Origin of the sequence: Nocardia sp. NPDC127526, from assembly GCF_042672265.1 — a bacterium.
Taxonomy (GTDB): domain Bacteria; phylum Actinomycetota; class Actinomycetes; order Mycobacteriales; family Mycobacteriaceae; genus Nocardia.
Genome location: NZ_JBHXVO010000001.1, coordinates 545,437 through 603,107 on the forward strand (window position 1 = coordinate 545,437; position 57,671 = coordinate 603,107).

49 protein-coding genes and 1 pseudogene (2 of these 50 only partly in view) are annotated in these 57,671 nt (G+C 68.3%); 37 read left to right on the forward strand and 13 right to left on the reverse strand.

The genetic code is table 11. From position 1 onward, the window contains the following. The 10 genes in view from rplC to rpsQ are tightly spaced (at most 33 nt apart) and all read left to right on the forward strand, a layout consistent with a single transcriptional unit that may run on beyond the window. Positions 1-325 carry the 3' portion of a 50S ribosomal protein L3 gene (gene rplC / locus ACFVIV_RS02395; RefSeq protein WP_067543715.1) on the forward strand. The gene continues 341 nt to the left of window position 1, outside the view, so 325 of the gene's 666 nt are visible here — the last part of the coding sequence; the start codon falls outside the window, past its left edge; its stop codon occupies positions 323-325. After that, positions 322-1,002 carry a 50S ribosomal protein L4 gene (gene rplD, locus ACFVIV_RS02400; protein ID WP_379192958.1) on the forward strand — a complete coding sequence of 227 codons (681 nt, stop codon included), beginning with the start codon at positions 322-324 and terminating at the stop codon, positions 1,000-1,002. Before rplC ends, rplD begins: the two co-directional genes overlap by 4 nt. Beyond that, positions 999-1,304 carry a 50S ribosomal protein L23 gene (gene rplW, locus ACFVIV_RS02405; RefSeq protein ID WP_379192959.1) on the forward strand — a complete coding sequence of 102 codons (306 nt, stop codon included), beginning with the start codon at positions 999-1,001 and terminating at the stop codon, positions 1,302-1,304. Before rplD ends, rplW begins: the two co-directional genes overlap by 4 nt. A 33-nt stretch (positions 1,305-1,337) precedes the next feature. Continuing rightward, positions 1,338-2,168, forward strand: coding sequence for a 50S ribosomal protein L2 (gene rplB / locus ACFVIV_RS02410; RefSeq protein WP_379192960.1), 831 nt, complete (start codon positions 1,338-1,340; stop codon positions 2,166-2,168). Between the two features lie 14 nt (positions 2,169-2,182). Further along, positions 2,183-2,464 carry a 30S ribosomal protein S19 gene (gene rpsS, locus ACFVIV_RS02415; RefSeq protein ID WP_019931198.1) on the forward strand — a complete coding sequence of 94 codons (282 nt, stop codon included), beginning with the start codon at positions 2,183-2,185 and terminating at the stop codon, positions 2,462-2,464. Continuing rightward, the gene (rplV, locus tag ACFVIV_RS02420) at positions 2,461-2,853 is read left to right on the forward strand and encodes a 50S ribosomal protein L22 (protein ID WP_379192961.1); all 393 of its coding nucleotides are present in this window, start codon (positions 2,461-2,463) and stop codon (positions 2,851-2,853) included. Before rpsS ends, rplV begins: the two co-directional genes overlap by 4 nt. Next, positions 2,854-3,660 carry a 30S ribosomal protein S3 gene (gene rpsC / locus ACFVIV_RS02425; protein WP_379192962.1) on the forward strand — a complete coding sequence of 269 codons (807 nt, stop codon included), beginning with the start codon at positions 2,854-2,856 and terminating at the stop codon, positions 3,658-3,660. 3 nt (positions 3,661-3,663) lie between these two features. Then, the gene (rplP, locus tag ACFVIV_RS02430) at positions 3,664-4,080 is read left to right on the forward strand and encodes a 50S ribosomal protein L16 (protein ID WP_067543726.1); all 417 of its coding nucleotides are present in this window, start codon (positions 3,664-3,666) and stop codon (positions 4,078-4,080) included. After that, positions 4,080-4,319, forward strand: a complete 240-nt coding sequence (gene rpmC, locus ACFVIV_RS02435) for a 50S ribosomal protein L29 (protein WP_379192963.1) — start codon at positions 4,080-4,082, stop codon at positions 4,317-4,319. The genes rplP and rpmC overlap by 1 nt, the downstream gene beginning before the upstream one ends. Next, entirely contained in the window at positions 4,316-4,612 is a 297-nt protein-coding gene (gene rpsQ, locus ACFVIV_RS02440; RefSeq protein WP_379192964.1) for a 30S ribosomal protein S17, read from the forward strand. Before rpmC ends, rpsQ begins: the two co-directional genes overlap by 4 nt. 158 nt (positions 4,613-4,770) lie before the next feature. On the opposite strand, the gene ACFVIV_RS02445 is transcribed toward rpsQ, so the two are convergent. Then, positions 4,771-5,196 carry a pyridoxamine 5'-phosphate oxidase family protein gene (locus ACFVIV_RS02445; protein WP_379192965.1) on the reverse strand — a complete coding sequence of 142 codons (426 nt, stop codon included), beginning with the start codon at positions 5,194-5,196 and terminating at the stop codon, positions 4,771-4,773. A 198-nt stretch (positions 5,197-5,394) separates the two neighbouring features. Between ACFVIV_RS02445 and ACFVIV_RS02450 the strand changes: the two genes are divergently transcribed. Next, positions 5,395-8,718, forward strand: a complete 3,324-nt coding sequence (locus ACFVIV_RS02450; RefSeq protein WP_379192966.1) for an FAD/NAD(P)-binding protein — start codon at positions 5,395-5,397, stop codon at positions 8,716-8,718. Positions 8,719-8,737: 19 nt separating this feature from the next. Here ACFVIV_RS02450 and ACFVIV_RS02455 read toward each other — a convergent pair whose 3' ends face one another. Next, positions 8,738-9,148, reverse strand: coding sequence for a DUF5997 family protein (locus ACFVIV_RS02455; RefSeq protein WP_379192967.1), 411 nt, complete (start codon positions 9,146-9,148; stop codon positions 8,738-8,740). Positions 9,149-9,209: 61 nt separating this feature from the next. Between ACFVIV_RS02455 and ACFVIV_RS02460 the strand changes: the two genes are divergently transcribed. The 5 genes from ACFVIV_RS02460 to ACFVIV_RS02480 all read left to right on the forward strand — a co-directional run bounded on the left by ACFVIV_RS02460 (position 9,210) and on the right by ACFVIV_RS02480 (position 14,766). Continuing rightward, positions 9,210-10,154: a LysR family transcriptional regulator gene (locus ACFVIV_RS02460; protein ID WP_379192968.1), complete on the forward strand. Its 945-nt coding sequence runs from the start codon at positions 9,210-9,212 to the stop codon at positions 10,152-10,154. 234 nt (positions 10,155-10,388) lie between these two features. Further along, entirely contained in the window at positions 10,389-10,913 is a 525-nt protein-coding gene (locus ACFVIV_RS02465; protein ID WP_379192969.1) for an EXLDI protein, read from the forward strand. A gap of 36 nt (positions 10,914-10,949) precedes the next feature. After that, positions 10,950-13,124: an MMPL family transporter gene (locus tag ACFVIV_RS02470; protein ID WP_379192970.1), complete on the forward strand. Its 2,175-nt coding sequence runs from the start codon at positions 10,950-10,952 to the stop codon at positions 13,122-13,124. Positions 13,125-13,257: 133 nt separating this feature from the next. Next, positions 13,258-14,250, forward strand: coding sequence for a sulfotransferase domain-containing protein (locus ACFVIV_RS02475; RefSeq protein ID WP_379192971.1), 993 nt, complete (start codon positions 13,258-13,260; stop codon positions 14,248-14,250). A 105-nt stretch (positions 14,251-14,355) separates the two neighbouring features. Continuing rightward, positions 14,356-14,766: a hypothetical protein gene (locus ACFVIV_RS02480; protein ID WP_379192972.1), complete on the forward strand. Its 411-nt coding sequence runs from the start codon at positions 14,356-14,358 to the stop codon at positions 14,764-14,766. Between the two features lie 124 nt (positions 14,767-14,890). On the opposite strand, the gene ACFVIV_RS02485 is transcribed toward ACFVIV_RS02480, so the two are convergent. From ACFVIV_RS02485 to ACFVIV_RS02495, 3 genes are all read right to left on the reverse strand, one after another. Next, positions 14,891-15,634, reverse strand: coding sequence for a type II CAAX prenyl endopeptidase Rce1 family protein (locus ACFVIV_RS02485; protein ID WP_379193112.1), 744 nt, complete (start codon positions 15,632-15,634; stop codon positions 14,891-14,893). Between the two features lie 128 nt (positions 15,635-15,762). Further along, positions 15,763-16,719 carry an RluA family pseudouridine synthase gene (locus ACFVIV_RS02490; RefSeq protein WP_379192973.1) on the reverse strand — a complete coding sequence of 319 codons (957 nt, stop codon included), beginning with the start codon at positions 16,717-16,719 and terminating at the stop codon, positions 15,763-15,765. A gap of 9 nt (positions 16,720-16,728) precedes the next feature. Then, positions 16,729-17,310 carry a CGNR zinc finger domain-containing protein gene (locus ACFVIV_RS02495; RefSeq protein WP_379192974.1) on the reverse strand — a complete coding sequence of 194 codons (582 nt, stop codon included), beginning with the start codon at positions 17,308-17,310 and terminating at the stop codon, positions 16,729-16,731. 85 nt (positions 17,311-17,395) lie between these two features. Between ACFVIV_RS02495 and ACFVIV_RS02500 the strand changes: the two genes are divergently transcribed. After that, positions 17,396-17,890: a carboxymuconolactone decarboxylase family protein gene (locus ACFVIV_RS02500; protein ID WP_379192975.1), complete on the forward strand. Its 495-nt coding sequence runs from the start codon at positions 17,396-17,398 to the stop codon at positions 17,888-17,890. Next, complete coding sequence (locus ACFVIV_RS02505) at positions 17,887-18,393, forward strand: HPP family protein (RefSeq protein ID WP_379192976.1); 507 nt, start codon at positions 17,887-17,889, stop codon at positions 18,391-18,393. Before ACFVIV_RS02500 ends, ACFVIV_RS02505 begins: the two co-directional genes overlap by 4 nt. Here ACFVIV_RS02505 and ACFVIV_RS02510 read toward each other — a convergent pair. Beyond that, complete coding sequence (locus ACFVIV_RS02510; protein WP_379192977.1) at positions 18,365-18,814, reverse strand: TIGR03667 family PPOX class F420-dependent oxidoreductase; 450 nt, start codon at positions 18,812-18,814, stop codon at positions 18,365-18,367. The genes ACFVIV_RS02505 and ACFVIV_RS02510 overlap by 29 nt on opposite strands. A 52-nt stretch (positions 18,815-18,866) precedes the next feature. Beyond that, positions 18,867-19,781 carry an alpha/beta fold hydrolase gene (locus ACFVIV_RS02515; RefSeq protein ID WP_379192978.1) on the reverse strand — a complete coding sequence of 305 codons (915 nt, stop codon included), beginning with the start codon at positions 19,779-19,781 and terminating at the stop codon, positions 18,867-18,869. Between the two features lie 169 nt (positions 19,782-19,950). On the opposite strand from ACFVIV_RS02515, the gene ACFVIV_RS02520 reads away from it, so the two are divergent. The 3 genes from ACFVIV_RS02520 to ACFVIV_RS02530 all read left to right on the forward strand — a co-directional run bounded on the left by ACFVIV_RS02520 (position 19,951) and on the right by ACFVIV_RS02530 (position 25,143). Next, entirely contained in the window at positions 19,951-21,909 is a 1,959-nt protein-coding gene (locus ACFVIV_RS02520) for an ABC transporter ATP-binding protein (RefSeq protein ID WP_379192979.1), read from the forward strand. Further along, entirely contained in the window at positions 21,906-23,642 is a 1,737-nt protein-coding gene (locus ACFVIV_RS02525; protein ID WP_379192980.1) for an ABC transporter ATP-binding protein, read from the forward strand. The genes ACFVIV_RS02520 and ACFVIV_RS02525 overlap by 4 nt, the downstream gene beginning before the upstream one ends. A gap of 217 nt (positions 23,643-23,859) precedes the next feature. Continuing rightward, positions 23,860-25,143, forward strand: coding sequence for a SidA/IucD/PvdA family monooxygenase (locus tag ACFVIV_RS02530; protein WP_379192981.1), 1,284 nt, complete (start codon positions 23,860-23,862; stop codon positions 25,141-25,143). A 160-nt stretch (positions 25,144-25,303) separates the two neighbouring features. On the opposite strand, the gene ACFVIV_RS02535 is transcribed toward ACFVIV_RS02530, so the two are convergent. Next, positions 25,304-25,960, reverse strand: a complete 657-nt coding sequence (locus tag ACFVIV_RS02535) for a GNAT family N-acetyltransferase (protein ID WP_379192982.1) — start codon at positions 25,958-25,960, stop codon at positions 25,304-25,306. 158 nt (positions 25,961-26,118) lie between these two features. On the opposite strand from ACFVIV_RS02535, the gene ACFVIV_RS02540 reads away from it, so the two are divergent. The 5 genes from ACFVIV_RS02540 to ACFVIV_RS02560 are packed head-to-tail and all read left to right on the forward strand — an operon-like array spanning position 26,119 to position 41,474. Beyond that, the gene (locus ACFVIV_RS02540) at positions 26,119-26,892 is read left to right on the forward strand and encodes a thioesterase II family protein (protein ID WP_379192983.1); all 774 of its coding nucleotides are present in this window, start codon (positions 26,119-26,121) and stop codon (positions 26,890-26,892) included. After that, positions 26,889-28,229 (forward strand): polyketide synthase, encoded by a 1,341-nt coding sequence (locus ACFVIV_RS02545; protein ID WP_379192984.1) that lies wholly within the window; start codon positions 26,889-26,891, stop codon positions 28,227-28,229. The genes ACFVIV_RS02540 and ACFVIV_RS02545 overlap by 4 nt, the downstream gene beginning before the upstream one ends. Continuing rightward, entirely contained in the window at positions 28,222-31,581 is a 3,360-nt protein-coding gene (locus ACFVIV_RS02550; protein WP_379192985.1) for an SDR family NAD(P)-dependent oxidoreductase, read from the forward strand. The genes ACFVIV_RS02545 and ACFVIV_RS02550 overlap by 8 nt, the downstream gene beginning before the upstream one ends. Positions 31,582-31,599: 18 nt before the next feature. Further along, on the forward strand, positions 31,600-36,702 hold the full coding sequence (locus ACFVIV_RS02555; RefSeq protein ID WP_379192986.1) for an amino acid adenylation domain-containing protein: 5,103 nt from the start codon (positions 31,600-31,602) through the stop codon (positions 36,700-36,702). Next, positions 36,699-41,474, forward strand: coding sequence for an amino acid adenylation domain-containing protein (locus tag ACFVIV_RS02560; RefSeq protein ID WP_379192987.1), 4,776 nt, complete (start codon positions 36,699-36,701; stop codon positions 41,472-41,474). Before ACFVIV_RS02555 ends, ACFVIV_RS02560 begins: the two co-directional genes overlap by 4 nt. A gap of 95 nt (positions 41,475-41,569) precedes the next feature. Here the strand turns inward: ACFVIV_RS02560 and ACFVIV_RS02565 are convergent, their stop codons facing one another. The 3 genes and pseudogenes from ACFVIV_RS02565 to ACFVIV_RS02575 all read right to left on the reverse strand — a co-directional run bounded on the left by ACFVIV_RS02565 (position 41,570) and on the right by ACFVIV_RS02575 (position 46,975). Then, positions 41,570-43,696, reverse strand: a complete 2,127-nt coding sequence (locus ACFVIV_RS02565) for a glycogen debranching N-terminal domain-containing protein (RefSeq protein ID WP_379192988.1) — start codon at positions 43,694-43,696, stop codon at positions 41,570-41,572. A 608-nt stretch (positions 43,697-44,304) separates the two neighbouring features. Next, positions 44,305-45,402: pseudogene (locus tag ACFVIV_RS02570) on the reverse strand (glycosyltransferase family 4 protein); the annotation flags it as partial. A 472-nt stretch (positions 45,403-45,874) separates the two neighbouring features. After that, positions 45,875-46,975: an AMP-binding protein gene (locus tag ACFVIV_RS02575; protein ID WP_379192989.1), complete on the reverse strand. Its 1,101-nt coding sequence runs from the start codon at positions 46,973-46,975 to the stop codon at positions 45,875-45,877. Between the two features lie 194 nt (positions 46,976-47,169). Between ACFVIV_RS02575 and ACFVIV_RS02580 the strand changes: the two genes are divergently transcribed. From ACFVIV_RS02580 to ACFVIV_RS02590, 3 genes are read left to right on the forward strand one after another with little or no spacing between them, the layout of a single operon-like run. After that, positions 47,170-48,150 (forward strand): ABC transporter substrate-binding protein, encoded by a 981-nt coding sequence (locus ACFVIV_RS02580; protein WP_379192990.1) that lies wholly within the window; start codon positions 47,170-47,172, stop codon positions 48,148-48,150. Between the two features lie 31 nt (positions 48,151-48,181). Further along, positions 48,182-49,543: a SagB family peptide dehydrogenase gene (locus ACFVIV_RS02585; protein ID WP_379192991.1), complete on the forward strand. Its 1,362-nt coding sequence runs from the start codon at positions 48,182-48,184 to the stop codon at positions 49,541-49,543. A gap of 53 nt (positions 49,544-49,596) precedes the next feature. Beyond that, a complete protein-coding gene (locus ACFVIV_RS02590) occupies positions 49,597-49,953 on the forward strand; it encodes an MmcQ/YjbR family DNA-binding protein (protein ID WP_379192992.1) in 357 nt (118 codons plus the stop codon). A 30-nt stretch (positions 49,954-49,983) separates the two neighbouring features. Here ACFVIV_RS02590 and ACFVIV_RS02595 read toward each other — a convergent pair whose 3' ends face one another. Both ACFVIV_RS02595 and ACFVIV_RS02600 read right to left on the reverse strand, forming a co-directional pair. Further along, on the reverse strand, positions 49,984-52,038 hold the full coding sequence (locus tag ACFVIV_RS02595) for a M13 family metallopeptidase (protein ID WP_379192993.1): 2,055 nt from the start codon (positions 52,036-52,038) through the stop codon (positions 49,984-49,986). A gap of 72 nt (positions 52,039-52,110) precedes the next feature. Then, positions 52,111-54,165 carry a M13 family metallopeptidase gene (locus tag ACFVIV_RS02600; protein ID WP_379192994.1) on the reverse strand — a complete coding sequence of 685 codons (2,055 nt, stop codon included), beginning with the start codon at positions 54,163-54,165 and terminating at the stop codon, positions 52,111-52,113. Between the two features lie 355 nt (positions 54,166-54,520). Here ACFVIV_RS02600 and rplN point away from each other — a divergent pair, with 355 nt between their 5' ends. The 8 genes from rplN to rpsE form a co-directional block, all read left to right on the forward strand. Continuing rightward, positions 54,521-54,889 carry a 50S ribosomal protein L14 gene (gene rplN, locus ACFVIV_RS02605; RefSeq protein ID WP_067543786.1) on the forward strand — a complete coding sequence of 123 codons (369 nt, stop codon included), beginning with the start codon at positions 54,521-54,523 and terminating at the stop codon, positions 54,887-54,889. Between the two features lie 2 nt (positions 54,890-54,891). Continuing rightward, complete coding sequence (rplX, locus tag ACFVIV_RS02610) at positions 54,892-55,206, forward strand: 50S ribosomal protein L24 (RefSeq protein WP_040855258.1); 315 nt, start codon at positions 54,892-54,894, stop codon at positions 55,204-55,206. Position 55,207: 1 nt separating this feature from the next. Then, positions 55,208-55,774 (forward strand): 50S ribosomal protein L5, encoded by a 567-nt coding sequence (gene rplE / locus ACFVIV_RS02615; RefSeq protein WP_354986625.1) that lies wholly within the window; start codon positions 55,208-55,210, stop codon positions 55,772-55,774. Positions 55,775-55,778: 4 nt separating this feature from the next. After that, positions 55,779-55,964 (forward strand): type Z 30S ribosomal protein S14, encoded by a 186-nt coding sequence (locus ACFVIV_RS02620; RefSeq protein ID WP_029923637.1) that lies wholly within the window; start codon positions 55,779-55,781, stop codon positions 55,962-55,964. A 175-nt stretch (positions 55,965-56,139) separates the two neighbouring features. Beyond that, complete coding sequence (rpsH, locus tag ACFVIV_RS02625; RefSeq protein WP_379192995.1) at positions 56,140-56,538, forward strand: 30S ribosomal protein S8; 399 nt, start codon at positions 56,140-56,142, stop codon at positions 56,536-56,538. Between the two features lie 14 nt (positions 56,539-56,552). Further along, a complete protein-coding gene (gene rplF, locus ACFVIV_RS02630) occupies positions 56,553-57,092 on the forward strand; it encodes a 50S ribosomal protein L6 (protein ID WP_379192996.1) in 540 nt (179 codons plus the stop codon). Positions 57,093-57,095: 3 nt separating this feature from the next. Next, positions 57,096-57,503 (forward strand): 50S ribosomal protein L18, encoded by a 408-nt coding sequence (rplR, locus tag ACFVIV_RS02635; protein ID WP_379192997.1) that lies wholly within the window; start codon positions 57,096-57,098, stop codon positions 57,501-57,503. 31 nt (positions 57,504-57,534) lie between these two features. Then, positions 57,535-57,671, forward strand: partial view of a 30S ribosomal protein S5 gene (gene rpsE / locus ACFVIV_RS02640; protein ID WP_379192998.1) — the 5' portion only. Its footprint extends 499 nt past the window's final position; the window shows 137 of its 636 coding nt (coding positions 1-137); the start codon lies at positions 57,535-57,537; its stop codon lies off the right edge, out of view.

Sequence of the window (57,671 nt, forward strand, 5' to 3'; positions counted from 1 at the left end):
CGTCGACGTCACCGGCACCTCCAAGGGCAAGGGCTTCGCGGGCACCATGAAGCGCCACGGCTTCCGTGGCCAGGGCGCCTCGCACGGTGCGCAGGCCGTGCACCGTCGTCCGGGTTCCATCGGCGGTTGCTCCACCCCGGGTCGCGTGTTCAAGGGCATGCGCATGTCGGGCCGTATGGGCAACGACCGCGTCACCACGCAGAACCTCTCGGTCCACAAGGTGGACGCCGAGAACGGCCTGCTGCTGATCAAGGGCGCGATCCCGGGTCGCACCGGCGGCATCGTGATCGTCAAGAGTGCAGTGAAGGGTGGTGCCCGGGCGTGAGCGCTGTGAGCACTGAGAAGAAGACCAACCTGACGCTTCCGGTGAAGGCTGCCGGCGGCAAGACCGAAGGCACCGTCGAGCTCCCCGCGGAGATCTTCGACGTGACCGCCAACATCGCGCTGATGCACCAGGTCGTCGTGGCCCAGCAGGCCGCGGCTCGCCAGGGCACGCACGCCACCAAGACCCGGGGCATGGTCTCCGGCGGTGGCAAGAAGCCGTACCGGCAGAAGGGCACCGGCCGCGCCCGCCAGGGTTCGACCCGTGCGCCGCAGTTCGCCGGCGGTGGCACCGTGCACGGCCCGCAGCCGCGCGACTACACCCAGCGCCTGCCCAAGAAGATGAAGGTCGCCGCGCTGCGTGGCGCCCTGTCGGACCGGGCCCGCAACGAGCGCATCCACGTCATCACGGAGCTGGTGTCGGGTCAGACCCCGTCCACCAAGACCGCCAAGTCCTTCCTCGCCGAGCTGTCGGAGCGGAAGAACATCCTGGTCGTGGTCGGCCGTGAAGATGTGACCGCGTGGAAGAGCGTGGCGAACCTGCAGGGCGTGCACCCGATCGCCCCGGACCAGCTGAACACCTACGACGTCCTGAAGTCGGACGAGGTCGTGTTCTCGGTCGAGGCGCTCAACGCCTTCGTGCACGGCCCCGCCGAAGCTGCACAGGAGGAGAGCAAGTGACCACCATCGCCGACCCCCGCGACATCCTGCTCGCGCCGGTGATCTCCGAGAAGTCCTACGGACTGATCGAAGAAGGCACCTACACCTTCATCGTGCACCCGGACTCGAACAAGACGCAGATCAAGATCGCCGTCGAGAAGGTTTTCGGCGTCAAGGTGACCAGCGTCAATACCGCCAACCGTCAGGGCAAGCGCAAGCGGACCCGCTTCGGTTACGGCCAGCGCAAGAGCACCAAGCGCGCGCTCGTGACCATCTCGGCCGACAGCAAGCCCATCGAGATCTTCGGAGGCCCGGTCGCGTAAGCGGCGGGGACTTCAGAAAGTAGAGAAGAACTCATGGCAATCCGTAAGTACAAGCCGACGACCCCGGGTCGCCGCGGTGCTTCGGTCTCGGACTTCGCCGAGATCACCCGCTCGACCCCCGAGAAGTCGCTGCTGCGTCCGCTCACCAAGACCGGTGGCCGTAACGCTCAGGGCCGCATCACCACTCGTCACAAGGGTGGCGGCCACAAGCGCGCCTACCGTCTGATCGACTTCCGTCGACTGGACAAGGACGGCATCCCGGCCAAGGTCGCGCACATCGAGTACGACCCCAACCGGACCGCGAACATCGCCCTGCTGCACTACGCGGACGGCGAGAAGCGCTACATCATCGCGCCCAAGGGCATCGCCCAGGGCACGAAGATCGAGTCCGGCCCGGCCGCCGACATCAAGCCCGGCAACAACCTGCCGCTGCGCTCGATCCCGACCGGTACCACCATTCACGCGGTGGAGCTGCGTCCGGGTGGCGGCGCCAAGATGGCCCGTGCCGCCGGCATGAGCATCCAGCTGCTGGGTAAGGAAGGCGCCTACGCCGTCCTGCGTATGCCCTCCGGCGAGATCCGTCGCGTCGATGTGCGCTGCCGCGCCACCATCGGCGAGGTCGGCAATGCCGAGCAGTCGAACATCAACTGGGGCAAGGCCGGCCGTATGCGCTGGAAGGGCGTCCGCCCGACCGTGCGTGGTGTGGTCATGAACCCGGTCGACCACCCGCATGGTGGTGGTGAGGGCAAGACCTCCGGTGGTCGCCACCCGGTCTCGCCGTGGGGCCAGCCTGAGGGCCGTACCCGCAAGCCCAACCGTCCGAGCGACAAGCTCATCGTCCGCCGCCGCGGCAAGAAGCGTTAAGGAGGAGGTTAGACATGCCACGTAGCCTGAAGAAGGGCCCGTTCGTCGACGAACACCTCCTCAAGAAGGTGGACGTTCAGAACGAGAAGGGCACGAAGCAGGTCATCAAGACCTGGTCGCGTCGTTCCACCATCATCCCGGACTTCATCGGCCACACGTTCTCGGTCCACGACGGCCGCAAGCACGTGCCGGTGTTCGTCTCCGAGAACATGGTTGGACACAAGCTGGGTGAGTTCGCTCCCACCCGCACGTTCAAGAGCCACGTCAAGGAAGATCGGAAGAGCAAGCGGCGATGACTGACATTCAGAATCCGACCGCGCGCGCGACCGCCAAGCACGTTCGCGTGACGCCGATGAAGGCTCGCCGCGTTGTGGACATGGTTCGCGGCAAGCGGGTCGAGGACGCGCTGAACATCCTGCGGTTCGCCCCGCAGGCCGCCAGCGAGCCGGTGGCCAAGGTCGTCGCTTCGGCCGCGGCCAACGCCGAGAACAACCTGGGCCTGAACCCGGCCACGCTGGTCATCTCGACCGCGTTCGTCGACGAGGGCGCGACCATGAAGCGTTTCCAGCCGCGTGCCCAGGGCCGCGCGTTCCGGATCCGCAAGCGCACCAGCCACATCACCATCGAGGTCGAGAGCGTGCCCACTGCCGGTGCCACTCGTAACCGGAAGGGAGGGGCAAAGTAAATGGGACAGAAGATCAACCCCCATGGCTTCCGCCTCGGCATCACCACCGACTGGAAGTCGCGTTGGTACGCGGACAAGCAGTACGCGGACTACGTGAAGGAAGACGTCGCCATCCGCAAGCTCCTCGCCAATGGCATGGAGCGGGCCGGCATCTCGAAGGTCGAGATCGAGCGCACCCGTGACCGCGTGCGTGTGGACATCCACACCGCGCGTCCGGGCATCGTGATCGGCCGTCGCGGCGCCGAGGCCGACCGCATTCGCGCCGAGCTGGAGAAGCTCACCAAGAAGCAGGTTCAGCTGAACATCCTCGAGGTCAAGAACCCCGAGTCGGATGCGCAGCTGGTTGCCCAGGGTGTGGCCGAGCAGCTGTCGAACCGTGTGGCGTTCCGTCGCGCGATGCGCAAGGCCATTCAGTCGGCCATGCGTTCGCCGAACGTCAAGGGCATCCGTGTGCAGTGCTCCGGCCGTCTCGGCGGCGCGGAAATGTCGCGCTCGGAGTTCTACCGCGAGGGTCGCGTGCCGCTGCACACGCTGCGCGCCGACATCGACTACGGCCTGTACGAGGCGAAGACCACCTTCGGTCGCATCGGCGTGAAGGTCTGGATCTACAAGGGCGACATCGTCGGCGGCAAGCGTGAGGTCACCGCCTCCGCGGCTCCGTCCGGTGATCGTGATCGCCGTGAGCGTCGTGAGCGCCCGAGCCGTCCGCGTCGCAGCGGCGCCCAGGGCACCACGGCGACCAGCACTGAGGCCGGCCGCGCCGCCACCGCTGTGGCGGAGGCTCCGGCAGAGAATCAGGAGGGCTGACCAATGCTGATGCCCCGCAAGGTCAAGCACCGCAAGCAGCATCACCCGGGTCGCTCCGGCATGGCCAAGGGCGGCACCGCGGTTGCGTTCGGCGAGTACGGCATCCAGGCGCTGGAGCCGGCCTACGTGACCAACCGTCAGATCGAGTCGGCGCGTATCGCGATGACCCGCCACATCAAGCGTGGCGGCAAGGTCTGGATCAACATCTACCCGGACCGCCCGCTCACCAAGAAGCCGGCCGAAACCCGCATGGGTTCCGGTAAGGGTTCGCCCGAGTGGTGGGTCGCGAACGTGAAGCCCGGCCGGGTCATGTTCGAGCTTTCCTACCCGAACGAGGAGACCGCTCGTGAGGCCCTGCGCCGCGCGATGCACAAGCTCCCGATGAAGTGCCGGATCGTGACGCGAGAGGAGCAGTTCTGATGGCTACCGGAACTCCGGCTGCAGAGCTGCGCGAGCTTTCTGAGGAAGAGCTCGTCGCCAAGCTGCGCGAATCCAAGGAAGAGCTGTTCAACCTGCGCTTCCAGATGGCGACCGGTCAGTTGCAGAACAACCGTCGCCTGCGTGTGGTCCGCCACGAGATCGCGCGCATCTACACGGTCATGCGGGAGCGCGAGCTCGGCCTGGCCACCGGTCCTGAAGGCAAGGGAGACGCCGCATGAGCGACGTAAAGGGCCCGGCCAAGACGCCGGCCAAGCAGGAGGAGCGTGGCTCGCGCAAGGTGCGCATCGGCTACGTCGTCTCCGACAAGATGAACAAGACCATCGTGGTCGAGCTGGAAGATCGCGTGAAGCACCGTCTTTACGGCAAGATCATCCGCACCACCTCGAAGGTCAAGGCCCACGACGAGAACGAGATCGCCAATGTCGGCGACCGCGTGCAGCTGATGGAGACCCGTCCGCTGTCCGCCACCAAGCGGTGGCGTCTGGTCGAGGTCCTGGAGCGGGCCAAGTAAGCCCCTCCACGACTCTCCAGTCGTAAACGCAAGGCCCGCTTCCCATTCAGGAAGCGGGCCTTGTTGTGTTGTGGGGGTGGGTGGGCAAGCCCCTTCGGGAAGTGGCCCTGTCGCTTATAGGAATGGGCCACTCCCAGTTCGGGACGCGGCAGCGCGGTTCAGCCGATGCTGCCGAGGTCGGCGGAGAGCCAGTGTTCGGGCCGCATGTAGACGGCGGCCATCTCGCCGTAGGACTCGGCCTCTTTCATGTAGAGCTCCACCGCGGCGGGAGGCAGGTAGCGGGCGGCCATGGCCCGGTGCATCTCGTCGGTCGCTTCGGTGATGCGGGTGACGGGGCCTTCCGCGGTCACGTAGCGGACGGTGGGCTCGAGGACCTGGGCCATCATGCTGAAGCGGCCGGCTGCCTTCAGGCAGCGCATCTTCTTCGATTCCGGGCCGGTGACGATCCAGAGCTCGCCGCCGGGGGTGTAGTCGTACCAGATGGGGACGTTCAGTGGTGCGCGGTCCGGGCCGTCGTCGACGGCCAGGGCGCCGATGAGGGGCCGGGCGAGGAATTCCTGTCGTTCCTGCAACGTCAGTGCCATGGCCCCACGGTACCGGCGGATGCCGACACGACTTCGTGTTCGCATGTTTGCGTTCGGTGTTTCGCGAGGTGGCGGGAAATACGTACCGGACGTTCTTGTACCTGTATCGAGGCGGCTGTTAGCCTCGGCGACGTGCTCGCAACCGGGGCACGGTGTCCTCTTGGAGGACACTGAGATTCGAGCGCGATCGGTGAGAGAATGCTCGACAATGTTTTGCGGGTTGCCATAGTCGGAATTGGACCTCGCGGTCTGAATGTATTCGAACGTATTTGCGCCAACGCTCGGCAACTCGGTATTTCCGGGGGTGTGGAGCTGCTGCTCGCCGACTCCAAAAGTGTTGGGGCCGGATCGGTCTGGCGCGCGGACCAGTCGCCGAAACTGCTGATGAACACGGTGGCGGAGCAGATAACGATCTTCACCGATGACACGGTGCGGATGGCCGGGCCGGTGGAACGCGGGCCGAGTCTGTACGAATGGTCGAATTCCCTTGCGACGATGGGCAATTTCGCACGATTGCCCGAGTATTCCTATCGTGAAGCGCTGCGGATCACGCCGCAGAGTTATCCGCCGCGCTACTTCTACGGCCATTACCTGCGGTGGGCATTCGAGCGGACCAGGAATCGGTACGCCGACCGGGTCCGGGTGCGCGAAGTCGTGGCTACCGCGGTGGACCTGCGGGACGGTCCGGGCAGACTACAGGAACTGACGCTGAGCACCGGGGAGCGGGTGCGGGGTCTGCACGCGGTCGTGCTCACACAGGGGCATCTGGGGGAGTTGCCCGCGCCGGAGCCCGGGTCATTGGCGCATGCGGCGCGCACCCTCGGGCTGGGCTACACACCGCCCGCCAATGCCGCCGATATCGATGTCGACCTGATCCCCGAGCGCGAGCCGGTCCTGATCCGGGGCCTCGGCCTGACCTTCTTCGACTATCTGGTCCTGCTGACGGCCGGGCGGGGCGGGCGCTTCAAGGAAGCCGACACCGGGCTGGAGTACGTCGCCTCCGGCCGCGAACCGTACATCATCGCGGGCTGCCGCCGCGGGGTGCCGCATCACGCGCGGGGCGAGAATCAGAAGGGCGTGGCCGGCCGCCATGTTCCGACCCTGCTCGACGCCGAGCGCATCGACCGATTGCGCAGTCGCGCACGAAGTTCCGGTGATGTCTCCTTCCGGAGGGATGTCTGGCCGCTGATCGCACGGGAAGTCGAGTCGGTGTATTACACCGCGCTGCTGGACGACCGGCTCGGCCCGCGGCGCCGGGAATCCTTCCGCGCGCGCTACCTGGCCGCCCCCGCCGGCCGCGAGGCCGCGGAACTGCTCGATCGCTTCCACATCCCGCTCGCCCAGCGCTGGAACTGGGCCGCGCTGGCCGATCCCACCGGGGGCCGCCGCTTCGCCGGTCCCGCCGCCTTCCACGACTGGCTGCTCGCCTATCTCGACGCCGATGTCCGGCAGGCCGAACTGGGAAATGTCCGCGGTCCGCTGAAGGCGGCCCTGGATGTGTTGCGCGACTTGCGCAACGAGGTGCGCCTGGTGGTCGACCACGGCGGAATCGCCGGCTCGTCCTACCGCGATGATCTGGACCGCTGGTACACCCCGATGAACGCCTTTCTCTCCATCGGCCCGCCCGCGCACCGCATCGCCGAGCTGGCCGCCCTGGTCCGCGCCGGGATCGTGCGCGTGACGGGTCCGGGTATGCGGGTCCGCGCCGACGCCGGATCGGGCTGCTTCCTGGCCGACTCGCCGCGGGTCGACGGCTCACAGGTGTGCGGCGGGCACCTCATCGACGCCTGGCTGCCCGTCCCGGATCTGCGCCGCACCGCCGATCCGCTGCTGCGGCGGCTGCTCGCCCGCGATGAGGTGCGCGGCTACGCCATCGGCTCGCCGGATGGCAGCAGTTACCGCACCGGCGGCCTCGCCGTCGCTCCCGGCTCGCATCGCCTGCTGGATGCCCGCGATCGAATCCACCCGCGCCGCTTCGCATTCGGCGTGCCGACCGAGGCCGTGCGCTGGGTGACCGCAGCCGGTCCGCGCCCCGGCGTCAACTCGGTCACCCTGGCGGACGGCGACCGTATCGCCCGCGAGATCCTCACCGACCACCGCAACGAGACGAATTCTCAGGAAAGGCGCAACGCCATGACAATCGACCGCGGCCTGCTGTCCCCGGTGGGCGTGGGCACACCGGCGGAAGCCCTGCTGGGCGACGATGCCTGGATCGAGGCCATGCTGGCGGTGGAGATCGCCCTGACCCGTGCCGAATCCCGCCTCGGCATGGTGCCCGGCGAGGTGGCCGAGCATATGGCGATGGCGGTGCGCACGCACACCTTCGACGCCCGTGAGATCGCCGAGGCGTCGCGGGGCGCGGCCAATCCGGTGGTCGCCTTCGTGGAGCGGTTGCACGCCGCCGTCGCCGAGATCGACCCGGCCAGTGCGAATTACGTGCACTACGGATCGACCAGCCAGGACATCCTCGACACCGCGACCATGGTGATCGCCGCCCGGGTGCTCGCGGTCATCATCGCCGATCTCGACACCATCCTCGGGTCGCTGGCGGCGCTGGCCCGCCGTCACCGCACCACACCCATCGCGGGACGAACCCTCGCCATGCACGCGGTCCCCACGACTTTCGGTGCGAAGGTGGCCATCTGGATGCAGGGCCTGCTGGACGCGCGCGATCGACTTGCCCGGGTCGCGGCCGGACTGCCGGTCCAGCTCGGCGGGGCGGCGGGAACGCTGGCCTCCTATATCGAATGCGCGCGCTGCGCCGATTCCGATCTCGCCGGGGCCACCTCGGCCGAGATCACCGAACGCCTGACCCGGGAGTTCGCCGCCGAGTTGTCGCTCACCGTCAGCGCCACGCCCTGGCACACCGTCCGCACTCCCATCGCAGATCTGGCCGCCGCGCTGGCTCTCACCTCCGGGGCGCTCGGCAAGCTCGCGGTCGATGTGATCACGCAGTCCCGCAATGAAACAGCGGAGCTGCTCGAACCCGCCGCCGCGGGCCGCGGCGAATCCTCCGCCATGCCGCAGAAACGAAATCCGGTCCTCAGCACCATGATTCGGACGGCCGCCCTCCAGGTGCCGGCTCTCACGGCGACTCTCTACGGTGCGCTGCTGGCCGAGGACGAACGACCCGCGGGCGCATGGCACGCGGAATGGCGGCCGCTGCGCGATTGCCTGCTGCTGGTGGGCGGCGCCGCCCATACCGCCGTCGAACTCGCAGCCGGACTCACCGCCGACGCCGACCGCATGACCGCCAATCTGACCCTCACCGACGGCCAGATCGTCTCCGAACGGCTCGCGATTCGCCTGGCGCCCCTGCTCGGGAAGCCGGTGGCCAAGAAGACCCTGCAATCGGCGTCCTATGAATCCCAGTCGACCGCCCGGCCGCTCGCTGACATTCTCGCCGAATCCCCCGATATCGCCGTGCACCTCACCAAACCCGAACTGGCGGACCTGCTTCGCCCGGCGAACTATCTGGGCGCGGCCCCCGATCTGGTGGACCGGGTGCTGGAGCGGCTCTGATCAGGAGTTCTCGCGGGGATCAGTAGTTCTTGCGGGGCCGGTTGGTGGCGGCGCGGCGCTCGGCTTCCTTGGTCTTGACGCGCTCGGCTTCCTTGCGCACCTCCACGAGGTTCTCGCGCTCCTTGACCAGCCACTCCGGCGGATCGGCCAGGTAGGCGTCGATCTGCTCGGTGGTGAGGGCGTCGGGAATGCCGTTGCGGGACAGGGCGGAATTGGTGACGCCCAGCTTGTGGGCGGTGACGTCGCGGGGGAAGGGGCCGGTGCGGCGCAGGTCCTGCAACCACTGCGGGGGATTGGTGCGGAGCTCTTCCAGTTGCGCGCGGGTCACCGGTGAGCTGCGGAAGTCCTCCGGGGTTGCCGGGAGGTAGATGCCTAGCTTGGCGGCCGCGGTCAGCGGCTTCATGGTCTGGGAGTTCTTGTCCGGGCTCACCGGGTAAGGGTATCGGGCGTGGTGGGAGGCGCCGCGCAGGCGGTGCAATAACCTGGGTGGAATGAGCCGGTTGGAGTCGATCGAGGTTACCCGTCTGCGCTGGTTCGTGGCGGTTGCGGAGGAATTGCACTTCGCGCGGGCCGCGCGCGGGCTGGGGATTTCGCGGCAACGGCTGAGCCGGACGGTGATCGAGCTCGAGGAAGAGCTCGGCGCCAAGCTGTTCGTGCCGGGGGCCGGCCCGACCCAGCTCACCGCGGAGGGTCAGCAGGTCCTGGACGAGGCGCGGGCGATGATTGCCGATGCCCCGGTCGCGGCTCCGGTCGAGGAGGAGGGGCAGCAGCGGCTGCGGGTCGGCTTCGTCCCCGGCGTGACCGTCACCAAATGGGAGCGGATCTGGGGCGACCGATTCCCGGACATCCCTTTGGAATTGATCCCGGTGCCGATGAAGGAGCAGGAGCCGGCGCTGCGGGAGGGCCGCGTCGACATGTGCTTCGTGCGGCTGCCCATCGACCGCGAGGGCATGAGCGCCATCCCGCTGTATCGGGAGACGCCGGTGGTCGTGGTGCCGAAGGATCATCCGATCTCGCTGTTCGACCAGGTGAGCACGGCCGATCTCGCCGATGAGCGGATGCAGGACGCCGCCGATCTGGACGAGGCCGCCATGACCATGGAGCTGGTGGCCGCGGTCAGCGGTGCGGCGGTGGTGCCGCACTCCATTGCGCGGCTGCATCATCGCAAGGATCTGGTCTACCGGACCATGACCGATGTGCCGGAGACGGAGATCGCGCTGGCCTGGCCGGCCGCGCACACCACGGACCTGGTCGAGGAGTTCGTGGGCGTGGTGCGCGGCCGCTCCGAACGCAGCACGCGCACGCCGGTGACGCGGGCCGCGGACAAGTCCGAGCGCCCCAAGCAGCAGGCGCGCAAACAGCAGCCCGCCAAGAAGCCTGCCGGCGCGAAGAAGCAGCCGGCTCGCAAGCAGCCGGGCAAGCGCCGGGGACGCTGAGAGGGCGTCGAAGCGGCGCTGACCTCCCGATATCCGATTCAGGGAAAGTTCGGGGTCTACTCGGGGTTGCGCTATACGTATACGTCTACTTATAGTGTTGAGCATGGGCGGCGCTAGGCGGCCGCCCGAGCCCTGAAAATCGCAGAAACATTGCGGCACAGAGGAATTGAGCCCATGCCGCCGTGCAGTACACCCATGCCCATATGCGCATTCACTGATTGATCGGAGCACCTCATGGCCCTCGAAATGCACAAGTCGGCCGACGACGACCCGCAGGACGCCGCACCGGACATCCAGCCCGCCGGCGACCTGCACGAGATCGAACTGCGCGTCGGCCCGGGCGGCCGCCGCAGCCAGCGCTTCACCGGCCGCCTGCTGGCGGAGGCGCAGCAGATCACCAAGGGCGGAACCGAGATCGTCCAGGTCTTCCTCAGCCGCAAGGGCAAGTACGTGGTGCACCGCCAGTACATCGACTGGAACGACTTCACCCAGCACGCCAAGAAGACCTACCAGGAGAAGAAGGACGACCTCCTCGCCGCGCGCAGCGGCTCCGGCCGGTCCGAGCTCGCCATGTTCGGCGACTGGATCAAGGACATGAAGAACTGGCGCCGGTTCGTCGGCCTCGAGGACGGCTACGGCGACTTCACCCTCGAGGTCGTCGACACCCTGCCCGAGGTGCGCGGCCTGGTCCCCGCCAAGGCGTACCGGATCGTGGCGGACGTGGTGCAGAACCCGTCCGCGCAAGACCTCGACATCTGATTCACGCGGCCGAAACCCTGAAAGGACTTCCCCCGCATGTTCTCCGGACTGGGGCGCTTCGTCGTCAAACACCCGTGGCTGGTGATCGGCGCCTGGCTGATCGCCATTGTCGCGGTGGTGGCCACCGCGCCGAAACTCACCGCCACCACCGAACAATCCGACTTCCTGCCCTCGCATTACGAGTCCATCCAGGCAATGAAGTTGCAGGAGCAGGCGTTTCCCAATAGCGCCCCGCCGGCCGCGCTCATCGTTTTCGCCCGCGAGGACGGGCAGCCGCTGACCGAGCAGGACTCGGCCACGGTGGCGAGCGTCGCGGGCAAGCTCGGCGAGCTGAATGTCCCGGACGTCACCGGGATTCAGGTGACGCCCCCGTCGGAGAACCATGCCGTGCAGATCATCGCGGTGGGCATGACCAAGGTGACCGCACCCGATGACACCCGTCAGCAGGATGCCGTCAAGGATCTCCGCGAGGACTTGAAGACCCAGGTGGCGGGCACCGACCTGAAGGCCGGTATCACCGGTCAGGCGGCGCAGACCCTGGACCAGGTGGAATCGAGTGAGAAGGCGCTGGCCATCGTCGGCATCGCCACCATTCTGCTCATCCTGATCCTACTGCTGATCATCTTCCGTAGCCCGGTGATCGCGCTGCTGCCCATCTTCGTCATCTTCGCCATCTCGCCCCTGACCAATGGCCTGATCGGCTGGGCCGCAGAGGCTTTCGATCTGAAGATCGACAGTTCCATCCAGGCGCTGCTGCTGGTCGTCATGTTCGGCGTCGGCACCGACTACATCCTGTTCCTGATGTTCCGCTACCGGGAGCGGCTGCGTGCCGGCGACGATCCCAAGACGGCCATGGTCGGCGCGGTCACCCGGGTCGGCGAGGCCATCACCTCCGCGGCCGCCGCGGTGATCATCGCCTTCGGCGCGCTGGTGCTGTCCACCCTGGGCATGTTCCGGGCCATGGGCCCCGCGCTGGCCATTGCGGTGGCGGCCTGCCTGCTGGCCGGTCTCACCCTGGTCCCGGCGATCGTCTCGCTCATGGGCACCAAGGTGTTCTGGCCCTCCAAAGCCTGGCAGCACGAGCCGAAGGGCGCGCGGTTCGCGGCCATCGGCCGGGGCATGGGCAAACGGCCGGGCGTGTTCGCGGTGGCCTCCGGTGGTGTGCTGGTGGCGCTGGGCGTGTTCGCCTTCGGCTTCCACCCGACCTTCGACATGACCTCGGGCGCGACGTCGGACACCACCGAGTCCGCGGTTTACAGCAAGGAACTGCTCGAGGGTCTGCCCGCAGGGACCACACAGCCGTCGCAGGTCTACCTGCACTCGGAAACCGGTCAGCCGCTGCAGGAATCGGCGCTGACGGACTACGGTGTGGCGCTGGCCGGGGTCCAGGGCGTGGGCCAGGTCTCGCAGCCGCTGCTGTCGGAGGACAAGCTGACGGCCGAATACCAGGTGACGCTGAGCAATGCGCCGGAATCGGATGCGGCGCTCGATACCGTCCGCGGTCCGCTGCGCGATGCCGCGCACGGTTCGGTCCCGGCCGGCACCACCGCGGAGGTCGGCGGCATGACCTCGGTGTTCGTCGACTTCCAGCACGCCATGAACCGGGACTACAAGGTGGTCTTCCCGGTGGCCGCGGTGCTGATCATGCTGGTGCTCGCCCTGCTGCTGCGCAGTTTCGTGGCCCCGTGGTACCTGATCGCCTCGGTGTTCCTCGGCTTCGCGGCGACGCTCGGCGCGGCGGTGCTGGTCTTCCAGAACATGCAGGGTGAGTCCGGCCTGATCTTCAACCTGCCGATCATCATGTACCTGTTCGTGGTCGCGCTCGGCACCGACTACAACATCCTCATGGTGGCCCGGCTGCGGGAAGAGGCCAAGGAAGGCAACGATCCGCACACCTCGGCCGCGCTGGCCGTGCGGCACACCGGTCCGACCATTGCCGCGGCGGGCCTGATCCTGGCGGGCACCTTCGCCTCGATGATGTTGTCCGGCAACAGCATGATGTCGCAGATGGGCTTCGCCATCTCGGTCGGCATCGCCATCGCGGCCTTCGTCATGGCGCTGTTCTTCACCCCGGCGGTGACGGCGCTGATCGGCAAGAAGGCCTGGTGGCCCGGGCACGGCGGCGACGCCGACGCGCAGCATCAGGAATGGAACGACCACTCGTGGACGCAGTCCCACTACGACGTGGAGCGTGATCCCGCGCGCTGGTAGACCATTCACCGGCTGCCCCGAAAACAACGGGCCCGCTTTCCGTTTCGGAAAGCGGGCCCGGTCGCGTTTTATGATGTACGGTACTTCGATCAATCCAGGGGCAGGGGATTGTATTGAAAGGCAGGGGAATCGAATGGTCCAGCAAACCGAGGGTTCCTGTATCGGCGACGACCGGTACACCCAAGGCGTCCACCTTTTCGAGCAATGGCAATCACAGCGCTATCACGGCGAAGGATATCTGCGACATCCCGTGCGCAGTCTCGGCCTGGGCTGGCGATACCTGACACTGGACCACTATTTCGGCGCGGTCCCGCCGATCCGGCTCTGGCTGCGGTCCCGTTCCGGCGGGCAGCGCACGCTGCCGGACTTCACCTGCGTCGGCGCGCTGAAGAGCGGAACCACGGATCTGGCCGCGTATCTCATGCGGCACCCGAGCATTCTGGCGCCGCTGACCAAGGAGATCGGGCACGGTTTTCCGGCGCTCTGGGGGCCGTATTTCCCGACCGAGCGGGAGAGGGCGAAGGTCGCGGCGCGGACCGGGCACGCTCTGGTGGGTCATTTCGATCCACTGCTGCACGATATTCCGCTCATCGACAATTTCCATTCGGTAAGGCCGGAAGCGAAAGTCGTTCTCATGCTGCGCGATCCGGTGGAGCGCGCGTATTCGCACTACAAATGGGACCTTTTCCTCAGTGGCCGAAACGGTTTGCGCACCCTGCCCTACGGCCGGACCTTCGCCGAGTACGTGACGCTGGCCCTCGGGTCCTTTCCGGCCCCGTCGCCGCCGACCACGCTGCCGTCCATGCCGATGCTGGGGACCGGCGTCTATGTGCCGTCGGTGCGCCGCTGGCTGGACACCTATGGCCGTGATCGGGTGTTCATCGTGACGGCGGAGGAGTTCTTCGCCGATATCCCCAAGACGGTCTGCCGCATTCACGAGTTCCTCGGTCTGCCGCAGGTCGTGCCGCAGATCCGTACCGTGCTCAATCGCAATCCGCTCGACTTCCCGCCGCTGGATGCCGAGACCGCGGCGCGACTGCGCGAGTTCTATCGGCCGTGGAACGAGCGGCTGTTCGACCTGCTCGAGCGCGATCTGGGCTGGAACGACCCGCCGGAGCAGATCTGACAGAAACATGTTTCAGTTTTTTCGCGAAACCCCCGCGCGGCGAACCCGCCGCTGGATACAGTTCGCCGACCGCACGTGATGCGGCCTGTACCAAGGAGTTTCGACATGACCATGTCCGTGAACAAGCGCATCGCCAAACGGGTCGGCCTCACCGCCACCGCCGTGGCCGCGATGGCCTGTTCGGCGGCGCTCACCGCGCCCTACGCCTCGGCGGTGCCCACCGGTCTGGAGGTGAATGCCCGCAATATCTACGCGGCCTGCACCTACGAGATCACCGCCACCTTCGACCACTGGTTCGAGGCCTGGTTCTACGACAACGGCTTGGTCATCTCCGGCAGCCCGATCAAGCCGACCAATGGCAAGGCCACCATTCAGTGGACGCCCAAGAAGGCGGGCACCCACACCCTTGCGGTATTGCAGGGCTCTGCCTGGGAATTGAAGGTGAACGTTCTGCAGCCCACGCTCACCGGCAGCGCCACCTGCGGCGCGGGGCCGCTGGGCTTCCTCGGCTCGTGAGCGACTGAAATCGGGCTCGTGAGCGAGCGCTAGAGACCCGGTTCGGCGGGACCTGTCCCAGCCGAACCGATCCGGGCCGGCTGACCACCCATCCTCTGTTCCCAGGTCAGCCGGCCCACCCCACTCAATTCATGGTGACGTGCCAGACCAGCGCGGCGGCCAATGCGCCCGCGCCATTGACCGCCCAGTGCAGGGCGATGGGCGCGAGGAGACTGCCGCTGCGGCGGCGCAGCCAGGTGAACACGGCGCCCGCCGCCGCGGTCGCCACCACCGCGAGCGCGATGCCGATGACCTGCCCGGCGAGGCCGCCGCCCAGGAATCCGGTCAATCCCTTGTTGCCGCTGGTGAGACCCAGCGACGAGGCGATGTGCCAGAGGCCGAAAAGCATTGATCCGGCCGCGAATACGCCGCGCGCCCCGACTACCCGATCGAGCGTCCCGTGCAGCACGCCCCGGAAGGCGAGCTCCTCGGGAATGGCGGTCTGCAGCGGGATGACGATCATGGACGCGATGAGCGCACCGGAGATGGTGGCATAGCGATCGGCCAGGAAGAACGGGCGCGTGATCGGCAGCGCCGCGCCGATGGCCACCGCGGCCAGCACCACGCCGACCGCCGCGAGCGCCCACAGCGATCCGCGCCGCCAATGCCGCGGGGACAGTCCGAGTTCCGCCCAGCCGAGCCCGCGCCGGCGCACCATGGCGACCAGCACCAGGGCCGCGATGGGCACCGTGACGATATTGGCCCACGCGGTGGTGAAGTGGGCGATGAGATTCGTGCACGTCAAGACGATGACGACAACGGCGACATCGATATACGCGTGTACGCGGTGCCGAGTGGGCGCGTATTCTGCCGGAAGAGCGGATTCCATCGGGACCACCGGGGCTTTGTCGACCAGGACTGCCGGGGCATCGCCGAGCGCTACGACCGCGCCGTTATCGTTTCGAGACATCGCGGCCAGTGTACGTTCACTTCCTGAGAACGATCTGCGGTTGCGAGCTAATCGATCGCAAACCGAGCGGCCGGTCCCGCGGCCCAGCCCTCCGGATCATCCCAAGCCTGCAGGCTGCGGGTGGTTTCGAAGCGGCGTGGCTCACGTGAGATCGGATCCGTGAATTCCAACGCCGAGGCCAGCAATTGCAGCGGGCGGGTGAAGTCGTCGACCGGTTTGTCGGTGAGCTCCGGATAGAAGTCGTCGCCGAGGATCGGAATGCCGAGGCTGTTCATGTGCAACCGCAGCTGATGGGTGCGGCCGGTCTTGGGCCGCAGCCGGTACCGTCCCAGTCCGTCGCGATGTTCCAGCAGGTCGATGCGGGTCTCGGCATTGGGTTCGCCGGGCGTCTCGTAAGCGCGCAACACCTGCCGTTCCTTGATGATCCGGCTGATCACCGTGCGCGGCAGTTCCAGCGCGGGATCGAAGCGCGCGATCGCCTCGTACTCCTTGTGCACCACCCGCTTGTGGAACATGGTCTGATACGCCCCGCGCCGGGCCGGGTTGACGACGAACAGCACGAGCCCGGCGGTGACCCGGTCCAGCCGGTGCGCGGGAATCAGATCCGGGAGCTCGAGCTCGCAGCGCAGGCGCACCAGCGCGGTCTGCAGGATGTGCTGCCCGCGCGGGATGGTCGACAGGAAGTGCGGTTTGTCGATGACGAGAATGTCGTCATCGCGGTGCACGATGCCGATCTCGAACGGCACCTCGGTTTCCTCGGGCAGATCGCGGTGGAACCACACCGCCCCGCCCGGCACATAGGCGGCATCCGGCGCGATGGGCCCGTCCAGGTCGACGATCCCGCCTTCGCGCAGCAGTTCGTCGATGCGCGCCGGATCCACCCGCGGCAGCCGCTCGACCAGGTGATCGCGAATGGTCTCCCACGCGCCGTTCTCGGGTAGCCGCAAGCGCGCCGGGTCCAACCCGTGCCGCTTGGCCAGCGGCGGCTGCTGCCTGCGTCTCACGGGACGACCCTACTCGGCGCGATGCTGGTGGTAGTGCCGGGCGGCGCGGGCCCGATTGCCGCAGGCCACCGAGCACCACTCCTGGCGGGGATGACCCTTGAGGAAATACAGCACGCACCGGGGAGCCGGGCACACCCGGACCTGGGGGAGCGTCGGACCGGTGCAGAACTCGATGGCGGCATCGGCCAGCACGGCCTTGACCGTGTGCAGCTCGTCCGTGGTCAGCAGGCGGGTGCGCAGGCTCGGTCCGGCGGCGTCCCAGTGCAATTCGCGCACCAGGGGCGCGGCGGCGGCATTGAGGGCCGCGAGGGCCTCCGGGAACGGGGGCAGCGCGCTCGCGTCGGCCCCGCTGGGCGGTTCCGGTGCAACGGCTTTCGCGAAGAGCGCGCGCACATGCTGGCGCAGCTCGACCAGGGCGGCCCGGTCCTGCTCGGTGGGGACGAAGGTCGCCGGATCCAGGAATTCGCCGAGCTCGGGGGCATTGGCGGTCAGCCAGTCGCGCACCGAGTCGGTGGTGGCGAAGGCGTCGGTGAGTCCGCCGCTGGTGGCGCGGATAGTGTTGGCCAGGCGGAGGGCGGTCGGGTCGGCCATGCCCTCACTATAACGGGTATTGCGGCGGGATTCCGTGATGTTCTAACGTGATTGAGCCTGATGTTCCGTTAGAAAGTTGAGAGACATGATCACTCCGGTCGACAACGCTCCGCTGCTGGACGAGGTGCGCAAGCGTTTGGGGCGCGTGCCGAACATGCCCAAGGTGATGGCGAACGCGCCCGCGGTGCTGGAGGGCTATCTCGCGCTGTCGGGCGCGCTGAAGCAGGGCACGCTGCCCGGCCCGACCTCCGAGCGCATCGCCCTCGCCGTCGGCGCCGCCAATGACTGCGGGTATTGCGTCCAGGCGCACACCTATCTCGGCAAGCGGGTGGCCGGGCTCGATGACGCCGAGGTGGAGGCGGCGAAGCGCGGCACTTCCGCGGATCCGAAACAGGCGGCCGCGGTCGCCTTCGCCCGGGAGCTGACCGAGAGTCGCGGCAAGGCGGACCCGGCCGCGGCGTTGGCCGCCGGCTGGACCGAGGAGCAGATTCTGGAGATCATCGCGCTGGTCGCGCTGCAGACCTTGACGAACTACGTCAACAAGGTCGCCGAGACCGAAAACGATTGGCCCGCCGCGTGATAACGGCCGCGCCGGACCGCCGCGCCGCGGTCCGGCGCAGCCTCGAACCGGCGGTCACCGCCGTCGTGCTGCTCGCGCCGCTGGCGCTCGCACAGGGCATTGCCGACGGTCTGTTCTTCGCGCCGCCCTTGGCCGCCTCGGCCGCGGTGCTCGCCGCGACGCCGGGCCTGCCCGCCGCCAAACCGGCGACAGTGATTGCGGGGCATGCAGTTTCGGTGACCGCCGGGCTGGCAGCCGCGCTGCTCGCGGGGCCCGGGGTGCTCGCGGCGCTGCTCGGAGTGGGTGTGGCCATCGCGGCCATGGCGGGCCTGGGCCGCATGCACGCCCCGGCGGTGGCCTCGGCGGGTCTGGTCGGCGCGGCCGGCTCTGCGGTGGGCGCGGCCGCGCTGCTCGCGGGCGCGATCGCACTGGTCGTACTCGATCTCGCCCGCAAGGGAATTCGTTCCCGCATCACCGCACGCGGGGGAGCGGAGATCAGAAGCCGCGCAGGCGATCGGGTGTGATGCGGACGGGGACCGAGTAGGTGGCGTAGAACTTCTCCGGCGTCATGTTCAGCGACGCCAGGCCGGGCGTGTACTTCTCTGTGTAGGCGGCGATTTCGGCGTCGGTCGGCGGCTGGTCGTCGATGCGGGCGGTGCCGGTGAGAATGACGACGTCATTGCCGCCCGCGGTATTGAGGTTCAGTGCGACGCGCGGATTGCGGGCGATATTCCGGAGTTTGGCCTGATTCGGAATGCTGAAGAGCAGGAATTCACCATCCTCCCAGAGGAACCAGACCGGATTCGGCTGCGGTGTCCCATTGGCGCCGGTGGTGGTGAGCCAGATGATGCCGTCGGTCCGCAGGCGATCGGCGGCCTTGGCTCCGAGTTCGGTGGCGGGGTCGACTACGGGCGCATCGGAAGGGCGAGCGTCGGTGGATGTCATGCATCCGGTCAACGCTCGCCCGAGGTGAGGGATTCCATATACAGGTTGTGGACTACTGCTTTACTTCCTTGTCCAGGAAGGCCGGCACCATATCGCCGAGCAGGTCCGGACGGTGCATGACCGAGACGTGCGAGGCGCCGGGGATGATGGCCAGCTGCGAGTTCGGCAGCCCGGCGGGAGTGTCACCCATGATGCCGCCGCCCAGCAGGCGGAAGATCGCCACCGCGTGCTCGGGGGTCACGATGTCGGAGTCGCCGATGATGTTCAGCACCGGGGACTTCATGGCGCGCACCGACTCCTCGGGGAAGGTCGGGACATTGGCGTCCATATCCTTGATCTTGGCGACGAGCGTCGGGAAGTCCTGCGGCCGAGGCGCATTGGCGAGGTAGTCGGTGTGGAACGGGCTGCCGTGCAGCATTTCCGGCTGCAAGCTCTGGATGCCTTCCAGGGTGCCCGGGTGCAGGCCGGCGGCGGACAGGCCGACCGACAGCAGCACCAGCTTGTTCACCAGATTCGGGTAGCGCACGCCCAGGTCCAGGGCGACGCCCGCGCCCATGCTGTAGCCGAAGATGTCGGCCTTCTCGACGCCGATCTTCCGCAGCAGCGCGGCGGTGTCGTCGGCCATGGTGTTGGTGCGCAGCGGGTGGTCGATATCGGCGGTGTGGCCGTGCGCCTGCTGTTCGACGGCGATGACCTGACGGGTCTGCGACAGGGTGGGGATGAGCTCGCCGAAATCGGTCTGGATACCGGAGAGCGCGCCGTGCAGCAGCACCACCGGCGGCTTGCCGTTCCGCTCGCCGTGCACCTCGTAATACATGTCCAGGCCGTTGACGTCGGCGCGCTGACCGGTTTGGACAGCGGTCACGGCCGGCTGGGTGGTCTCGCTGGATTCGGTGCCGCAGGCGGTGAGCAGTGCGGTGGCGGAGATGGTGAGAGCGGCGACTGCGGCCACGGACTTCTTGATCATGATGGGGCTCGTTTCGGCTGATGAATTGCGGTGCGAGGCCGCGGTCCTCGCTGGTTCACCGGTTCAGACGAGCCGTGATCGCGGAATTCATCGGTGCCTGGAATCCCACAATCAAGCAAGTTAGCCTAACCTATCTTCTGATCGATTCCCGTATCGAGAGGCAGAAGAGATGACGGTGGAGGTCGCGCCGCCCACGGCGGCGCAGCCCGAGGTGGGGGACACCGCACCAGCGGACGCCGAGTCCGGCAGGGCGGCGGCGAAGGAACGCAAACAGCGGGAGGCGCGGGCGCGCAAGGAGATCCTGGCCCCGGTGGCCGGGACGCTGTCGCTGGCGAGCCTGATCGTGGCCGTGGCCTCGGTCTGCGCGGTGGTGCCGTTCCTGCTGATCGTCTCGGCCTGCCGGGAACTGCTGAACGCCCAGGTCGACACCGATCGCGTGTGGCGGCTGCTGCTCATCGCGGTGCTCGTGCTGGTCGCGCGGGCCCTGCTGCAAGCGGTCGCGCTGACCTGGTCGCATGCCGTGGACGGCGGCTATCAGCTGACTCTGCGGCGGCTGCTGGCCGACAAGCTGACCCGGGTTCCGCTCGGCTGGTTCGGCGAGCGCACCTCCTCCGAGGTCAAGAAGTACCTCCAGGACGATGTGGACGCGCTGCACTATCTGGTGGCGCACGCGCGCCTGGACTTCGTCGGCTCGGTGACGGTGCCGCTGGTGACGCTGATCTATCTGGCGACCGTGGACTGGCGGCTCACCCTCGTGCTGCTGGTGCCGCTGCTCGTGTACGCGCTGTGCATGAAGAAGATGCTCGACGAGCCGGGGCGGGAACGGATCGTGGCCTACAATGCGGCCGAGCTGCGCACCCGGGAGGCGACCGTCGAATTCGTCGAGGGCATCCAGGTGGTGCGCGCCTTCGGCCGGGCAGGCAAGGCGCACAGCGTGTTCCAGGACGCGGTCGAGCATCAGACCGAGAGCGTGCGCCGGTTGAAGATGCCGGTCATGACCGTGCAGTCGATCTCCGAGACGGTGGTCGCGCCGGTCTTCGTCATGCTGCTGGTGGTCGTGGCCGGGCTGGCCGGGGTGGGGGCGGACTGGCTCGAGCCGCTCGATGTGCTGCCGTTCCTGCTGGTCGGCCTGGGTCTGGGCAGCTCGCTGCTGGGGCTGGGCTACGGCGCGCAGGCGCTGCGCACCGCCGGTGATGCCGCGCTGCGGCTGCACGAGCTGATGCAGACGCCGGAATTGGAAGCCCCTTCGTCATCCCGGCATGTATTCGGCCGGGATCCAGTAGATTCCGGCCAACAGCATGCCGGAATGACGGAGGGTCAGAATGTCCCGGCGGGACAGGTGCGCTTCGAGGACGTGAGCTTCGGCTACCGCGCGGATCATCAGGTGCTGCGCGGCGTCGAGCTGGAGCTGGCGCCCGGCACCATTACCGCCCTGGTCGGCCCGAGCGGTTCGGGCAAGTCCACGCTCGCCAAGCTGCTGCCCCGCTTCTACGATGTCGACTCCGGCCGGATCACCATCGGCGGCCGCGACGTGCGCGACTTCGCGACCGAGGAGCTGTATCGCACAGTCGGATTCGTCTTCCAGGACGTGCGGCTGATTCGCGGCACCATTCGCGACAATCTGCGGCTGGCCAGTGGCGAGGCCGACGACGCCGCCTTGGAGCGGGCCGCCCGCGCCGCCCGCATTCACGAGCGCATCCTGGCGCTGCCGCGCGGCTACGACTCCGAGATCGGCGTCGACGCCACATTGTCCGGCGGTGAGGCGCAGCGGCTTTCGATCGCCCGCGCCCTGCTCGCCGACACCCCGGTGCTGGTGCTCGACGAGGCCACCGCCTTCGCGGATCCGGAATCCGAGGCGGCGGTGCAGGACGCGCTCGCGGTGCTGGTCGCGGGCCGCACCGTGCTGGTGATCGCGCACCGGCTGCACACCATCACCGGTGTGGACCGAATCCTGGTGCTGGAGAACGGAACCCTGGTCGAACAGGGCGATCACGCGAGCCTGTGCACGGCGGGCGGCGTCTATCAGCGACTCTGGGAGATCAACGAGGCGGCGCTCGAGGTCGTCGCGGCGCTCGACGGCGAAGAATTCGGCGCCGCAGGCGACAAGGCCGGGGAGGGAACCCGATGATCCGCAAGGTGCTCGCACTGGTGCCGGGCGAATACGCCCGTCTCACACCGCGATTGTTCATCGCCATCATCGCGCAGACGCTGTGCCAGGCCGCGGCCTACGTGCTGCTCGTGCCGGTGCTCGAGGCGCTCTTCGACGACGATCTCGGCCGGGCCCGGGGCTGGACGCTGTGGCTGGCGCTCGCCGTCGCCGGCGTGGTGGTGCTCAGCTACGTGCAGTCGGTGCTCGGCCTGCGCGTGGGCGTCGGCATGCAGCACGGTTTGCAGACCCGGCTCGGCGATCACCTGAACGCCTTGCCGCTGGGCTGGTTCGACACCCGCAACGCGGGCGAGCTCTCGCGCATCGTGGTCGAGAACGTGCGCGAGGTCCAGGGCCTGATCGCGTATCTGATCGCGAAAATACTGACCGGCGTGCTGGTTCCGCTCGGCGTGGCCGTGGGCATGCTGCTGGTGGACTGGCGCATCTCGCTCGCCATGCTGGTGGCCGCGCCGCTGCTGTTCGCGGTGAACCTGTGGGCCAACCGCTCCTACACCGCCTCCGACGAGCGCCTGCACGAGGCCGCCTCCGAGGCCAATGCCCGCGTGCTGGAATTCGCTCAGGCGCAACCGGTGCTGCGTTCCTTCGGCGCGGTCGGCAAGGGCAACAAGGCCCTCGACGCGGCCCTCGCCCGGCAGCGCAAGGCCGCCTCCGGAATGCTGTTCGCCAGCGTCCCCGGCCTGATCGTGTTCTCCCTGGTCGTGCAGGCCGTCTTCCTGGTCCTGGTCTACCTGGTGGTCGGCCGCGTCACCGGCGGCGGCATCTCCGCCGCCGCGGCCATCGCCCTGATCGCGGTGAGCGCCCGCTTCATCGAACCGTTGAACCAGGCCGCACAGCTGGGCACCGCCCTGCGCTCGGCCGCCGCCGCAGCCGACCGCGTCACCGCATTGCTCGCCGAACCCACACTGCCGCAATCGAATACCACGGTCACCCCCGGAGCTCCCGAAATCGTCTTCGATCAGGTGAGTTTCGGCTACCGCGAAGGCGACCAGGTCCTCTCCGACGTCACCTTCACCGTCCCCGCGGGCACCACCACCGCCATCGTCGGCCCCAGCGGCGCCGGCAAATCCACGGTCCTGCGCCTGGCCGCCCGCTTCCACGACACCGATTCCGGCCGCGTCACCGTCTCCGGCCACGACGTCCGCGACCAGCCCACCGAAACCCTGCTGGGCCGGCTCGCCCTGGTCTTCCAGAACGTCTACCTGTTCAATCGCTCCGTCCTGGAGAACATTCGAGCCGGCCGACCGGATGCGACCGACGAGGAGGTGCGCCGAGCGGCGGCGGTGGCTCGCGTGGACGAGATCGCCGATCGCCTCCCCGACGGCTGGGACACCACGGTCGGCGAGGGCGGCACCGCCCTGTCCGGCGGTGAACGCCAACGAGTCTCGATCGCCCGCGCCCTCCTCAAGGACGCCCCCGTAGTCCTCCTGGACGAGGCCACCAGCGCCCTCGACCCCCAGAACGAGGTGGTCGTGGTCCGCGGCATCCACGAACTCACCCGCGACAAGACCGTCATCGTGGTAGCGCATCGCCTGGCCACCATCGCCCACGCCGACCAGATCCTCTTCATGGAGTCGGGCCGCATCGTCGAACGCGGCACCCATTCAGAGCTTCTCGCCCGCAACGGCCGCTACGCCGACTTCTGGAACGAACGCACCCGCGCCTCCGGCTGGCGCCTCGAGGCCGCCCCCGCCTGATCTGCGGGCGCTCCCCCGTGATGTCGGAGGCGTGGGGCTTCGCCCCTCCCTCTCCTTCTATTCGGCCCCCGGGCTCGTCAGAGCCCCGGGGCCGAAATCACTCCCATCTCGGGGAGCAGGGGCTGGCGCTACGCAAGCATCGCGATGCAATATAAGGTAAGCCTATGCAAACATCGGGGGTGGGTGTTTGCGTGTCCGAGATGAGGCAGGAGAACCGGTGGAGACACTTCTCGTGGTCGGCGCGGGGCCGAAAGCCCTGGCGGTCGCGGCCAAATCGCATGTGCTGCGCAAGCTCGGCCTGCCCGCGCCCCGGGTGATCGTGGTCGAAGCGCATGCGGTGGGCGGTAACTGGCTGCCCAGCGGCGGGTGGACCGACGGGCAGCATCGGCTCGGGACCAGCCCGGAGAAGGATGTCGGGTTTCCGTATCACTCGACGTGGGCGCGGGGGCACAATCGCGAGATCGACGAGGCCATGCGGGCGTTCAGCTGGTCGGCGTTCCTGGTGGCGCACGGCACCTATGCGGAGTGGATCGATCGGGGGCGGCCGAGTCCGCAGCATCATGTGTGGGCGAAGTACCTGCAGTGGGTGGGGCGCTCGATCGATCTCGAACTCGTGCTGGGCAGCGTGAAAGGCATTTCCGCCGCGGCCGACGGCTGGCTGGTGCAGGTGGCCGACGCCGATGGCGGGTTGAGCGAAATCGATTGCGACGCCGTCATGATCACCGGTCCGGGGCGCAGCGATCGTGCGCTCACCGCGCATCCCAAGGTGCTGAGCATCTCCGAGTTCTGGGATCTGGCGGGGCGGCGGGCGCTGCCGCCGTCCTCGCGGGCCGCGGTGGTCGGCGGCGGTGAGACCGCCGGTTCGGCGCTGGACGAGCTGATCCGGCACGAAATGCTCACCATCTCGGTGATCTCCCCGAAGGCCACGCTGTACACGCGCGGCGAAAGCTATTTCGAGAACTCGCTTTACAGCGATCCCACCAAGTGGAGCGCCCTCGGCATGGAGGAGCGTCGCGATGTCATCCGCCGCACCGACCGCGGGGTGTTCTCGGTGCGCGTGCAGGAGAGCCTGCTGGGCGACAACCGGGTACACCACCTGCAGGGCCGGGTGGTGAACATCGCCGATCGGGACGACCGGGTCGCGCTCACGCTGCGCAATGACATGCGCGCGGATCAGGTGCACTCCTTCGATCTGGTGGTCGACGCCACCGGCGGGCAGCCGCTGTGGTTCCTGGATCTGTTCGACTCGGGCGCAACCGATCTGCTGGAACTGGCCGTCGGCGGACCGCTGACCCAGGATCGCATCGAGAACGCCATCGGCTACGACCTGGCGCTGTCCGGCCTGAACGCCAAGCTCTACCTGCCGAATATGGCAGCCCTGGCGCAGGGTCCGGGCTTCCCGAATCTCAGCTGCCTGGGCGAGCTTTCGGATCGGGTGCTGCGCTCGGACCTGGCCCAGCGGGGAAGGGTTGCGCGCGAACGGGTTTCCTCGGCGCGCTGACGATCACCCCCGTCATCCTGGCGGAGCGCATTCGTCATCCCGGCGTGCTCTTGGCCGGGATCCACCGCTGCTGAGGGTGGATTCCGGCCAAACCCACGCCGGAATGACGGGGCGGGGCTAATGACAATGACGGGGCGGGGCTAATGACGGGGCCGGGTTGCTACCGCAGCACCGGCAGGTCGGCGGGATCGCGGGTCAGCGTGTAGAGCGAGATCCGCCGGTCCGGGCGAATGTCGAAGTCGCCCAGGTGCTGCCAGCCGTTCTTCTCGAGGGCCTTGCGCATCGGGGTGTTGCGGTAGTCGGGCTCGCACATGACGCGGCGGCATTCGGGCTCGGTCTCGAAGATGCGCTCCACCAGCTGCCGCATCCACGCCGACATCACGCCGCGGCCCAGCAGTCTGGTGTCGGCGGTGGCGATGTGGAAGCCCATATCGCGCGGATCGGCCCGGTACAGCTTCGCGATCTCGTCCTTGGCCGGGCGGTACAACTCCACATAGGCGACATCCCGGCGGCCCGTCTCCGGGTCGCCGAGCGCGGTGAAGTCGTAGCCGAGCAGGCAAGGGCGGGAGAAGGTTCCGGCCAGCTGTGCCGAGCAGTCGGCGTGGCGGCGCTCGACGGTCCAGTCCTGCTCCCAGGTCTCGAGCAGGTGCGGCCGGCGCATCCATTCGGTGATCGTCCGGGGATCCTCGGAATCGACGTCCACCAGGCGTAACGAGAACGGCTCGGGGAAAACGGGAACCACCGGTGCGGGCGCTGCGCGGACCTCGTCGGGGACGTCTGTCAGTTCACGCGCGAGGACGTAGGGCGTCCTGTTCATCGATGGAGACTCCGTTCGGGTCGTTAGCTTGATCACCCAGGTTTGTAAGGCTAGCCTATACTAAATCGGTGGTGCTACGGTTGCCCCAAACATCCGAGGGGGGACCACGGTGAAACCGATGCCGCGCACTGTAGGCGGTGTGTAGGAGAGATCAGGAAATGGCAAGGGAACTCGGTTGGATCAGGCAGTTTCAGGCCCCGCGTTCCGAAAACCGCCCACCGCTGCTGATTTTCCCGCACGCGGGCGCCGGCGCCTCCGCCTACCGGGTTTTCGCCAAGACCCTCGGTGAACATTTCGACGCCGTGGTGTTCCAATACCCGGGCCGCCAGGATCGCGCACGCGAGGCCGCCGCGGAAACGCTGCCGGAGATCGCCGCGGGCGCTTTCGCCGCATTCCTGGAATCGCCGCACCACACCGGCGCTCCCATCACGATTTTCGGGCACAGCATGGGCGCGGTCATCGCCTTCGAATTCGCCCGGCTGGCCGAGGCCGCCGGCGTGCCGGTCCGGCTGCTGGCCGCCTCCGCGGCCGCCGCGCCCGCCCTCATCGCCGATCTGCCGCCCCATCCGCAGGAGGACGAGGCGCTGCTCGATCACATGGGCGCCCTCAATGGCACCGGCGCGGACGTGCTGGCCAGCCGCGATGTGCTGCGCATGGCGCTGCCGGTCCTGAAGGCCGACTACCGCGCCTTCGACGCCTACGCCTGCGCCGCCGATATCGCCGTGGCCGCGCCGATTCTGGTACTCGGCGGCCAGGACGACGAATTCGTCGCGCCGCGCGCGCTGTACGCGTGGGAAGCGCACACCCGCGCCGGCATTCAGGTGACGCTGTTCGACGGCGGGCATTTCTACCTCAATGAGCACGTGGCCGGAATTGCCGAACTCCTGGTTTCCGCCGTGCCCGATGCACGAGAAGCGAGCACCTTCGCATGACAGCGTTTTCCGCCGATGATCCGATCGTGATCGTCGGAATGGGTGTGGAAGCACCCGGCGGTATCGAAACCCTGCCCGAATTCTGGGCGGCGCTGGCCGAATCCCGGGAATTGATCGGACCTTTCCCGCGCGACCGGGAATGGCCGCTCGCGGAAATGTTCGCACTGGATCGCCGGGAAGGCTGGAGCCCGGTGCGCGATGCCGGTGGATTCCTGGCCGGCGCAACCGAATTCGACCCCTTGTTCTTCGGCATCACCCCGCGCGAGGCGGTTGCCATGGACCCGCAGCAGCGGGTCGCATTGCGGGTGGCGTGGCGGGCGCTCGAACACGCCGGTATCAATCCCGGTGCGGTGGACGGTGATTCGGCCGGCTGCTGGATGGGTGCGTCCATCATGGAGTACGGCCCGGCGGTCGCCGCGGTCAACGAGTACAGCGGCTATCGGGCCACCGGTTCGGCGCTGGGCGCGGTGGCCGGGCGCATTTCGCATGTGCTCGGCCTGATCGGACCGTCCATCAGCGTGGATACCGCCTGTGCCTCCTCGCTGACCGCGGTGCATCAGGCCGCGGCCGCCCTGCGCGCGGGGGAGTGCGAGTGGGCGCTCGCGGGGGGCGTGTGCGTCATGGGTTCCCCGGGCGCGTTCTACGAGTTCTCCAAGAACAATGCCCTGGCCACGGATGGCCGCTGCCGGCCCTATGCCGCCGACGCCACCGGCACCCTGTGGGGTGAGGGCTCGGGCGTGGTTGTGCTGGAACGCGAATCGCGGGCGCGGGAGCTCGGGCATCGCGTGTACGGGCGGCTGCTCGGTTCGCGGGTCAATCACAATGGCAAGGGCGCGCCGATCGCCGTGCCCAGCGCCGCGGCGCAGGAGCGATTGATCCGCGACACCCTCGCGGCGGCGGGCCTCGCGCCGGAGCGGGTGGGACTCATCGAAGGACACGGCACCGGAACGCCGGTCGGCGATCCGCTCGAACTGACGGCCCTGGCGCGGACCTACGGCGCGGTCCCGGCCGGCGACGGTGCCGACAAGCCTGTCACCGGTCCGCGGCTGGGCTCGGTGAAATCGAACACCGGTCATGCGCAGGCGGCCTCGGGCATGCTCGGGCTGATCAAGGTCCTGCTGTGCGGGCTGCACGGCAGTATCGCGCCCAGCCTGCACACCGACCGGCCGACCCGTGACATCGATTGGGACGCCACAACTTTGCGGCTGGCCACGAAGCTGGAGCCGTGGGAGGCCGTGGACGGGCTGCGCTGTGCCGCGGTCTCCTCCTTCGGTGTCGCGGGCACCAATGCGCACGTCATTGTCGGCCTGCCGGTAGCGGAGGAAAGCGATGTGTAGTCACCGCCTGCCCGATGGCAGCATTCCGGTCCTGTTGTCCTCCGATACCGCCGCCGGCCTGCGCGCCGAGGCCGTCGCGATCCTGACATATCTGGAGAAGCACCCGGCGGTGCCGCCGGATCGGGTGTCGGACATGCTGTTCCGAACCCGGACCGCACGACGTTATCGCGCGCTGGCCATGGTCGCCGAGCGTGCGGAGCTGCTGGACGCGCTACGCGCCATCGCTTCCGAGCAGCCGCATCCGGCCATGGTCGTCGGTGACGGTCCCGCCACCGCGCGCCGCATCGGCTTCGTGTTCCCCGGGCAGGGCAGTCAGCGCCCCGGGATGGGCAAGCTCTACTACGAGCTTTCTCCGGCCTACCGCGCGCGGGTCGACGAATGCTCGGCCATCCACATCGACCGATTCGGTCACGATCAGCCGCTGCACTATCTGCTCGGTAACCAGGGCCGGTACCAGGACACGGTATGGGAAGTGCAGCCCGCCTTGATGTTCCACATGTCCGGCCTGGCCGCCATGTGGCAGGCCGCCGGCGTGCGGCCCGCCGCGACGATCGGTCACAGCCAAGGCGAACTCGCCGCCGGCGCGACCTCACAGGTGATGTCCCTGCGCGATGCCGTGCTGGTGGTGACCATCCGTGCCCGCCTGGTCGAGCAGCTCGCCCCGCGCGGCTACTCCATGGCGGTGGTTGCCATGGACCGCGAGGAGTGCGAGGCCCTGCTGGCCCGGCACTCCGGCTGGGCCGAATTGTCGGTCGTGAACTCGCCGCACATCATGGCCATCTCCGGTGACCGGCAGACGATCGCCGATATGGTGGCCGCCGCCACCGCGCAGGGCCAGTTCGCCCGCGAGATCGGCGTGGCCTATCCGGCGCACACCTCGATCGTCGCGGAGGTACGCAAGGACGCCCAGGACTTCCTGCGCGACGAGATGAGCAGCCCCACCTTCTACAGCACCGACATTCCCTGCTACGGAGCCACTCTCGGCGCGCCGATCACACCGGACATGGTCCAGGAGGAGTACTGGTACTGGAATCTGCGCAATCGGGTGCGCTTCGACCGCGCCGTGGTGGCCGCCGCCACCGATGGGGTGGACACCCTCATCGAGGTCGTCGAGCATCCGGTTCTGCAACTGGCGTTGCAGGAGAACCTGACGCTGGTGCCGCGCGATCCGGCGCGGGGCGCACGCGACTTCCGAGTCCTCGGCACCGCTGTGCGCACCGCCGACAGCCTGCGGGAGTTCACCCGCAACCTGGCCGCCGTCGCGGTGAGTGACCTCGGCTACGACTGGAGCGCCCTGCGCACCGGCACGAGCGTCTCCCTCCCGCTGCGCGACTTCCCGCACACCGTGATGAACCCCAGAAAGCTCTGGGCCGCAGCCGGATACGACGAGGACAAGATCCGCCCCGCCGCCCCGCCGGTCCCCACCCCGCAGCGCCTGGTGGAGACCTGGCTGCAATGGGACCGCCGCTCCCTCACGGCCCTGCGCACACTCGCCATCATCGACCCCACCGGTCGCTGCTCCGATCTGGCCGCCGCACTCGTCAAGGCGGCCGATCGCTACGGCGCGACCGCCACGATCCTCGACGCCCAGCCTGGTCTCGGCGCTCAGCCTGGTCTCGGCGCTCAGCCTGGTCTCGGCGCTCAGCCTGGTCCCGGCGCTCAGCCTGGTCTCGGCGCTCAGCCCGGTCCCGATGCTCAGCCTGGTCTCGGCGCCCAGTCCGGTCCCGACACCCAACCCCGTCATCCCGGCATGCTTTTGGCCGGGATCTCCGACAGCGCGGCGGATTCCGGCCAAAACCGCGCCGGAATGACGAATGGGCATGGTGCGCTCGCGGCTGACGGGCAGGCCGCCTTCGATACGGCGGTGATTCTGCTCCCGGCGCTGCCGCAGGTGGACGGCGCGGGCGCGGTGCCGGATCTCACCGAGTTCTTCGCCGAGCGTGCGTGGCTGCCCGCCGTGTCGGGGCTGCGGCCCGGTGGCGAGGCATGGCTGGTGACCGTGGGCGGGGAGTCGGTGCTGGAATCCGATCCGCTGCCGCAGCTGTTCCACGCAGCGGTGAGCTCCGGGTTCCGTGCTGTGGCGGGAGAATATCCCGGCCTGCAATTCCGGCACCTGGATCTGGCCGCCGATGCCGGGGCCGAACAGGCAAGCCGGATTGTGGGCGCGCTGCATACGGCGGGGGAGCCGCAGCTGGCGTTGCGCGGCGGCAAGGTGTTCGTGAAGCGCCTGGTCGCCGACGAGTCGGAGCCCGGCGCCCGGGCGAATCTCGAGCACGTGGTGATCGTCGGTGGGACCGGTCGGCTCGGCTTGATCTTCTGCGAGCATTTCGCGCGGCTGGGTGCGGGACGGATCACGTTGCTGAGCCGGTCCGGCGAATCCGGTGCTCCAGCCGGGGAACTGGCGCGCCTGCGGGCCATCGGCGAGACCGAGATCGAGGCGATCGCCTGCGATGTGGCCGATGCCGGCGCGGTGACGCGCCTCGCGGCCGGAATGCCGGATCGTCCGGCGAGCCTGCTCATCCACGCGGCGGTCAACTACGTGGACGCCACGATCGCCGATATCACCGCCGAGATGGTGGCCACGGCCGCCGCATCGAAAGTGGCCGGCCTGGAGACCGTGCTGGCGGCGCTGCCGCGCACGGCCGACAGCCGCATCGTATTGTGCTCGTCGATGGCCGCGACCATCGGCGGCAAGGGACAGATCCTCTACGCGGTCACCAACCGCATGCTGGACATCCTCTCGCGGCGCCTGCGGGCGCGGGGCATCGACAGCACATCGCTGCAATGGGCGCTGTGGAGTGTGGCGGGCCCGCTGGACCATGCGGGATTCGCCCGTGTCGCCGGTGCCGGCGTCTACCCGATGAATCCGGCCGATGCGATCTCCTGCGGATTCACCGGTCAGCCGACCGATGCCATGGTCATCTCCGCCGACTGGCCGTTCCTCCGCGAGATCATGGCCGCGTACGGTCAGGCCGCACTGCTGGCCGAGGTGCCGGAGCGGCCGGACCCGATCAGCATCGCCGCGCCGGTGGAAACCCCCGCTGTGGCAGTCGATTCCGTTGTTGAACCGGCGCCGATACCGGCAAGCGTGTCCGTCGTGACCGCACCCGCCGATGATCGCCCGCTGGCCGATCAGGTGCTGGCCGAACTCCAGCGAGTCATGGGCATCGGCGCTGGCGAGGCCATCGACCGGTCCGTACCGCTGGTGGCGCTGGGCCTGGATTCGCTGCAGGCCTTGGACTTCCGCAAGCGGGTGCGGTCCGCGCTGGACCGGGATCTGCCGGTCGCCGCGATTCTGGGCGGTGCGTCCCTCGATGACGTCGTGCTGCTCATGGCTGAGAACACCAACTAGGCAAAGGGGCCAGATTCCATGTCAGACACCGATGCCGCCGTGCTGAACAACGCATCCGCGCTCGATCGCCGCCGCGAACTGCTGCGCCGCCGCCTGGCGGAGAGCGGGCTGGCCAAGGAGGCCGCCGCCGCGCCCGTGCGCCGCACCGCCGCGGGCGAGCGCCGCCCGCTGTCGGCGGGACAGCGCCGCATGTGGTTCCTGCAGACCCGCGACCCGCAGGACACGACGCTGAATATCTGTGTCGCCTACCGGCTCACGGGCGCACTGGACGAGCAGCGGCTGCGCGGCGCGGTCGGCGCGGTGTTCGCGCGCCACGACATTCTGCGCACCACCTACGGGGTGGACGAGCAGGGTGAGCCCTTCCAGGTGTTCGCCGAGGACATCACCGTGCCCTGGCAGTCGCACGATCTGACCGAGCTGCCCGAGCAGAGCCGCGGCGTCCGGGTGGAGGTGCTGGCGCGCCGGGAATTCGGGCGGGCCTTCGACCTGGCCGCCGACCTGCCGCTGCGAATCACTCTGGTGCGCACCGGTGCCGAGGAGTTCGTGCTGCTGCTGGCCGCGCACCACATCTGCTGGGACGACGACGCCTGGGGTGTGTTCTTCGCCGATCTGAACGCCGCCTACAACGGCAATGGCGAAATCCCCGCCGCGCCCGCGCAATTCGCGGACCTGGAGGTCCTCGACGCCGCCGCCGACGACCCGGCCGATATCGAATTCTGGCGCACCGCGCTGCGCCCGCTGCCCGAACCGCTGGAGCTGCCGGGTGCGGCCGCCGCCGTCCCGTCCAAGTCCGCGGCCCGCCGCACCCTGACCCTGCCGCAGGATCTGCTGAACCGGGTGGACGCCTTCGCCCGCGAGCATGCCGCGACCCCGTTCATGGTGCTGCTGGCCGGCTATGCCGCTCTGGTCGAGCGCTACACCGCCGCAGCCGATTTCCTCATCTCCATCCCGGTCACCAACCGCCGCTCGGCCGCCGCCGAACAGCTCATCGGCTACTTCGGCAACACCCTGCTGCTGCGCAACACCCTGCGCGCCGGTGAAACCTTCAGCGGCCTGGTCGAATCCACCAAGCAGACCTGCCTGAACGCCTTCGCGCACCAGGCCGTCGGCATCGATCGCGTGGTGCGCGAGGTGAATCCGGAGCGCGTCGCCGGCCGCGATGGCATGGATCAGCTGGTGCGCCTGGGCTTCAGCGTGCGTAAGAGCGCCGACGGGTTCGCGCTACGCGATGTCAGCTCCGTCCAGCTCGACGAGCTGGGCGCGCCGACCGCGCAGGTGCCGCTGGCCCTGGCCGTGGTCACCGAGAGCGCGCACGGCGCGGTGCTCGAGGCCGAATATCAGGTCGACGTGCTCAGCGAGGCGCTGGTGCAGGGCATGCTCGAGCACTACGCGCAGCTGCTCGACAGCGCGCTCACCATGCCGGACAAGCGCATCGGCGATCTCGACATGCTGGGCGCGCAGGATCGCGCCGCCATTCTCGAACTGTCGCGCGGCGCGGATGTGCCCGCCGACCCGACCACCATGGTCGCGCTGTTCGAGGCGAGCGCGGCGGCCGCGCCCGAGGTGGTCGCCCTGGTCTCCGATACCGCCCGCCTGACCTACGGCGAACTGAACCAGCGCGCGAACCGCCTGGCGCACTGGCTGATTCGTGAAGGGATCGGCGCGGAGGACATTGTCGGCCTGCGCATGAGCAATTCCGTCGAGTTCGTCGTCGCGGTGTTCGGCGTGCTCAAGGCCGGTGCGGCCTATCTGCCCATCGACCCGGCCTACCCGGACGACCGCATCGACTACCTGGTCGCGGACGCCCGCCCCGCGCTGGTCATGGGCCGCGTGGAGCTGGATGCCGCCGAATCCGCCGCCGCCGAACTGCCGCAGGCGAATCCGGCCGATGCCGACCGTGTGCGCCCGCTGCGCCCGGAGAACCTGGCCTATGTCATTTACACCTCCGGCTCCACCGGCAAGCCCAAGGGCGTCCCGGTCGCGCACGCCGCCATTGCCGATCATGTCGTGAGTTTCACCGCCGAATGGGGCATGACCGCCGAAGACCGGCTGCTGCAATCGTCGTCGGTGAGCTTCGACGCCTCGCTGCTGGACATCTTCGTCACTCTCGCGCTGGGTGCGCGGCTCGTCGTGCCGAAGCCGGACGCGTTCCGCGACATTCGCTACGTCGCGGATCTGATCACCCGCCAGGGTGTGACCGTGCTGCACATGGTGCCGTCCATGCTGAGCACCTTCCTGCTGCTGCCCGAGGTCAGCGAATGGCGGGCGCTGCGCCACGTCCCGGTCGGCGGCGAGGCGCTGCCCGGCGAGGTGGCCGACAAGTTCGCGGGCGTGTTCGACGCGGAACTGCGCAATCACTACGGGCCCACCGAGACGGTCGTGTGCGCGACCCATATGCCGGTGGAGGGCCCGCAGGGCACCGGCATCGTGCCGATCGGCGTGCCGAATCAGAACGTGCACGCCTATGTGCTCGACGAGGCGCTGCAACTGGTGCCCGCGGGCGTGGTGGGCGAGCTCTACCTGGGCGGCGGCCAGCTGGCCCGCGGCTATCTGGGCCGGGCCGAGCTGACCGCGCAGCGTTTCGTCGCGGACCCGTTCACGCCCGGGCAGCGGCTGTACCGTTCCGGGGACCTGGTGCGCCGCAACGAGTTCGGCGAACTGGACTTCGTGGGCCGCGCCGACGAACAGGTCAAGGTGCGTGGCTTCCGCATCGAGCTCGGCGAGGTCGAGTCCGCGCTGGGCGGGCATCCGGCGGTCGGGCACTGTGTGGTGGTCGTCGCCGAGGATCCGGCGGTCGGGCCCATGCTGGCCGCCTACCTGGTGCCGGCCGCCGGGCAGTCGGTGGATGTCGAGCAGGTGCGCGCGCATGCCGCCGCCCGGCTGCCGGAGTACATGGTGCCCAGCGCCTTCGCCGTCATCGACGAGATACCGCTGACCGTCAACGGCAAGCTGGACAAGCGGGCGCTGCCCACGCCGCAGTCCGCGGTCGAGCGCACCCATCGCGCGCCCGCGACCGCCACCGAACGGCGCATGTGCGGGATCTACGGGCAGCTGTTCGGCCTGGCAGCGGTTGGGGCGGACGACTCCTTCTTCGAGCTGGGCGGGCATTCGCTGCTGGCGGCCCGCCTGGTTGCGCAGATCCGCGCCGAATTCGGTGTGGAGCTGGATGTCCGGATCATCTTCGACACCCCGACCGCCGCCGGGCTGGCCGCCGTGCTGGTCGAGCAGTTCCGCAACGAGTTCGGCATCGACCTGGATTCCATGGACGATTCCGACGGCTTCGCGGAGCCCGAAACCGTTGCCGCGCAGCCGGACACCGCGTCCGCGCGCCCGATGCTCGGTAATCGTGAACGGCCCGAGCAGCTTCCGCTGTCGTACTCGCAGCTGGCCATGTGGTTCCAGTACAAGATGGAAGGCTCCAGCGCCGTCGGCAACCTGCCGTTCGCGGTGCGCCTGGACGGTGCGCTCGACATCCCGGCGCTGCACGCGGCTCTCGGTGACGTCGTCGCCCGGCACGAGGCGCTGCGCACCGGTTTCACCGAGCGCGACGGTATCCCGTACCAGGTCGTGCAGCCGACCCTTCAGGTGCCGCTGGCCGTCACCGAGATCGCGGCCGATCGCCTGGACGCCGAACTCGCCGAGATCGCCGGCTACCGGTTCACCGTCGAATCCGAACCGCTGCTGCGCCCGACGCTGCTGGTCCTCGGCCCGCAGACCCATGTGCTGTCGCTGCTGGTGCACCACATCGTCGCCGACCACGCCTCGCTGGGCATCCTGCTCGGCGATCTGGTGACCGCCTATCGGGCGCGCGTGGAAACCGGGCAGGCCCCGCGGTGGACGCCCCTGGACATCCAGTTCCCCGATTACGCGCTGTGGCAGCGCGCGGCCTTCGAGCCCGGCGCCGATGGTGCGCCGAGTGCCTACGGCCGCGCGCAGATCGAGCACTGGCGCACCGCGCTGGCGGGCCTGCCGGATCAGATCGACGTGGCGCAGGACCGCCCGCGCCCGCCGGTGCTCGGCAAACGCGGTGAGGTGGCGACCTTCTCGGTGCCGGCCGCGCACCGTCTCGGCATTACCGCGCTCGCGGAGCAGTGCGGCGCAACGGAATTCATGGTCTACGAGGCCGCCGTCGCCACCCTGCTGCACAAGCTGGGCGGTGGCGCGGATATCGCGCTCGGCACCCCGGTCGCCTGCCGCGTGGACGCGGCCACCGCCCCGCTGGTCGGCCTGTTCGCCAATATGGCGGTGCTGCGCAATGACCTGTCGGGCACGCCGTCGCTGCGTGACACCGTGCTGCGGGCTCGCGAGAGCGTGCTGGATGCCCATGCGCACCAGGAACTTCCGATCGAACGCCTGGTGGAGGCGCTGAACCCGCCGCGCTCGCGCTCGCGCAATCCGCTGTTCCAGTCCATGCTGCACTTCCGCGGCGCGGACTGGGCGCCGGCCGCGCTCACCATGACCGGCGACACCACCGCGACCGTGCTGCCGGTGGACTTCGATGTCTCCTTCCTCGATCTGAACCTGAGCATCAACGTCAATACCGATGGCGGACTGGATGTCCGGGTGGTCGCCAATGCCGACCTGTACGACGCCGTGACCGTCCGCAATATCGCCGACGCGCTCGCGGCCACCCTGTACGGCTACGCCACCGCGCCCGAGCGGGCGGTCGCGGAGTTGGAGGTGCTGCCGGAATCGGTGCTCGAGCGCCTGCTGGCCGTTCCGGTGGCGGCCGTGTCCGCCGCGCGTCCCGCGGCCGAGGCCGGTGACACCGGCAGCGCTGCCGCAGTGGGCACTGCGACCGTGCGCACGCTCATCGAGATCCTCGAGGAGCTGCTGGAGATCACCGACGTCGACGCCGAGGACAACTTCTTCGCGCTCGGCGGCGACAGCGTCATCTCCATCCAGTGGTCGGCCCGCGCCAATGCCCTCGGCCTGCCGCTCACCCCGCAGCTGGTCTTCGAATGCATGACCATCACGGAACTGGCCGCCGCCGTCGACGCGGCCGAACCGAGTGCGCCGCAGCAGGATTCGGTCCCGCAGGAGGAATCCGCCCCCATGAGCGCCTCCGGCCTCGACGCCGACACCCTGGCCGCCCTCACCGCCTCGTGGGGACAGTCGTGACCGCCGCGACGCCGCCGCAGATCGAAGACGTCCTCGCGCTGAGCCCGCTGCAGGAGGGACTGTTCTCCCTGTCGCGGCTCACCGGCGACGGCATCGACCTGTACACCATGCAGTTCGTCGTGGACATCGATGGACCCCTCGACGCCGGCCTGCTGCGCCGCAGCGGACAGGCCATGCTGCACCGGCATCCGAACCTCAAGGCCGCCTTCTGGGACCGCGATGTGCCGCGGCCCGTGCAGATCGTGCCGGTGGCGGCCGAACTGCCCTGGACCGAACACGCCGCCACCCCGGCGGAATTCGATGCCATCGCCGAATCCGAACGCCGCCGGCCCTTCGAGCTGAGCCGCGGCCCGGCGCTGCGCATCCTGCTGCTGTCGGTCCCCGGCTCCGAGACCCGCCGCCTGATCCTCACCGCCCACCACATCCTCATGGACGGCTGGGCGGTCGCGGTGTTCTTCACCGAACTGCTCGCCGTCTACCGCGCGGGCGGCTCCACCGCCGGGCTGCCCAAGCCGCGCCCCTACCGCGATTACATCGCCTGGCTGTCCGGCCAGGACCGGTCCGCGGCGCTCGCGCAGTGGGTGGAATACCTTGGCGCGCTGAGCGGTCCGCTCATGATCGCCGACGGCGCCCCGGCCGCGCGCGGCAGCGCCGTCCCCGAGAAGACGAAACTGCTGCTGCCCGCCGCTGAGACCACGCAGCTGCAACGGTGGGCGCGCAGCAACGGCTTCACCCTGAACACTGCTGTCCAGTTCGCCTGGACCGTACTCCTGGGCCGCCTCACCGACCGCCGCGATGTCGTCTACGGCACCACGGTTTCCGGCCGCCCCGAACACCTCCCGGGCGTCGAGCAGATGGTCGGCCTGTTCATCAACACGATCCCGGTCGTCCACCACATCGACCGCGACAGCAGCGTCGTCCAGCAATGCGCCCGCCTGCAACGCGACTGTGCCACCATGCGCGAAGCCGGCTACCTCAGCCTGTCCGAGGTGCAGCGCGCCGCCGCCCGCGGCACCCTCTTCGACACCCTCTTCGTCTTCGAGAACGCTCCCATCGACGACGCCATCCAGCAGGTCACCACCCCCGACGGCGCGACCTTCCGCCCCCTCGAGATGGAGAGCTTGGCCCACTACCCCCTCACCGTCGTCTCCCACCTCAGCGGCAACGACCTGATCGTCCTGATCGAAGCGATTCCCGAAGCCCTACCCCACTTTTCCCCCGCTGACCTCGGCGAGCGCCTCCTCTCGATCCTGCGACAGCTCCCCGCCATTGGAGCGGCGGTCCCCGACGCACTGGATGTGCTGACTCCGGAAGAGCGCGCGGAACTCGCAACAATCGCCCCTCCGAACGACGGCGCCGCTGCTCCGAACGACTTCTCATCTGCTCCGAATGGCATTGCCACCGGCCTGAACGGCACTGCGCCCGGCATGGCAAGCAGTGTGCCCGGCCAGGCGAGCGCTGCGTTGGGCGAGGCGGGCGCTGCGCCGGGCACGGCGCCGCGTCCGAATGGCGTCGCCGGCGGCCTGAACGGCGCCGTTGGCGGTCCGAGCGGTGCTGTTGGCGGTCTTGGCGGCATTGCCGTGTCGAACTCGGTCGATGGCCTGGATTCGGTGTGGGCGGCGTTCGAGCGGCAGGTCGAGTGGACGCCGGAAGCGGTGGCGCTGCAAACCGGGGCCGGTGCGCGCTATACCTATCGGGAGTTGCACGATGCGGCGGTGCGGCTGGCCGGAGAATTGGCTGCGCACGGCGTCGGGCCGGAAACCGTTGTGGCGCTGGTAATGCCGCGCTCCGAGCATTCGATCATCGGTTTGCTCGCGGCCTTCGCGGCGGGCGCGGCGTATGTTCCGGTCGACGTCTCACTGCCGGTGTCACGCATCGAATCGATTCTGCGGCAGTCGAATCCGGTGCTGTTGCTGGCCATCGAGAGCTGCCTGGAGCTGATCGACGGCCAGGCTACTCCGGTGCTGGTGCTCGACGATCCGGCGGTCGCCGCGCGCGTGTCCGCCCATCCGGTGTGGGCGCCCGAGGTGGTCCGCCACCGCGATCAGTGCGCCTACCTCATCTTCACCTCCGGCTCCACGGGTGAGCCGAAGGGAGTGGCCGGTACCAATGCCGCGGTTCTGGCCTACTTCGCCGATCATCGCGACCGGGTCTACCGCCCCGCCATGCAACGCCTGGGCCGCCCGCTGCGCATCGCGCACGCCTGGTCGCTGAGCTTCGACGCCTCCTGGCAGCCCATGGTGGGATTCCTCGCCGGGCAGACGATTCACCTGTTCGACGCCGAGGAGATGCGCGACGCGCACCGGCTCGTCGAGGGCATGATCGCGCACGAGATCGACATGATCGATACGACGCCGTCGATGTTCGCCCAGCTCAATGCGGCCGGACTGGTCGACCGCGAGCTGCCGGTGCTGGCCCTGGGCGGCGAGGCCATCGACGCCGCGCTCTGGGCTCGGCTGCGTGCCCTGGCTCCGCAGGGCGGCAGGTCCGGTACCGCCGTCTACAACTGCTACGGGCCGACCGAGACGACCGTCGAAGCCGTGGTGGCTCCGGTCGCCGCCTACGACGGCCCCACCATCGGCACCCCGAACGCCGGAATGTCGGGCTACGTGCTGGATTCCATGCTCCGCCCGGTCCCGCGCGGCGTCATCGGCGAGCTGTACCTGTCCGGTCCGCAGCTCGCCCGCGGCTATATCGGCCGTCCCGCAACGACTTCCGATCGTTTCGTGGCCGACCCGTTCGTGCCGGGGCGGCGCATGTACCGCACCGGCGATCTGGTGCGCCGGCTCCCGCACGGCGGCTTCGGCTACCTGGGCCGGGCCGACGATCAGGTGAAGGTGCGCGGCTACCGCATCGAGATCGGCGAGATCGAGACGGCGCTGCGGCGACTGCCCGGCGTGGACACCGCCGCCGTCACCGTGGTGCGCCGCGCGGGCGGCGCGAGCCTGGTCGGCTTCGTGGTGGGCGAGACCGGGCGCACCGTCGATCCGCTCCGGCTGCGTGTCGCGCTGTCGGAACGCCTGCCCGCGTACATGATTCCCGCGCGCATCATCATGCTTCCGCGGCTGCCCGTGAACGCCAACGGCAAGCTCGACGGGCACGAACTCGCCCGCCGCGCGGAGGAGGCGCTCGCCGATACCGGTTCGGGCACCGCGCCGCGCACCCCGACCGAGAAGGACCTCGGCGAGGTGCTGGCCGAGCTCTTCGACGGCCGCACCCCCGGACTCGACGACGACTTCTTCGCCCTGGGCGTGGACAGCATCGTCGCCATCTCCCTGGTCAACAAGGCCCGCCGCCGCGGACTGTCGCTGACCCCGCGAATGGTCCTGGCCACCCCCACGATTCGCGAGCTGGCCGCGGCCCTCGACAGCGCCGGCCCGGTCGCCACCGCGGCCGACGCCGCCGACTACGGCGACATCCTGCCGCTCCCGGTCGTGTCCTGGATGTACGAGTACGGCGGCTACCGCCGCTTCACCCAGACCGCACTGCTGAACCTGCCCAACGGCATTCGGCGCGACGGGCTGGAAGCCTCGCTGCAAGTCCTGCTCGACGGCTACGACACCCTGCGTTCGCGGCTGACCGACACCCCCGACGGTCCGCGGTTGGTCACGCGCGCGCCGGGTTCGGTCCAAGCGGCCGAAATCCTCACGCAGGTAACCGAACCGGCGGATCTCGGCGCTGCGGTGCACAGTGCCGCCCGTACCGCCATGGACGAAATCGACCCGCGCACCGGCGATATGGTGCGCGCCGTCTGGTTCACCGGCGGCGGTCACGACGATGTCCTCCTCCTGACCATCCACCACCTGGCCGTGGACGTGGTCTCCTGGCATCTCCTGCTGGCAGCCCTGACCGACGCCTGGACCCGGCTCGAATCCGGCCGGCAGCCGGTGGCGCTCCCGGAATCCACGTCATACCGCGAGTTCTCGCGCCTGATGTGGCAGCGCGCCGCCGCCCCGGAGGTGCTCGCCCAGCGCGACTACTGGACGACCCAGCTCGCCGCCGCCGATCCCGCTGTGGGCCACCGGGTTCCGGACCCGCGCACCGACACCTGGTCCTCCCTGCGCGTCGCCACCGCGGTCACCCCCGTGAACATCACCGAACGCATCCTGGCCACGCTGACCCGCGAGGAGGGCGTCCGCGAATTCCTCCTCACGGCGCTCACCATGACCATGGCGAGCTGGCGCCGCGAACGCGATCAGGATCCGTCCACCGGGGCCCTCATCGCCCTGGAGGGCCACGGCCGCGCCGACGACGTACTGCACACCGACACCTCGAACACCCTCGGCTGGTTCACGAGCGTGTTCCCCGTCCGCCTCGGCGCGGGCGAGCCCGTCGACATCGACCGCGCCGAATCGGACCCGAACGCCGCACGCGCACTGCTCGATTCCGTCACCGCCCACCTGTCGGCCATCCCGAACCAGGGCCTGGACTACGGCCTGCTCCGCTACGTGAACCACACCCCGGACCTGGTCGCCGCCCCGCAACCCCAGATCGAATTCAACTACCTGGGCCGAGTCGACCTCAGCGGCCGGCAGCCGGATTCCTGGTCCCTGTGCACCGGCCCGCTCAACGACGCCCTGCCCCTCGACCCGGAACCCGACCTGCCCCTGCGCTACGCCCTCGACGTCATCGCCGGCATCGGCACCACCCCCGAAGGCCCCCAGCTGACCACGAACTGGCGCTGGAGCGACGCCTTGTTCACCGCATCGGAGGCCGCCCGCCTCACCACACTCTGGACCCGCAGCCTCGCCGCGCTGGCCGCGGCCCTCTAGTCCCGGCCAGATCCTGGACAGACGATCACCGGGAACTGGTGGCGGCATTCGCCGAGTAGCCTCCGCCACCAGTTCCCGGTCGCCGTCGTTTCAGATCAATGGGTGATGAGTTCCCAGCCGTCGGGGAGGTTGGAGGCGGTGATTCGGTCGCCTTCCGCGGCCAGGTCGAGGACGGCCCCGCCGAGGCGGAGGTCGGTGAGCTCGACCCTGCCCCAGCGGGCGGGGAGGTGGGGGAGGACCGTGAGCCTGCGGTGCGGGACGTCCGGGTCGAGGCCGAGGAAGGAACGGACCAGCAGCAGGGGTGCGGCGCTGGCCCACGCCTGCGGGGAGCACGACGTCGGATAGGGGACCGGGGCGGCGAACTTGGAACGGGGGAAGCCGCAGAACAATTCGGGGAGTCGGCCGCCGAAGGCGCCGGCCGCGTCGAGCAGGCCGTCGGACAGGCGGGTGGCCAGTTCGATGGCGCCGGGGATGTGGCGGTAGCGGAGCAGGCCCGCCACCGCGATGGCGGTGTCGTGCGGCCAGACCGAGCCATTGTGGTAGCTCATGGGGTTGTAGGCGCCCATGCGGGAGGACAGGGTGCGCAGGCCGAAACCGGTGTCCATATCCGGGGTGGACAGGTGGGTGATGACTTCGGCGGCGTGCTCGTCGGTAATGATGCCCGACCACAGACAGTGGCCGATATTGCTGGTCAGGGCATCGAGGCGGCGCTTGTTCGCATCGAGAGCGACGGCGAACCAACCTCTTTCGGGCAGCCAGAAGGCCTCGGTGAACTTGGTGCGGAGTTCGGCGGCGCGATCGCGCAGATAACCCGCGGTGGTGGGGTCGCCGAATTCCTCGGCGAGATCGGCGCGCGATTGCAGCGCCGCGTAGACATAGCCCTGCACCTCGCACAGCGCGATGGGCGGTTCGGGCAGATGGCCGGCGGCGTCGTTGATGCCGTCGAAGCTGTCCTTCCAGCCCTGGTTGATGAGACCCCGGTCGGTGGCGCGGCGGTATTCGACGAACCCGTCGCCGTCGCGGTCGCCGTAATCGGAGATCCAGTTCAGCGCGGCGTCGGCGGCGGGCAGCAGCGCCCGGACCGCCTCCTTGTCCGCGCCCCAGCGCCGCGCCTGCGCCAGCAGCATGACGAAAAGCGGTGTGGCGTCGATGGTTCCGTAATAGGTCTCGCCGCCGAGCACCGCGCCGCTGGCGGGGCCGCGGCGCATTTCGTGCATGATGCGGCCGGGCTCCTCCTCGGTCATCGGATCGACCCGCGTCCCCTGCATCTCCGCGAGCTGCTGCAGCGTGCCCACGGCCAGGTTCACATCCAGCGGCAGCGCCATCCAGGCGGTGAGCAGGCTGTCGCGGCCGAAGAGCGTCATGAACCAGGGCGCGCCGGCCGCCACGAACGGTCTGCCGCCGCGCGCGTCGTCGTGAATCTGCAAGGCGCCCAGATCACTTTCGGTGCGCTGCAGCACCGCGGCCAGTTTCGGATCGGTGGCGGTGATATTGGTGGCGGTATCGCGCCACGCCGCGATCTTGCGGCTCGGTGCGCTCGAGTCGATGTGCTCACCGGGCCGCAGCTGCGAGTGGATGGGCTGATTGCCCAGCGTCGGATGCGCCACGATCTCGGTGTGCCAGCTGCCCCCGGCGGGGACCACGGCCCGCCAGGACAGCGAACCCGGCAGCACCACCGGCATTTCCGAGGACGACACCGCCAGCCCGCGCGCCCGATCGGACCGGTCGTTGAGCAGCAGCTCCACATCCGCGACCAGCATTTCGGCGCGGGCATTGCCGCTGCGGCCCTCCTTGACCGCGAACAGGTCCACGAAATCGGCGTCCACATGCAATTGCAGATCCACGGCCGTGGTTTCGCGGCCGAGGTTCTCGACGGTGATGGTCTCCCGCAGCCCGTCGGCGACCAGGCGCTCCCGGACGATCAATACCGAACTGTCAGCTGCGCCGGCCCGTGGTGGCCGGCGCAATATGAACCGGGCGTGGAAAGCCTCCGGGTTCAATACCGACAGCGGCTCCGGCCGCTGCCCGTCCAGGCGCAGTTCCCAGCGGGACAGCACGCGCGCATCCCGGTAGAACAACCCGTACGGAGTTCCCGGCTCGACATCGCCGAGCCGGTCGGACAGGCAGAATGTGCTGCCCTCCACCAGGGTGACCGCGCCACCGACCCCACCGAGGGTCGACGGTTCACCACTGTTGAGAGCGGCCGGAGCCTCACCGTTCATGCAGTGCCTTCCTCCCTCACGCCCGTCTCCGGATCGCATTCGTCGGCGGACGCGAAACCTGTTGCATTACTGACAGTTCCGGCGCAACCGGGCAAATGTGCCTCGACCGCGCTTCCCGACAGCGGAACCTCCCCGAGGATGGGTGCGGCCGCACTGTCGGGAACAGTTGTACGGCCCAGTGTGAGGCCTTCTCCGGTCAAGGCCGGTGGATCGGCGATGTGTCCGGTTACCGCATCCAAGGTGAGGTCCGATACCGACTCCGCAATATCGGCAACCACTTCGGCGACCGGACCCAGCGGTGGTCCGGCGGGGGCGGGCACCCGGTTGGGCACGGGTCCCGACGCGCGTGTCGGGTTTGCTCCGGTTGCCCGGATCGCACCGGAACCCGATCCACGCTTACGACCCTTTCCGCCGCGCGTCGCGTTCCCCGGTGTCCGGCCCGCGGCTTTTCCCCGAGTCGCCGGAGTTCCCGGCGTACGCCCGACTCCCCGGGCGGTGCCGGTGGTCGCGGTGGCCCGCCCGGGCCCGGTCCCCGCGGCCCGCGTGGGCTGCGGGGCCGCTGGGTGCACGGGCGCACCAGGCCAGGTGTGGATGGTGATGCGACCGCCCCGCCGCGGCCGGCGAGTGCGCAGGACGGTGCGATAGATCTCCTCGTACCCGCGGCCGAGGGTGTCCGCGCCGAAGTGCGCGATCACGTGCTCACGCATGACCTGCGGGTCGTAGTCCTGGACTTCCTTGATGGCCGCGGGTAACTCGTCCGGATCGTCGCAGATGCGGCCGGTGACGCCGTCGAGGATCACCTCGGACACGGCCCCGCCGCGCAAGGCCACCACCGGCGTCCCGCACACCATCGCCTCGATCATCACCATGCCGAAGGGCTCCTCCCAGCGCACCGGGAACAGCAGGCATCTGGCGCCCGCCAGCAGTTCGCGCTTGGCCACGGCATCGGCCATGCCGAACATGCGGTCGTGCTCGGTGAGCAGCGGCGCGACCGAGCTGTCGAAATACCGCTTCTCCGGCGGCTCGGCGCACTTGCCGGCCAGGATCAATGGCATGCCGACGGCGTGCGCGGCCTCCAGCGCCAGATGCGGCGCCTTGTCGGCCGTGAACCGCCCCAGGAACAGCGCGTAGTCCTGTTTCACCGGCTGGAACGGCCAGTCCTCCGCGCGCAGCGCATTGTGTACCCGGCCCGCCCAATTCAGGTCGGGCGCGAGCGCGCGCTGCCGGTCGGAGATGGCCACCAGGTGCGCGTCCTCGCCGAGTTCTCGGTAGTACACGTACGGATCGCCGTCCACGGGTCCGTGCACGGTCACCACGGTCGGCAGTCCGAGTTCGCGATAGACGGGCGTATTGAGCACCCCGGCAAAGGTGTGGTCGTGTACCAGATCGAGTCCTTCGCTCGCGGCCAGTCTCTCCAGTGCGCGCCGAACCTTCAAGGCATGCACCACCTCTGGAAACGGATCGCCGAGCCGGTCGGCCTGAATGTCGTCCCACAGTGATACGAAATCGGCCTTGGTGCCGTTCACGCCCGCGCCGAGCAGCGTGACCTTGTGCCCGCGGGCCACCAGTGCGTCCACCAGATCGGCGACGACGGCCTCGACGCCGCCGTAGGCCTTGGGCGGGATGTCGAAGTACGGGGGCACCACCATGGCGATGCGAAGCTGCTGCTCAGATACCAGGCCGGGAGACGGGAATTCCGCGCTCATAGCCACTCCTTCCGGAACACAACCGTCGGCGTCCGGATGCGACGCCGATCCTCGTGGCCGGAACCGGCGGAAGATCGAAAGCGGTTGTGCCGCACTGGACCGCCCGGCTTGCCCGTCCGGAAAGAAATGGAGCGGGCAGCCGGGCAGGAAAGGTCCGACAGCACGCTCGCGGGTATGAACGCCTGGTTGATCGTCGCGCCGGCTAGTGCACTCGTCCTGGTGGCACCGCGGGATGCGATGGGTACGACGTCAGCAACGGTGGTGAGGCCGTCACCGTCGTACTCGTTCGGTGAGACCGGATGCGAACGCACCCCGAGGCGCGTCGTCGCGCTCGGCGGCCATTCGGTGATTCCAGGTTATCTCCGGAATCGTGCCGCCAGGGCGGTTCGAAATGTTTCGGAGTTTATCCGCACGAAGTTCGCTCGCAGCCACCCTGTGGTTCGCTGCGGGTACGACTTTTCGTTATCGCAGCTCAGGCGGCCGCGTAATCGACGTCCTCGTCGCCGGGGAGCAGTTCGGCCAGTTCGAGGGTTTCGGTCACTGCCGAAGTCGTTGCAACGAGCAGGGATTCGGCCACGTCGAAAACAAGCCAGCCATCGGCGGTCCAGTGCCCGCGCGCACCAGTTCGGGCCAACTGGCCGGTTTCATATGGGTCCGTGACGAATTCGCGCGCCGAACCCGCCGTCGCGACCGTCAGCGCCGCGCCGCCGAGATAGACCTCGCCGGTGACGCCGGGCGCGACCACCCGCCGCTGCTCGTCCAGCACCAGCACGCGCGCGCCCGGAATGGGCCGCACCCGCCCGGTGCCGTCCAGCGGCCCGCGGGCGGCGACGCCCGCGTATTCGGTGGCGGTATAGGCGAATCCGGCCACCGAACCCGGCGCGATACTGCGCAGCAGGCCGGAAAGGATTGCCGGGCAGTCGGTTCCGATCACATCCCAGCGGCGCACGCTCGGCAGCGTCGGCGCGGGCAGATCGGCGATGGCGGCGAGGGTGTGCGCCTCGGCCACCACATGGGTGGCGGCGCTGCTCGCGATGAGTTCGGCCAGCGCGGCCGGATCGGTGCGCTCGGCCTCGGTGGCCAGCACCAGGGTGGCGCCGTCGGCGAGGGCGGCCAGCAGTTCGACCGCGGCGTCGGCGCAGTCCCAGCGGGAGGCGAACAGCCGCACCTCGGCGGATCCGAAGGCGCGGTCGGTGGAACAGGGGCGGTGGTCGGCGACCACGGCGCGGCGGTCGTCGGCCGCGGCGGCCAGGGCGGCGGGGGTCAGCCCGATGCCGCAGCCGTCGAGGGGCAGGACCGAGCCGGTGCGCGCGGATTCGGCGATAGCGCGCAGCAGCTGTGCCAGGCCGTCCATGGAGGGCCCGGTGGCGCCGATGGCGCCGCCGTCGAGATGCCCGTAGAGCTCGGCATAGGTGCGGATGTGGCCGCCGCAGCGGACGGCCGTGCGCAGGGACGGCACGCGGCGACCGCGTTCGATCAGACCGGAGACCGCCGGAACGTCGTACAGTTCGACGCCATTGGCCCATTCGTCCACGAGTCGATGCTGCTCGACGCCGGACAGAGGTTCCCGCACCACGCTCTCCATCGCTCTCACCCCCGTACAACAACTTATGCAACCCTAACCTAACAGGGCGAGATCACGATAGCCCGCCCCATCCGGGATCGAACGCGCCACACCGTTCCGCCAGGTCGGCGCATATTAGGCTAGGCTCACCTCCCGCTCGTGCCGGATCGGAACGGGCAGCTCTGAGAAGGAGAGGGTCAACGATGAAGTCGGTCCGCAACGCACGCGGCTGGACCCGGGCGGCCGTGGCCGTCCTCGCGGGTGTGCTCACCCTCGGAATCGCGGCCTGCGGGTCCGCCTCCGATGAGCCCGCCGGCGGCGGCGAACCCGTCACCATCGCGCACGCCCTGGGCGAGACCACCATTACCGGGGTGCCCGAACGCATTGTGGCGCTGGGCAATCAGTGGCTCGACGCGGTGCAGGCGCTGGGCGTCACGCCGGTCGGCTACATCGACAACATCTCCGTGCTCAGCAAGAGCGCCGCGCCGTGGGAGCCCGGATCCCTGAAGTCGGCCAAGGCCCTCGACACCACCGGCAGCCTGCCCGAGCAGATCGCGGCCCTGAACCCGGATCTCATCCTGGCCGACGCCTTCATCGCCGACGCCAAGACCTACGCGGACCTATCGCAGGTCGCGCCCACCATTCCGGGCCTGACCAAGGAAGCCGTCACGCCGTGGGCGGACCAGGTCGCGGCCATGGGCAAGGTGCTGCACAAGACCGCCGAGGCCGACAAGCTGGTCGGCGACCTGAACGCCCGCATCGACGGCATCGCGCAGAAGTACCCGGGCATCAAGGGCAAGACCTTCATCAGCAGCTGGCTGGCCGGGCCCACCCAGCTCATGGTCCTCACCGATCCGAACGACGGCTCCAGCCGCCTGTTCACTCAGCTGGGCATGACCATTCCGCAGTCGCTGGTCGCCCAGGGCGGCGCCGGCGGCCGGCTCGCGCTCTCGCCCGAGCGCCTCGACGAGCTGAACTCCGATCTGCTGCTGGCCGGCTACTCGCCCGGCCAGGACGAAAAGTACCGCCGGCTCCCGGGATACAACGATCTCCCCGCGGTGCAGAAGAACGCCGTCGTCTTCCTGACCGTCCAGGAGATCAGCGCCGTCAACCAGCCGACCCCGCTGGCCCTGCCCTACATTCTGGACAAGCTGGAACCGGCGATCGCCAACGCGGCCAAGTAATTCCGACCCACTCAGATTCGAAGGACCGCAGTTGTCGTCCCACGCCCAGACCCGCTACGCCCTGCGTCCCGGCGTCACCTGCCTGACCATCCCCGGCGGGGCGGTACTGCTGAACCCGCCGCACAACGAGAAGCTGACGGGACTGGCGCCCGCCCAGATTCAGGCGCTAAAGACCCTCAACCGCGGTCCTTCGACTCTCTCGGAAATGACCGGCGGGACCGAATCCGCCGAAGTCGCAACCCTTCTCGACCGGCTCGCCGCCGGCGGCTGGCTCACCCGCACCATCCGCGACGGCGATCGCGACCTCTACACGGTGCGTCCCTTCGCGACCCCGCCCGCCGTCCCGGCGGGTTCCGCGTCGACCGCTGTCCTCTCGAAATTCACGGTGATCCACCGGGATTCGGAGGGCCTGGTGCTGGAGCACCCCACCTCCTGGTGCGACCTGCGCATCCACGATCCCCGCCTGCTCGCCTTGGCCGCCGGTTCCACCCCCTCGGAACTGGGCCTGTCCGAAGAGATCTCGGCCCAGCTGGCCGCCGACCTCCACCGCGGCGGCTTCACCGCCGACCTCGCCACCGAGGACCACACCTTCACCACCCGCAGCTGGACCCCCTCCGATCTGTGGTTCCACCGCCGCAGCACCCTGGGCCCCCGCGTCCTCACCTGGGACCACTTCGGCCCCACCAAATGGGCGAAGGACGCCTTTCCCCCGCCGCCTGCGCGCAAGCCCGCCTACTCGAGCGAGCCACTGGCCCTCCCGACGCCGGATCTCGAGACCCTCCGCATCGCGGACCCCAGCCTGACCGCCGTCCTCGAGGACCGCCGCTCCACCCGCGCCTTCGACGAAGCCAATCCGATCACCCTGGCTCAGCTGGCCGAACTCCTCTACCGCACCGCCCGCACCCGCTCGGTCGAAACCACCCCCGATGGCGACGAATTGCCTTCCCGCCCCTACCCCTCCGGCGGCAGCGTCCACGAACTGGAGCTCTACCCCGTGGTCCGCCACGTCGCGGGCATGGCCCCCGGCATGTACCACTACGACTCCTTCGACCACGCCCTGCGCCCGGTCGCCCCCGCCGATTCCCCCGCGGTCCAGCGCCTCCTGAAAACCACCTCCGCCACCCTCGCCGAAGCCGCCGAACCCCAAGTGGTCCTCCTCATGGGCGCCCGCGCCGGCCGGGTCATGTGGTCCTACGAAGGCGTCCCCTACGCCAACATCCTCAAACACGTAGGCGTCCTCATGCAGACCCTCTACCTCGCCGCCACCGCCATGGGCCTGGGCGCAGTAGCCCAGGGCTTCAGCGACACCGCCGCCTTCACCGCCGCCACCGGCGTCGACGAACTGGAGGAATGCAACGTCGGCAGCATGATCATCGGCACCCCCGCCCGCTGACCCCTCCCGGGCGGAGTGGCCGAATGTCACACCCGGCTGGAAACATCACCGGTATGACGGCGAATGGGGACGATGTTCGCGCAGTTGCGCTCTCGCTACCGGAAACCCGGGAACTGCTGGAGTGGAACATGCCCACCTTCCGGGTGAAGGGAAAGCTCTTCCTGACCCTCCCCGAGAGCGAGACCTCCATGGCGGTCCGCTGCCCGATCGCCGACCGCGACGAACTGGTCCGATCCGAACCCCACAAGTTCTGGATCGCCACCCACGAGGCGTACAACGCGTGGGTGCGAGTCCGCCTGGCAACCCTCGACGACCGAGAAGAACTGGAAGCCATCATCCTGGACTCCTGGCGCCAGGCCGCGCCCCGGCAGCTCGTGGAGGAACACGCGGCGGACGGATCCGCCGGGTGAGTCGCACGAGCTGTCGCTGGGCCGGTTTCCTCAGAAGGTGATGCGCTGGTCCTCGGGCAGGAAGAGCTTGTCGCCTTCTTTCACGCCGAAGGCGGTGTAGAACTCCGCCAGATTGCGGACCACCTGGTTGGCGCGGAATTCGTTGGGGGCGTGCGTGTCGTTGGCCAGCAGATTCTCGGCGTACTCCGGGGTGGACTTGTCGCGCCAGTTGCGGGCCCAGGATTGGAACAGGGGTACGTAGTCCGGATTGTCCACGCCGCGGCGCTTTTCGGAGAGGCGGAAGGCGGCGAGGGACATTTGCAGGCCGCGGACGTCGGCCACGTTTTCGCCGAGGGTGAGCCGGCCGTCGACGTGCTTGTCAGGGGCCAGCCCTTCCGGTACCAGCGCCTCGTACTGACCGACGAGGTTCTTGGTGCGGGTTTCGAAGGCGGCGCGGTCCTCGGGGGTCCACCAGTCCTTCAGGTTGCCGTCCGCGTCGTAGCGTGAGCCTTGATCGTCGAAGCCGTGGCCGATCTCGTGGCCGATGACCGCGCCGCCGGCGCCGAAGTTGACGGCGGACTGGGCGTCCTTGTCGAAGAACGGCGGCTGCAGGAAGGCCGCGGGGAAGCTGATCTCGTTGTTGACCGAGGAGTAGAAGGCGTTGACGGTCTGCGGGGGTGAACCCCATTCGGACTTGTCGACCGGCTTGCCGAGCCGATCCAGCGCGCGTTTGGTCTCGAAAGCGTTGACGGCGCGCAGGGATTCGATCAGGCGGCCGCGGGTGATCTGCAGACCGGAGTAGTCCTCCCACGTGTCCGGATAGCCGATCTTGGCGACCATCTTGTCGAGCTTGGCCAGGGCGGCATCGCGGGTGTGCTGGGTCATCCAGGTGGAATTGCGGAAGTTCTCCGCATAGACGGCCTTCAGGTCGGCCACCATCTCCAGCGCGCGCTGTTTGGCCTCGGGCGGGAAGTGCTTGTCCACGTACAGCTTTCCGAGCTGCTCGCCGAGGTTCTCGTTGACGGTGGATACCGCGCCCTTCCAGCGTTCCGGACGCTGCTCGAGGCCGTTCATGATGGTGCCGAAGAACTCGAAGTTCGCATCGGAGATGGACTTCGGCAGGAACCGGGCGAAATCCCGCACCAGATACAGCTTCAGGTAGTCCCGCCACACGGCGATATCCACGTCGTGCCACAGGCCGCCCGCGTGGGTGAGATACGAGGGCTGGCGCACGATCACCGTGTCGAACAGGCTCTTGGGGCGGTCGGTATTGCCCAGCAGCCACGGATCCCAATCGAATTGCGGGGCGAGCGAGGTCATCTCGGCCCAGGACATCTTGTTGTAGGTGGCCTCGGAATCACGCAGCTTGACCCGGTCCCAGAATCCGGCGGCGATGCGGGTCTCCAGCTCGTGCACCCGCGCGGCCATGGCGACCGGATCGCTGAAGCCCGCTCCGGCGGCGATCTTCTCCAGGTAGGTCTTGTAGGCGGCGAGCTTGTCGGCGTATTCCGGCTTGCGGTAGTACTGCTCGCCCAACCCGATGCCGGACTGACCGACCGAAGGGATGTAGGCGCTGGAGTTCTTCTGGTCGATGCTGATGCCCAGCCCGATGACGCCGCCGATCGGCAGCGTGGCCATTACCTTCGCCAGTTCCGCCTTGTCCGCGGCCTTGTCGACGAGCGTGAACAGGTCGGCCAGCGGTGTCACGCCGAGCTTCTCGATCTCGTCGAGATCCAGCCGCGCGTCGTACAGATCGCGGATCTGCTGTGCCTCGCTACCGGATTCGGGATCGGAGATGCCCTCGATGATCTCCTTCAACTGGAGTTCGACCCGGTCGCCGACCTCGTCGAAGGTTCCGAAGGTGACCTTGTCGGCGGGCAGCTGATACTCCTGCAGCCACTTGCCGTTGACATGCCGGTACAGATCGTCCTGCGGCCGGACGGCCGGATCCGAGCCCGACATATCGGGCCCGGCCAATGGTTTCGTGGTCGTCGAGCCGTCCGTCTCGTCCTTGGCGCACGACACCAGCAGGGCGGCGGCGGGCGTGAGCCCGAGCGCCACCAGGAAGGCGCGGCGGTCGAAACGGACCGGACCCGACGAAGTCACGAGAACCCCTCTCTGAAGATGCGGCGGCGCCGCACCAGGCATGACTGGCTGGAACGAGGCTACCCACAGAACTCAGAGAGTGACGCGCTGATCCGGCGGCAGGTACTCCTTGTCGCCCGCTGCGACCCCGAATGTCGCGTAGAACTGTTCGATATTGCGGACCACCTGGTTGCAGCGGAATTCGCCGGGGGAGTGGGGGTCTCCCTGCAACTGCTGTTCCAGGGATTCCGGGGTTTGCTGGATGCGCCAGATCCGGCCCCAGGATTCGAACACGGGGTGCAGATCGGGATTGTCCGTGCCATTGCGCTTCTCGGCGATGGCGTAGGCGGACAGCGCGATGCCGAGGCCGCGCAGATCGGCCAGGTTCTCACCGACGGTGAGAGCGCCGTTGACGTGGTCGTTCGACGGGAGACCGGTCGGCACCAGGGCGTCGTACTGAGCGATGAGCTGTTTGGTCTTGGTGTCGAACGCGGCTCGGTCCTCCGGGGTCCACCAGTCCTTCAGATTGCCGTCGCCGTCGTACATCGAACCCTGATCGTCGAAGCCGTGGCCGATCTCGTGGCCGATGACGCCGCCGATGCCGCCGTAGTTCACCGCGGCCTGCGCATCGGCGGCGAAGAACGGGGCCTGCAGAATCCCGGCGGGGAAGACGATTTCGTTGCGCGTCGGGTCGTAATAGGCGTTGACGGTTTGCGGCGGCATGCCCCATTCGGTTTTGTCCACCGGCTCGCCGAGTTTGCCGAACATGCGCTTGGCATTGAAAGTCTGCACGGCTATCAGGGATTCGAGCAGTTTGCCGCGGGTGATGGCGAGGCCGGAGTAGTCCTCCCACTTGTCCGGATACCCGATCTTGGTGTCGATCTTGCCGAGTTTCACGATCGCGGCGTCGCGGGTGGCGGGTGACATCCAGGCCGAATTCTCGAAATCCGCGCGATAGGCCGCCATCAGATCGGCCACCAGCGCCTGCACGGCTTCCTTGGAATCGGCCGGGAAGTACTGCGCCACATACTCTTTGCCGAGCAACTCGCCGATATTGGCGTTGACGGTGTCGATGGCGGACTTCCACCGCTCCGGGCGTTGCTCGAGCCCGTTGAGCATCTTGTCGTAGAACTCGAACTGCGCGTCGGCGATGGCGCCCGGCAGATAGTTCGCCCAGCTGCGCACCAGATCCAGCCGCAGGTAATCGCGCCAGGTGTCGATGTCCACCTCGCCCCACAGCCCGGCGGCCGACGTCACATACGAGGGCTGCCGCACCAGCACGGAACCGAACAGCTCACGGGGCCGGTCCGTCTGCCCGGCAAGCCACTGATCCCATTCGAATTGGGTTCCCAGCGCGGTCAATTCGGTCCAGGACAGCTTGTTGTAGCCGGCCTGCGGATCCCGTAGTCGCACGTTGTCCCAGAACCCGGCGGCGATCCGCTTCTCCAGATCCAGCACTCGCTGCGCCATCCCGGCCGGATCGGCGAAGCCCGCCCCGGTGGCGATGCGCTCCAGGAAGGTCTTGTACCCCTCGACAATCTCGGCGAACTGCGGATCTCGGTAGTACTGCTCGTCCAGCCCCAGCCCGGACTGATTGATCTGCGCGATGTTCCGGCTCGCGTCCCGATCGTCCACCCCGACGAACAGCCCGAATATCCCGGACAGCGGCAGCGCGCCCATGGCGTTCGCGAGCTCCGGCTTGCCGGCGGCGGCATCGATCCGCGCCAGCTGATCCCGCAGCGGCGTCATCCCCAGCTTGTCGACCTCGGCGGAGTCCATATACCCGTCGTAGAGATCGCGGATCTTCTGCGCGTCGGTCCCGTCCTTCGGGTCGTGAATCCCTTCCACGATCCCGTGCAGCTGCTGCTGCGTCCGCTCCTCGACCTCGGCGAAGGTGCCGTAGGAGGTCTTGTCCGGCGGCAGCTTGTAGTTGTCCAGCCACTTGCCGTTGACGTAGCGGTACAGGTCGTCCTGGGGCCGCACCCCCGGATCCGAGCCGGACATGTCGGGGCCGCTGAGCTGCCTCGGCTTGTCCGGTGAACAGGCCGGCGCCAATGCGACGAGTGGAACGAGGCCCAGGGCCTTCAGTAGAGTACGGCGGTCGGTGACGATGCGACCTACAGCAGGAGCGTGCGAACGCTCGGTCAACGCGGATCTCCTCTGACGGATATCGGATGTTGCTCTGACGTAGCTCTGATGTTCGACTAGCTCGCGCCGACGCTAATGGACCCGGCTGAGGAATCGCTGAATCCGCCGCGGTGCGCCCCGCGGATCCGCCCGCGGGTGACTCTGCCCACCCTGATTTGGGCGCCACCTGCGGTTTCGCTACACTAGACCGGTTGCCTGCGGGAGCTGTACCCGCGATCCGGCCGCGAACCCACAGTGGTTGATCATCTCTGATGTTCCGAAAACCGCTGGCAGGCGCGCGTTTGGGTGGCAACTGACCATGCCCGTCGGGTCGGCAATCCGGCGTGCATTACGTCCAGGTCTAGGAGGAGCTGAAGTGATTCAGCAGGAGTCGCGACTGCGCGTCGCCGACAACACGGGTGCGAAGGAAATCCTCTGCATCCGCGTGCTCGGTGGTTCGGCGCGTCGCTATGCCGGTATCGGCGATGTCATCGTCGCCACCGTGAAGGACGCCATCCCCGGCGGCAACGTCAAGAAGGGCGATGTCGTCAAGGCTGTCGTCGTGCGCACCACCAAGGAGCGCCGCCGTCCGGATGGTTCCTACATCCGTTTCGACGAGAACGCCGCGGTGCTGATCAAGGCGGACAACGATCCGCGCGGCACCCGCATCTTCGGCCCCGTCGGCCGTGAACTGCGCGACAAGCGCTTCATGAAGATCGTTTCGCTGGCTCCGGAGGTGCTCTGACCATGAAGGTGCACAAGGGCGACACGGTCATCGTCATCTCGGGCAAGGACAAGGGCGCGAAGGGCAAGGTCATTCAGGCCTTCCCCGCGACCGGCAAGGTCCTGGTCGAGGGCGTGAACCGCATCAAGAAGCACGTCGCGAACTCCGCGAACCAGCGTGGCGCCAGCTCCGGCGGCATCGTCACCCAGGAAGCGCCGATCCAGGCCTCCAACGTGATGGTCGTCGATTCGGACGGCAAGCCGACCCGCGTGGGCTACCGCACCGACGAGAACGGCAAGCGGGTCCGCATCTCCCGTCGCAACGGGAAGGACATCTGAGATGACTTCGACTGAGAACAAGGTGCAGCCGCGCCTGAAGGCGCGCTACCGCGCCGAGATCAAGGACGCGCTGCAGAGCGAGTTCAACTACGACAACGTGATGCAGATCCCGGGTGTCGTGAAGGTCGTCGTGAACATGGGTGTCGGCGACGCCGCCCGTGACGCGAAGCTGATCAACGGCGCGGTCGCCGACCTCACCCTGATCACCGGCCAGAAGCCCGAGATCCGCAAGGCCACCAAGTCCATCGCGCAGTTCAAGCTGCGTGAGGGCATGCCGATCGGCGCCAAGGTCACCCTGCGCGGCGATCGCATGTGGGAGTTCCTGGATCGCCTGATCTCCATCGCGCTGCCCCGTATCCGCGACTTCCGCGGCCTGTCGCCGAAGCAGTTCGACGGCAACGGCAACTACACCTTCGGTCTCTCGGAGCAGTCGATGTTCCACGAGATCGACGTGGACAAGATCGACCGTCCGCGGGGTATGGACATCACCGTGGTGACCACCGCGACCAACAACGAAGAAGGCCGCGCGCTGCTGAAGCACCTCGGCTTCCCGTTCAAGGAGAACTGAGCAGATGGCTAAGAAGGCTCTGATCAACAAGGCCAACGCCAAGCCGAAGTTCGCGGTGCGGGCCTACACCCGTTGCCAGCGCTGCGGCCGGCCGCACGCGGTCTACCGCAAGTTCGGCCTGTGCCGCGTGTGCCTGCGCGAGATGGCTCACCGCGGTGAGCTGCCGGGCGTGCACAAGTCCTCCTGGTAAGTCCCCCCAAGACTTTTCGATGTCCCGGCCACCCGTTACGCGGCCGGGCCATTGGAGAAGAAACGGTTCTCCGGGTAACCGGGGAGCACAAACCCCACTTCGTTGTAGGCCCACGACCGCTCCTGAGAACGGTGCTGAATGGGAACCGCGGCGAGAAAGGTAAACGGTCAAAAACATGACCATGACTGATCCCATCGCAGACTTCTTGACCCGTCTGCGCAACGCCAACTCGGCGTACCACGATCAGGTGAAGGCTCCGCACTCGAAGCTCAAGGCGAACATCGCCGAGATCCTCAAGCGCGAGGGCTACATCGCCGACTACCGCACCGAAGACGCGGCCGTCGGCAAGACCCTGATCGTCGACCTGAAGTACGGCCCCAGCCGTGAGCGCTCCCTGCAGGGCGTGCGTCGCGTCTCGAAGCCGGGTCTGCGTGTGTACGCGAAGTCCACCAACCTGCCCAAGGTGCTGGGTGGCCTCGGCGTGGCGATCATCTCCACGTCCAAGGGCCTGCTCACGGACCGTCAGGCCAAGCAGCAGAGTGTGGGCGGGGAAGTCCTCGCCTACGTCTGGTAAGGGAGGTAGGAACAATGTCGCGTATCGGTAAGAAGCCGATTCCGGTTCCCGCCGGCGTCGAGGTGACCATCGACGGCCAGAACGTCGCGGTCAAGGGTCCCAAGGGCACCCTGTCGCACGTGGTCGCGGAGCCGATCACCATCAACAAGGCCGAGAACGGTGAGCTCGAGGTCGTTCGCCCGAACGACGAGCGTGGCAACCGCTCCCTGCACGGCCTGACCCGCACCCTGATCAACAACATGATCATCGGTGTCACGCAGGGCTACGAGAAGAAGATGGAAATCTTCGGCGTCGGTTACCGCGTGCAGCAGAAGGGCTCGGACCTGGAGTTCGCGCTCGGCTACAGCCACCCGGTTCCGGTCGTTGCCCCCGAGGGCATCACCTTCAAGGTCGAGGCGCCCACCAAGTTCTCGGTGTCCGGCATCGACAAGCAGGCGGTCGGTCAGATCGCCGCGGTCATCCACGGCCTGCGCAAGCCCGACCCGTACAAGGGCAAGGGCATCCGCTACGCCGGTGAGGTCGTTCGCCGCAAGGTCGGAAAGACGGGTAAGTAAGCCATGGCACAGACTGAGAATCAGAAGGCCAAGCGCAAGCCGCTCGGCAAGGATGTTTCGACCGCGCGTCGTCTGTCGAAGACGCGTCGTCACTTCCGTCTGCGCAAGAAGATCGTCGGAACCCCGGAGCGTCCGCGCCTGGTGGTCAACCGTTCCTCGCGCCACCTGCACGCCCAGCTGATCGACGACTCCGCCGGCAAGACCATTGCCGCCGCGTCGTCCATCGAGGCCGATGTGCGTGCGCTCGAGGGTGACAAGTCCGCCAAGGGCGCCAAGGTCGGCGAGCTCATCGCCGCCCGCGCCAAGGCTGCCGGCATCGAGGCGGTCGTGTTCGACCGTGGTGGTCACGACTACCACGGCCGCATCGCGGCGCTGGCCGATGCCGCTCGCGAAGGTGGGCTGAAGTTCTGATGATCAACACTGCGAATGGAAGGAACGTCTGATGCCGGGACGTCAGCGGCGTGACGGCGGAAACGGTCCCGCCGGACAGAATGGCAGCAATGATCGTGACGGAGGCCGCGGCGGACGCCGTGGCGATCGTCGCGACCAGCAGCAGGCCGAGAAGACCAATCAGCTCGA

Bases quoted from the DNA above. Each gene is read 5' to 3' on its own strand.
- ACFVIV_RS02550 (WP_379192985.1), top strand. From the start codon at position 28,222: ATGTGTAGTCACCGCCTGCCCGATGGCAGCATTCCGGTCCTGTTGTCC.
- ACFVIV_RS02540 (WP_379192983.1), top strand. From the start codon at position 26,119: ATGGCAAGGGAACTCGGTTGGATCAGGCAGTTTCAGGCCCCGCGTTCC.
- rpsS (WP_019931198.1), top strand. From the start codon at position 2,183: ATGCCACGTAGCCTGAAGAAGGGCCCGTTCGTCGACGAACACCTCCTC.
- ACFVIV_RS02445 (WP_379192965.1), bottom strand. From the start codon at position 5,196: ATGGCACTGACGTTGCAGGAACGACAGGAATTCCTCGCCCGGCCCCTC.
- ACFVIV_RS02520 (WP_379192979.1), top strand. From the start codon at position 19,951: ATGACGGTGGAGGTCGCGCCGCCCACGGCGGCGCAGCCCGAGGTGGGG.
- ACFVIV_RS02495 (WP_379192974.1), bottom strand. From the start codon at position 17,310: ATGGCCGACCCGACCGCCCTCCGCCTGGCCAACACTATCCGCGCCACC.
- ACFVIV_RS02460 (WP_379192968.1), top strand. From the start codon at position 9,210: ATGAGCCGGTTGGAGTCGATCGAGGTTACCCGTCTGCGCTGGTTCGTG.
- rplF (WP_379192996.1), top strand. From the start codon at position 56,553: ATGTCGCGTATCGGTAAGAAGCCGATTCCGGTTCCCGCCGGCGTCGAG.
- ACFVIV_RS02565 (WP_379192988.1), bottom strand. From the start codon at position 43,696: ATGAACGGTGAGGCTCCGGCCGCTCTCAACAGTGGTGAACCGTCGACC.
- rpsQ (WP_379192964.1), top strand. From the start codon at position 4,316: ATGAGCGACGTAAAGGGCCCGGCCAAGACGCCGGCCAAGCAGGAGGAG.
- ACFVIV_RS02545 (WP_379192984.1), top strand. From the start codon at position 26,889: ATGACAGCGTTTTCCGCCGATGATCCGATCGTGATCGTCGGAATGGGT.
- ACFVIV_RS02500 (WP_379192975.1), top strand. From the start codon at position 17,396: ATGATCACTCCGGTCGACAACGCTCCGCTGCTGGACGAGGTGCGCAAG.
- ACFVIV_RS02515 (WP_379192978.1), bottom strand. From the start codon at position 19,781: ATGATCAAGAAGTCCGTGGCCGCAGTCGCCGCTCTCACCATCTCCGCC.
- ACFVIV_RS02480 (WP_379192972.1), top strand. From the start codon at position 14,356: ATGACCATGTCCGTGAACAAGCGCATCGCCAAACGGGTCGGCCTCACC.
- ACFVIV_RS02510 (WP_379192977.1), bottom strand. From the start codon at position 18,814: ATGACATCCACCGACGCTCGCCCTTCCGATGCGCCCGTAGTCGACCCC.
- rpmC (WP_379192963.1), top strand. From the start codon at position 4,080: ATGGCTACCGGAACTCCGGCTGCAGAGCTGCGCGAGCTTTCTGAGGAA.
- ACFVIV_RS02580 (WP_379192990.1), top strand. From the start codon at position 47,170: ATGAAGTCGGTCCGCAACGCACGCGGCTGGACCCGGGCGGCCGTGGCC.
- rplX (WP_040855258.1), top strand. From the start codon at position 54,892: ATGAAGGTGCACAAGGGCGACACGGTCATCGTCATCTCGGGCAAGGAC.
- ACFVIV_RS02525 (WP_379192980.1), top strand. From the start codon at position 21,906: ATGATCCGCAAGGTGCTCGCACTGGTGCCGGGCGAATACGCCCGTCTC.
- rplR (WP_379192997.1), top strand. From the start codon at position 57,096: ATGGCACAGACTGAGAATCAGAAGGCCAAGCGCAAGCCGCTCGGCAAG.
- ACFVIV_RS02475 (WP_379192971.1), top strand. From the start codon at position 13,258: ATGGTCCAGCAAACCGAGGGTTCCTGTATCGGCGACGACCGGTACACC.
- ACFVIV_RS02485 (WP_379193112.1), bottom strand. From the start codon at position 15,634: ATGGAATCCGCTCTTCCGGCAGAATACGCGCCCACTCGGCACCGCGTA.
- ACFVIV_RS02470 (WP_379192970.1), top strand. From the start codon at position 10,950: ATGTTCTCCGGACTGGGGCGCTTCGTCGTCAAACACCCGTGGCTGGTG.
- ACFVIV_RS02620 (WP_029923637.1), top strand. From the start codon at position 55,779: ATGGCTAAGAAGGCTCTGATCAACAAGGCCAACGCCAAGCCGAAGTTC.
- rplE (WP_354986625.1), top strand. From the start codon at position 55,208: ATGACTTCGACTGAGAACAAGGTGCAGCCGCGCCTGAAGGCGCGCTAC.
- ACFVIV_RS02590 (WP_379192992.1), top strand. From the start codon at position 49,597: ATGACGGCGAATGGGGACGATGTTCGCGCAGTTGCGCTCTCGCTACCG.
- rplP (WP_067543726.1), top strand. From the start codon at position 3,664: ATGCTGATGCCCCGCAAGGTCAAGCACCGCAAGCAGCATCACCCGGGT.
- ACFVIV_RS02465 (WP_379192969.1), top strand. From the start codon at position 10,389: ATGGCCCTCGAAATGCACAAGTCGGCCGACGACGACCCGCAGGACGCC.
- ACFVIV_RS02555 (WP_379192986.1), top strand. From the start codon at position 31,600: ATGTCAGACACCGATGCCGCCGTGCTGAACAACGCATCCGCGCTCGAT.
- ACFVIV_RS02535 (WP_379192982.1), bottom strand. From the start codon at position 25,960: ATGAACAGGACGCCCTACGTCCTCGCGCGTGAACTGACAGACGTCCCC.
- ACFVIV_RS02450 (WP_379192966.1), top strand. From the start codon at position 5,395: ATGCTCGACAATGTTTTGCGGGTTGCCATAGTCGGAATTGGACCTCGC.
- rpsH (WP_379192995.1), top strand. From the start codon at position 56,140: ATGACCATGACTGATCCCATCGCAGACTTCTTGACCCGTCTGCGCAAC.
- rplB (WP_379192960.1), top strand. From the start codon at position 1,338: ATGGCAATCCGTAAGTACAAGCCGACGACCCCGGGTCGCCGCGGTGCT.
- rpsC (WP_379192962.1), top strand. From the start codon at position 2,854: ATGGGACAGAAGATCAACCCCCATGGCTTCCGCCTCGGCATCACCACC.
- rplV (WP_379192961.1), top strand. From the start codon at position 2,461: ATGACTGACATTCAGAATCCGACCGCGCGCGCGACCGCCAAGCACGTT.